Below are 42,331 nucleotides of genomic sequence, written 5' to 3'. Positions count from 1 at the left end.
TCGTCCGCGGCGATGTCCCGGAGACCATCAAGGACAAGCAGCTGTACACGCTTGACCTCGGTTCCCTGGTTGCCGGCTCGCGGTACCGCGGTGACTTCGAAGAGCGCCTCAAGAAGGTCCTCAAGGAAATCCGCACCCGCGGCGACATCATCCTTTTCATCGACGAAATCCACACCCTCGTCGGCGCCGGCGCTGCTGAGGGTGCCATCGACGCCGCATCCATCCTTAAGCCGATGCTTGCCCGTGGCGAGCTGCAGACCATCGGCGCCACCACGCTTGACGAGTACCGCAAGCACATCGAGAAGGACGCCGCGCTGGAGCGCCGCTTCCAGCCGATCCAGGTCAAGGAGCCATCCGTCGCGCACGCGATCGAGATCCTCAAGGGCCTGCGTGACCGCTACGAGGCACACCACCGCGTAACGATCACCGACGGCGCCCTCACCTCCGCTGCTACCCTCGCCGAGCGCTACATTTCGGACCGCTTCCTGCCGGACAAGGCGATCGACCTGATCGACGAGGCGGGCGCGCGCCTGCGCATCCGCCGCATGACCGCTCCGCCGGAGCTCAAGGCCATGGACGAGCGCATCGCCGCGGTGAAGTTGGAGAAGGAATCCGCCATCGACGCCCAGGACTTCGAAGGCGCCGCCTCGCTGCGCGACAAGGAGCAGAAGCTCATTGCCGAGCGTGCCGAGAAGGAACGCAACTGGAAGTCTGGCGGCATGGACGACGTCTCCGAGGTTGACGAGGACCTGATCGCGGAAGTTCTGGCGAACTCCACGGGCATCCCGGTCTTCAAGCTCACCGAGGAAGAGTCCAGCCGACTGCTCAAGATGGAAGTCGAACTGCACAAGCGCGTGGTGGGCCAGGACGAGGCCATCAGGGCACTCTCTCAGGCAATCCGCCGCACCCGTGCAGGCCTGAAGGACCCCAAGCGTCCCGGCGGCTCGTTCATCTTTGCCGGCCCCACCGGCGTGGGCAAGACCGAACTGGCCAAGGCGCTCGCCGAGTTCCTGTTCGGTGAAGAGGACGCCCTCATCACCTTGGACATGTCCGAGTACTCCGAGAAGCACACGGTTTCGCGTCTCTTCGGTGCCCCTCCCGGATACGTCGGCTACGAGGAGGGCGGCCAGCTGACCGAGAAGGTCCGGCGTCGTCCGTTCTCCGTGGTCCTGTTCGACGAAGTGGAAAAGGCCCACGCGGATCTCTTCAACTCACTGCTGCAGATCCTGGAAGACGGCCGACTGACCGACTCCCAGGGCCGCGTGGTGGACTTCAAGAACACCGTGATCATCATGACCACCAATCTGGGTACCCGCGACATCTCCAAGAGCGTCGCAACGGGCTTCCAATCCGGCACGGACACCCAGACCGGCTACAACCGGATGCGTGCCCGGGTCACGGAAGAGCTCAAACAGCACTTCCGCCCCGAGTTCCTGAACCGCGTTGACGACGTTGTGGTGTTCCCGCAGCTGACGCAGGACGAGATCATCGAGATCGTGGACATGTTCGTGGCCCGGCTGGAGAAGCGCCTCAAGGACAAGGACATGGGCATCGAGCTCACTACGGCCGCCAAGGTCCTCCTGGCCACCCGCGGCTACGATCCCGCCATGGGTGCCCGGCCGCTGCGCCGCACCATCCAGCGCGAGATCGAGGACCAGCTCTCCGAGAAGATCCTGTTCGGCGAGCTGCACGCCGGCGACATCGTGGTGGTGGACGTTGACGGCGCCGGCGACGAAGCGAAGTTCACCTTCGCAGGCAACGCCAAGCCGCGCATCCCGGAGATTGCCCCGAGCGCCTAAGGATCCTGCCGCCTCGGCCAACGACGTAAAGCCCCGCCCGTTCCGCAAGGAGTGGGCGGGGCTTTTGCGTTCGCGGCGTGGTGGAACACTTCTTGGCCACGCAGGTCCTGGGCGAGCACATCCCGGTCCCGGAGGAGCTGGGGCTGTAGGCGGCTGGCCTCGTAGGATGGGGGAGTGACTTCGACCTTCAGCCTCCGCCCTGCCCGCACCAGTGACGTGGCGGCCATTAAGAGGCTCGTGGCGCCCCTTGCCGAACAGCGGATCCTGATGGCCAAGGAAACCGTGGCCTACTACGAAAGCCTCCAGGAGTTCCGCATTGCCGAATCCGTCGACGGCGAGGTGATCGGCTGCGGGGCGCTCCACGTCATGTGGGAAGACCTGGCCGAGGTCCGCACCCTGGCCGCCGCCGACAGCTGGCGCGGCAAAGGTGTGGGCCACGTGCTGGTGGCACGCCTGCTCGAGGACGCGAAGGCCCTGGGCGTCTCCCGGGTCTTCTGCCTGACCTTCGAGGTGGACTTCTTCAAGCGCCACGGCTTCGAGGTCATGGAAGACCAATCGGCAGTGGACCCCGAGGTGTACTCCGAACTCCTGCGCTCCCATGACGAAGGCGTGGCCGAATTCCTGGACCTGGCCCGCGTCAAGCCCAACACCCTCGGCAACACCCGGATGATCAGGATTCTCTAGTCCCCGCAGCCTGGGCGGTTCCGTCCTCCCGGCGTGACTCTCTGTTGGGCGGAAATGACGCAAGGGCTTCACATATATCAACTTGATGGATAAACTGGTTGCGGTTCCCACTTCAATGGTGACCAGCCCAGCTTGGGAGGCAACGATGCAAGACCGTGTCATTTTTCCGGATTTTTCAGCGTTCCAGATTGAGATTCCCCACGAAGTGCCCGAGGCCCACGCGCCAGGGAAAGCGGCTGGATGGCAGAACCTCTGCTCTCCCATCTGGCCCGATCGCACCGCAACATAGCTCCTGCAACGCAGAGCCCGCGGGGTACACCCGGCGGAGATCCGGCACAGCTACGGCGCCGATGCGGCAGGGGTGAAGTTTGCGGAAGGGACAGTCATTGGGGGCTGTCCCTTCCGCCATTCAACGTAGGGGATCCGTCCGGGGCGACGGCTGCCGGCCCGGCTCTACCGCACTCCCGGTGCTGGTAGTAGGGTCGAGGCACCAGCCCAGCACCCCAGGAGCAGCGCCATGAAAAAGCTCATCAACGATCCCCGAGCGGTGGTGGACGAGTCCGTCGAGGGTTTCGGCATGGCACACGCCGACCTCGTGGATGTCCACCCAGAACCTAAATTCGTCATCCGCAAGGGGGCGCCGGTGGCCGGCAAAGTCGCACTGGTGTCCGGCGGCGGCAGCGGGCATGAGCCCCTGCACGCAGGTTTTGTTGGCCCCGGAATGCTCGACGCCGCCGTGCCGGGCGCCGTCTTCACCTCACCGACGCCTGACCAGATCATTCCGGCCACGATGGCCGTCGACGGCGGGGCCGGCGTGGTGCACATCGTCAAGAACTACACCGGCGACGTCCTGAACTTCGAAACGGCGGCCGAGATGGCCCAGGCCGAGGGCGTCAGCGTCCGGACCGTGCTGGTGAACGACGACGTTGCGGTCGAGGATTCCCTGTACACGGCAGGCCGCCGCGGCGTGGGCGGAACCGTGATGGTGGAGAAGATTGCCGGTGCCGCCGCGGAACGTGGCGACGCCCTGGACGCCGTCACCGAGATTGCCGAGCGCGTGGTCCGGAACGTCCGCACCATGGGCGTGGCGCTGACCGGCTGCATCGTTCCACACGCCGGCGTTCCCAGTTTCGAGCTGGCAGAGGACGAGATCGAGATCGGCATCGGCATCCACGGAGAGCCGGGCAGGCACCGGATCGCGATGGAAGGCGCCGACGCCATCACCGGCCGGCTCCTGGACCCGGTAATGGAAGACCTAGGTATCACCGCTGGAGACAAGGTGCTGCTCTTCGTGAACGGCATGGGCGGCACGCCCCTGAGCGAGCTCTACATCGTCTACCGCCGGGCTGCGCAGCTGCTCGCCGAGAAGGGCGCCACGGTGGAGCGCTCGCTGGTGGGCAACTACGTCACGTCGCTGGAAATGCAGGGCTGCTCCATCACGGTCCTCCGCCTGGACGACGAACTCGCGGCCCTCTGGGATGCGCCCGTGCACACGGCCGCCCTGCGTTGGGGAAGGTAGGCGTGGGGCTGGGCCTTGCCTGGGCGGTGGAATGGCTGCGGCTGTCCGCTGGGCTCATGGAAGAACACCGCACCGAGCTCATTGAGCTGGACCGGCCAATCGGCGATTCCGACCACGGCGAAAACATGGACCGCGGCTTCAGGGCCGTGCTCCAGAAGCTGCAGGACGCCCCGCCCGCATCCCCGGGCGCGGCACTGAAGCTGGCCGCCATGACGCTCATGTCCACGGTGGGCGGGGCCGCCGGGCCGCTGTACGGTACCGCCTACCTGCGCGCCGCCACGTCGATCGGCGATGCCGCCGAGCTGGACGCAGCCGCGCTCGCAGCCGCCCTGGCGGCCGCCCGGGACGGCATCGTGGCCCGCGGAAAGGCCGAAAGCGGTGACAAGACCATGGTGGATGCCTGGACCCCGGCGGTGGAAGCAGCAGAAGCGGCCGCGGCAGGCGGGGACACCACCGCTGTACTGATGGCGGCCGCGGAGGCTGCGGAAGCGGGGGCGGTGGCCACGGATCCGCTGGTCGCCCGCAAGGGCAGGGCAAGCTACCTTGGGGAGCGCAGCGCCGGGCACCGGGACCCCGGCGCCGCGTCCAGCGCGCTGCTGCTGCGTGCTGCGGCGACGGCCGCCGCTTCCCCGGAGTCTGCGGGCGCAGCCGGGAACGGCGCCGCATGACGGTTGGGATCGTTGTGGTCTCCCACAGCGGCAAGATCGCCGAGGGGGCCGTGGAACTTGCAGCCCAGATGGCTCCCGACGTCGTACTTCTCGCCGCCGGGGGCACGGACGACGAGCGGATCGGCACCAGCCTCGAGAAGGTGCTGGCCGCCGTCGAGCATTCACTGGCCGGAGCGGCAGGCGACGGCGTGGTGGTGCTGACCGACCTTGGTTCGGCGGTGATGACGGCCGAGTCCGCCGTCGAATTCTGCTCCCAGCCCGAAGCCGTCCTGCTGGCCGACGCGCCGCTGGTGGAGGGCCTGGTGGCCGCTGCCGTTGCCGCGCAGGGAGGTGCCGGCGTCGAGGATGTACGCAAGGCTGCGGAGGCGGTTGGCTTCGGCGGCAGCTCGTCCGGGCCCACGGATGCCGAAGCCGCAGGCGCCGGAGAGCCAGCGGTGCTGGGCGAGTTCGAGCTCATCAACCCACTGGGGATGCATGCCCGCCCTGCCGCGAAAATCGCCGGCGGCCTGGCCTCCCTCGACGCCGAAGCGACCGTCAACGGCGTCGAAGGCACCTCGATAATGGGGCTCATGACGCTCGCGGTGGGGCAGGGCGGGACGCTTCGTGTGGAAGCGCGCGGCAAGGACGCGGCCAAGGCCGTGGACTATGTGCGCCGTCTGGCGGCGGAGGGCTTCGGGGAAATCTAGCGCTGCCGGAGTCCCGCGGCGTCCAGCTCCAGGCTGGCCGTGATGAACTTGCCACACTGTTCGCCGTAGGGATAGTTTGCCTTCGGCGTGAAGGTGATGGTCCGTGTAGGCAGGGGGTTGCCGTCCGGGCCGGTGCCGCTTGCCGTGGCGTCAATGGGTGATTCGCTCAAGTTCGGGAGGAACAAGTGGCCGACGCGGGTGCCGTCGGGTGAGGACGTGGCCGAGCACATGCCGTCCGGCCGGCAGCCCTGGTCGATGGAGACGTATCCGGGCATCAGCTCCAAATCCTCTTCCTCGCACGCGCCGTCCTGGCAGGCCTTCAAGTGAAGGGACGCCACGGCGGGAACGTAGCTGGCCGCGATGGTCACGGTGACCACGGGGGCCATCGCAATGGCAGGGCACGGGACGGGCTGCGGCTGGCACCCGGGGAACAGCGCCGTCGTCATCAAAGCCGCAGCCAATCCGAACCTGCCCATGCCTCAGGGTAAGCCGCCGGCCCCGGCACGCACACGGCACCGGTAGAAACGGCGGCCACATTGTTATGGCCGGCGGGGGCCGTTGCCGAAGCGATATCCGCCCGGCGGTGCCTCAGGCCGGAAGCTGCAGCCCGCCGTCGTGCAGTTCCGCGAGACCGTCGCGCAGCAGGCCGTCCAGGGCGCGGCCAAGCTGTTGGGGCGCCGAGTTGAGGCGGTGCAGCGCCGCAAGCGGAACCCCGACGCCGGAGGGCGCGAAGCCGAGATCGGCCGGCGCGTGCTCGAACATCTCGCGCGGAACGGGGGCGTCAGCTTCGCGGAGGACGGCCATCACGGCGCCGCGGACCTGCCGATCGGTGCCGTGCCAGGCCTGGCCCTTGGGCGTGTACGACGGCGGTGGCTCACCGGCGGCGAGCCAGGCGCAGGACGCGCGGACGGGGCATTCGGCGCATTTGGGCGAGCGGGCCGTGCAGACCACCGCGCCGAGCTCCATGACCGAGGCGTTCCAGCGCACGGAGAGGGAAGTGTCGTGCGGCAGCAGGGCCTCGGCCAGGCGCATTTCGGCCGCCGTGAGCGACTGCGCCGGAAGGGCGTGGCCGGAAACCAGGCGGGCGTGGACCCGGCGGATGTTGGTGTCCACCACTGTTTCGCGCTGCCCGTAGGCGAAAGCAGCCACCGCGGCGGCCGTGTAGTCGCCCACCCCGGGGAGGCTGAGCAGCTCGTGGTGCGTGCCCGGCACCGCTCCGCCGTGCTGCTCCTGGATGGCGACGGCGGCCGCGTGCAGCCGAAGGGCCCTGCGCGGGTACCCGAGCCGGCCCCAGTGCCGGACGGCTTCGCCGGCGGGTTCCTTGGCCAGGTGTGCCGGGGTGGGCCAGCGCTGCATCCAGTCCTCCCAGACGGGCAGGACGCGGACCACCGGCGTCTGCTGCAGCATGACCTCGCTGACCAGGATGCCCCACGGGCTGCAGTCCGGCGACCGCCACGGCAGCTCGCGGGCCGATTCGGCGAACCAGCCATCCAGGGCGTGGTGGAGTCCGGCCAGGTCCGTGGCGCCGGGCTGTGTGGCGCTGGGCACCATGGTTCCGGGCGGTGTCATGCGTTGCTTCTCTCGGGTTTCTGGCTGCTGCGGCTTGGGTGCCGCCTTGGGTGCTGTGCGGTTGCTCGTGCCGCCGCGCTGCCATCAACTGTAGTGGAACGGCCTGCGGATGACCGGTGACTGGTAGCACGCAAGCCTGCCTTTCAGGGCGGGGGAGCCAGCTAAATCCAGTGGTTCGAGGATGGAGCACACGTTGCGCATGGTGGTTTCGCAGGCGGTGAGCATCTGATTGTTGAAGACCCGGCGCCGGTATTTGGTTACGAACACTGGGTGTTTCGTGCAGGAGCTTTCCGCTGTGGCGGGTGCGCAGATAGGTGGCGGTGTTAATTGTCCGCCCCTCTGTTTATCGTCGGTTGTGTGAGTATTCGGCAGCGGTTATACCCGACAGCCGGCCAGGCAGCCGGGCTGATGGAGCACTGCCATCATGCCCGCTTCGTGTTCAATATCGGCTTGGAGCAGAGGTCGATGTGGCGTCGGGATAAGCATCTGCGGGGCCCGTTGAGCGCACCAAGGGTGAACACCGCGACGCAGATGCGCGAACTCGCCGAACTCCGGGGCGAGGCGGAATGGCTGCGGGCAGGGTCCTCCTCGGTGCAGCAGGCCGCTTTGCGGGACCTGGACCGCGCCTTTGGGAATTTCTTTGCCGGCCGTGCGAAGTACCCGAAGTTTAAACGGCGTTCCGACCGTGAAGGTTCGTTCGTGATCCGGGACCTGTCGGTGCGGCGGCTCAACCGCAAATGGGGTGAGGTGATGGTTCCCAAGATCGGTCGGGTGCGGTTCCGGATCAGCCGTGACTGGGTGCAGATCACGTCCGCGTCGTCCGCGCGGGTCACCCACCAAAACGGCGCCTGGCATGTAGCGTTCACAACACCGGCCCCCGCCCGGCGGATGGCCGCCACCGGAGCCGCGGTAGGGATCGACAGGGACGTGGCCAATACTCTGGCGCTCAGTGACGGGCGCATGTTCCAGGCCCCTTCGCTCACGACCGGGGAGCAGAGCCGGTTTGTCCGGTTGCAACAAAGGCTTTCGCGACAGCAGAAGGACTCCCGGCGTCGGGGAAAGACCCTGGAGAAGCTGGCTGTGCTGCGGCGCAGGCTCGAGGCCCGTCGTTCCGATTGGCTTGAGCAGACCACAACAACACTTGCCAGAACTCACGGCCTGATAGCCGTCGAAGACTTACGGATCCGAAACATGGTCCGCCGGCCCAAACCGAAACCAGACCCCGAAACCCCAACCGTTTTCCTGCCGAACGGGGCGCGGGCGAAGGCCGGGCTGAACAGGGCGATCCTGGCCTCGGCGTGGGGGCGTTTCCTCACCCGGCTGGAACATAAAATGCCCGAAGGAAATCTCCTGCGGGTCGATCCGAAGAACACCAGTCGAACGTGTGCCGCCTGCGGGCATTGCGCACCGGGGAACCGCGAGAGCCAAGCGGTCTTCGAGTGCCAAGCCTGCGGACACGAAGCACACGCCGACACCAACGCCGCGATCGTCATACTCGACCGCGCACTGAGAACCACAACGGCCGCAGGACATGCGGTATCAGGGCGCACAAGCCCAGCTTCGGCTGGCAGCGCCAACCAACTGGCCGCCTAGCGGCCAGGAATCCCCGGGCTTCAGTCCGGGGAGGATGTCAAGCACGTCATACTGGGCCGGATTGGCCCGCAGCGGCGTGGTGAAGGGGCACCCGGCCCGCCGCGTGCCTAGCCTAGAAACATGGTCAAACAGGGCAATCAGGAACCGTCCGGGCGCAAGAAAGCGCCGGCGAAAAGCCCTGCCCGGGCCGTGAAGCCGGCCGCCGGAGTCAGCCGGTCTTCCGCGAAGTCCGGAACCCGGCCTCCCGCCAAGCCGGGAAACCGGCCGGGAACCCGACGGGCAAGTCCCGCCGTGTACCGGCGTCGGAGGCAGGTGGTGTTCGGGGCTCTTGTGCTCGTGATCGCACTGTTCGCAGGCGGGATCCTGGCGATCAGCAGCGCACTGGCGGGAAACCCCGGCGCCGATGCCGGCGCCTCCGGCGGCGACGTCCAGTCCACCCAGGCGCCAGCCGGCGGGACCACGCCCCTCGCCACGGCGGGCCAGGCCACGCCCACGCCCAGCGCCGTGTGCGACCTGAGCCTGGTGACCGTGGCCGCCGCGACGGACAAGCCCGCCTATGGTGCCGAAGAGCAGCCGGTGCTGATCATGAAGGTCACCAACGGCGGCACGGCGCCCTGCCAGGTGAACATGGGGACATCCCAGATGGAGTTCCTGGTGATGAGCGGCGCGGACCGGATCTTCTCCTCGAGGGACTGCCAGGCAGCCAGCGAGGACCTGGTCAAGACCATCGCGCCGGGCGCGAGCGAAACCGGAAACTTCAAGTGGAAGCGCGACCGCACCGTGGAAGGGTGTACGGTGGTCGCCGCAAAGCCCGGCGCAGGCGGCGCAACTTACACCTTCGTGGCGCGGCTGGGGAACAAGACCAGCACCAAGGCGGTCTTCCAGCTCGGCTGAGAAGCGCGGGACACCCCTTGGCCCGATTTACAGGAAGCGGTCCAAGAGGCTGGCTTCGGCCATGCGGCTCAGGCCCTCGCGGACGGTGCGGGCGCGCTGGTCGCCGATGCCGTCCACGGTCATGAGGTCGTCGATGGTGGCCGCCATCAGGTTCTGCAGCCCGCCGAAGTAGTCCACCAGGCGGTCGGCCACCGCCTTGGGAACCGAGGTGAGTCCGGACAGGAGCCGGTAGCCGCGGGGCTGCACCACGGTGTCCAACAGGTCCACCCCGCCGGAGAAGCCCATGATCCCCGCGATCTTGGCGAGGTCGATCAGCTCCGTGGAGTCCAGGTTGAGCAGCGCCTGCACGGCTTCTTCGATCTCCTCCGGCGTGGCGTCGGGATCGGCGTAGTCGCGGATGATGACGTCGCTGCCCGGGCCGCGGCCCATGGTGAGTTCCTCGACCTGGAGGGACAGCAGGCGTCCGTCCTCGCCGAGTTCCAGGACGTACTGGGCGATTTCCTCGGAGATGCGGCGCACCATTTCCTGGCGCTGCAGGGTGACCGCGACGTCGCGCACGGTGACCATGGCTTCGATTTCCAGTGCGGAGAGTGAACTGGTCACCTGGTCCAGCCTGGCGCTGTAGCGTTCCAGCGTGGCCAGGGCCTGGTTGGCGCGGGCAAGGACCTTCTCGGAACCTTCCAGGACGTGCCGGAGCCCGTTCACGTACAGGGCGATGATCTGCATGGACTGGCTGACGGAGATGACGGGGACGCCGGTCTGGATGGCCACGCGCTCAGCCGTACGGTGCCGCGTGCCCGATTCCTGGGTTTCGATGCTGGAATCCGGCATCAGCTGCACGGCGGCCCGGAGGATGTTGCCGGCGTCCTTGTCGCAGATGATGGCGCCGTCCATCTTGGCCAGCTCGCGCAGGCGCGTGGGGGAAAAATCGATGCCGATGTCGAAGCCGCCGGAACAGATGGAGTCCACGGTGCGGTCCGAGCCGAGCACGATCAGGGCCCCGGTGCGGCCACGGAGGATGCGCTCCAGGCCGTCCCGCAGGGGAGTGCCGGGCGCAACCCTGCCCAGAGTCGCCTTGAGCGATTCTTCGGGGCTCCGAGCCATAGATGTTCCCTTCAAAGGTGCAAGCCATAGCTCGCAGACAAGCCTTGACAGCCAGGCTGCGGCGCCGGGAAAACGGCCCGGCAGCGGCTAGCACCATGATAGAGGGTCCCAGCAGCGTTAACCGCACCAGAAAGCCTTAAAGTGGCTCGTTTCTCCATGCAGAAAAGGCCGGGCAAAGTGCGGAACGTGGACATTGCCGGAGACATACATTGTGGCGGAGACGCGCCTGCCCGTCGGCGGGCCCATTGTTCGCTACAGTCCTTGAGTGCAGGGCCAGTCCGACAGAAAGAGGAACCCCTTTGAACCTGGAACACCCGGCTGCAGTAGAGTCTCTGTTTCCCGCATTTAGGCCTGGCGAAGACGAACGGGATTGGCAGCGTCGGGCCCGCAAGTATGTTCGGATCCATGCGCCCCGGCCGGCAAATCCCCGGGTTCGAAGGGCTCTGTACGGGTTCCGGGCCCGCATCCTGGTCCCGTTGGTGAGTATCCTTGCAGGAGTTGTCCTGGCAGCAATTGGCGCCTTCTCATTGGCAGGTGCAGGCGCGCTTTACTCTGAGGCTGCGGAGATCCGCAGCCTGCCCGTTGAGTCGCTTCGAATGAACGCCAAAGGCCAGGACGTCGGAGCCAACGTGCGGATTGCAGACGAAATTGTTCCCGTTGATTTTTCGGGGGTCGTACCCCACCAGCCCGGGGAGGTCTTGGAGATTCGATTCGTCCCTGGGAGTCATGGCCGTGCTGTAATGGCCAGCGTCAGCCGTGAGCAGTACGAGGGCGGTCAACGTGTCCTGTTGATGGTCGGCCTTGCCATGCTGGCCGTTGCGGCGTCCTGGCGTCCGTTTATCCGCCGGATGGCCGTCCGTAAATACATGCCCGACGCCTTGTCAGCCCTCCGGGTTGGAAGTCCGTTGCCTGAGCGGGTGGATTATTAGAGGTAAAGAAGGCCAACAACCGCACAGGCAAGCCCCAAAGTGCCCCATCCGGGGGTGTCCGGAAAGCGCTCCGGAACAGGCCCGACGGCGACTGGCCGGGAGGCACTTCCGACGCCGGGCCGGGATGCCGGAAGGCTCCTTTTCGGCGGTTGGCAGCCGCAACGATAAACTTGGTACTCGGCCTCCCGCCAGTCCCTCCCCCTAAGTCCCCGCCAAGCGCAAGGGGTCACCCGCACCGCAGCGAAAGTAGCACCGTGTCCCAAGACGTCCTGAACCCCGCACGAGTCCAAGAGATTCACCAAGAGGCGGCCCGGCGTCGTACTTTTGCCGTCATTTCGCACCCCGACGCCGGCAAGTCGACGCTCACGGAAGCGCTCGCCCTGCACGCCAAGGTCATCGGCACGGCAGGCGCGTCCAGCGGCAAGGCCAACCGCAAGGAAACGGTCTCGGACTGGATGCAGATGGAAAAGGACCGCGGCATCTCCATCAGCTCCGCGGCGCTGCAGTTCTCCTACCGGGACAGCGTGATCAACCTGCTGGACACCCCCGGCCACGCCGACTTCTCCGAAGACACCTACCGCGTCCTGGCCGCCGTGGACTGCGCCGTGATGCTGGTGGATGCCGCCAAGGGCCTGGAAACGCAGACCATGAAGCTCTTCGAGGTCTGCAAGCAGCGCAACCTCCCCATCATCACCGTCATCAACAAGTGGGACCGCCCCGGCCTGGACGCGCTCGCGTTGATGGACGAGATCACCGAACGCACCGGTCTGCAGCCGATGCCGCTGACCTGGGCCGTGGGCATCTCCGGCGACTTCCGCGGCGTCTGGGATCTGCGCAACGACCGGTTCGCGCGGTTCCAGCGCAACAACGCCGGCGCCAGCATCGCGCTGACCGAGTACTTCACTCCCGAAGAGGCCTCGGACAGCCAGGGTGTCGACTGGTCCAACGCCGTGGACGAGGCCGGACTCGTGATCGAGTCCAACCTTGAGTTCGACGTCGACGCCTTCCACGCGGGCACCGCCACCCCCATCCTGTTCAGCTCCGCCGCCCTGAACTTCGGCGTCAAGGAACTCCTGGACGTGCTGGTGGATTTCGCGCCGCACGCCGCACCCCGCCCTGACGTTGAGGGCAGCCCGCGCCCGGTGGAGTCGGCGTTCTCCGGCTTTGTCTTCAAGGTCCAGGCAGGCATGAACAAGGCCCACCGCGACCACGTCGCCTTCATCCGCGTGTGTTCGGGAGTCTTCGAGCGCGGCATGGTGGTGACGCAGACCCGGACGGGCAAGTCCTTTGCCACCAAGTACGCCCAGCAGGTCTTCGGCCGGGAACGCGAAGTGATCGACGAGGCCTACCCCGGCGACGTGGTGGGCCTGGTCAACGCCTCCACGCTGCGCGTGGGAGACAGCCTCTTCCTCGAAGGCGCGGTGGAGTACCCGGCCATCCCGCTCTTCGCCCCGGAACACTTCCAGGTGGCCCGATCCAAGGACCCCAGCAAGTTCAAGCAGTTCCGCCGAGGCATCGAGCAACTCGAACACGAAGGCGTCATCCAGGTCCTGCGCTCCGACCTCCGCGGCGACCAGTCGCCGGTGCTTGCCGCCGTGGGGCCCATGCAGTTCGAGGTGGTGGAGGACCGCATGGAACACGACTTCAACGCCCCGCTGCGGCTGGAACGCCTGCCGTATTCCATGGCCAGGATCTCCACGCCGGAAGCCATGCCTGCGCTGGCCAACGTGGTGGGCGCCGAGGTGCTGCTGAGGTCAGACGGCGAGTACCTGGCGCTGTTCAACGACATCTGGGCGCTGCGCCGGATCGAGAAGAACCACCCGGGCCTGACGCTGGTGCCGATCGGAACGCACAACCCGGCCAAGTAGCCTTGGTCGGCGCTGGTGGGCCTCAGTAGTCCACCTGTCGCTTGAGCTTGTTGCCGAGCCACAGCATGGCCAGGCTCACCAGCACGAAACCCACGGCAATGGACACGGCGAACACCACCACGCCGCCCCAGCCGCCGGCGCGTGCCGGGTCGATGAACCAGTAGGGGTACCAGTTCACGAAGGTGCCGCGGACGAGGCTGTAGACCAGGTAGGCGATGGGATACAGCAACCAGTACCAGAGGTGCTTCAGGGTGAGCGTGGCGCGCGGCGGCTGGAACAGCCAGTCAACCACCATCACCACGGGGATCACGTAGTGGACCACGATGTTGACCCACGGCACCATTGAGCCCAGATCCTCGCCGGCCAGGAGCGCGCCGAAGACAAGGCCCACCACGGCCATGGCGATGGTGGCGGTACCTCGAGTGGCGTCGTCCAATTCGCTGGGCCGCTTGTTGACCAGCACCCGGTAGCCGCTGATCAGGAGCACCGCCGCGGCGAACATGTTGGACAGGTTGGTGAAGTAGCTGAAGAAGTTCCAGGGGTCGAAGCCCAGTCCCAGATGGACAAGCAGCTGTGTTCCCACAGCCACCAACGTCAAGAGGCCGAAGAAAAAGCGTCCCCCAATAAGCACAGTTCTTTTGGTCATAGGCTAAATCTTCCGGAAACCGCGCCACCCGGCGCGAACGACACTCCGCAGCAGCGGAGGAGTTACGCGATCAGCAGCTCCAAGGCCTCGGCCAGATGCCCGACTTCCCGGACCGAGAACCCGTCGGGGACCGGACCGGACCCGTTGGGGCTCGCCGGCACCACGGCATGCGTGAAGCCGAGCCGGTGGGCTTCCTGGATGCGCTGGTTGATGCCGGGCACGGGACGGACTTCGCCGGCCAAGCCCACCTCGCCGAAGGCAATGAGCCGCTGCGGCAGCGCCTTGCGGGCCTTTGCGGAGGCGACGGCCAGGGCCACCGCGAGGTCCGTTGCCGGTTCGCTCAGCTTCACCCCGCCCACGGTGGCCACATAGGAGTCGTCCTTGTGCAGCAGGCAGCCCGCCCGCTGCTGCAGGACCGCCAGCAGCATGGAGACGCGGGAGCTGTCCAAGCCGCTGGTGGCGCGGCGGGGCTGGGAATTGGGGCTCTCGGCGAGCAGGGACTGGACCTCGGCCAGCAGGGGACGCCGGCCCTCCATGGTGACGGTGATGCAGGTGCCGGACACGGGTTCGCGGGTCCGCGAAACGAACAGCCCGCTGGGATCCGCCAGGCCCTCGATGCCGGCCTCATTGAGGTCGAAGCAGCCGACGTCGTCCGTGGCCCCGTAGCGGTTCTTCACGGCCCGCAGCAGCCGCAGCCGGGAGTGGCGCTCGCCTTCGAACTGGCAGACCACGTCCACGAGGTGTTCGAGCAGGCGCGGGCCTGCGATGGTTCCGTCCTTGGTCACGTGTCCCACCAGGAGCGTGGTCATGTTGCGGCGTTTGGCGGCGGCAATGATGGACGCAGCAACCTCGCGCACCTGCGAGACGCCGCCGGCACTGCCCTCCACGTCCGCGCTGCTGAGCGTCTGCACGGAGTCCACGATGAGCAGCTTGGGCTCAAGTTTCTCCACCTGGCCCAGTGCCTGGCCGAGGTCCGTTTCGGCGGACAGGTACAGGGTGTGCGCGACGGCGTCGATCCGGTCCGCGCGCAGCTTCACCTGGGCTGCCGACTCCTCGCCCGTGATGTACAGCACGTCCTGGCCGGTGCGCGCAAACTTCGCCGCGACGTCCAGCAGCAGGGTGGACTTGCCGACGCCGGGTTCCCCCGCGAGCAGGATGACGGCTCCGGGCACGAGTCCTCCGCCCAGGACGCGGTCGAGTTCGTCGACGCCAGTGGGAAGGAATGCGGCGGTTGTTCCATCTACCTCAGCGATACGGCGGGCTGGCTCCAAAACTGTAGCGGCCGCCGTCGTGCGCGCAACAGTGGCGCCGCTTTCCTCCACGGTTCCCCAGGCCTGGCACTCGCCGCAGCGGCCCACCCACTTGACCGCGGTCCAGCCGCATTCGGCGCACTTGTACGCGGGGGTCTTGGATGCGCGGGAAGTCTTGGTTGCCATGGGTTCAGGTTAGTGGAGGGGTACGACAACGTGGCTCAGTGGGCAGACTTGATGGTCTTCATGGTGAAGCGCGAGGCCACCTTCTGGATTCCGGGCAGGGTCAGGACGTGTCCGCTGAGGAACTCCTCATAGGCTTCCAAGTCGCGAACGGCGATCCTGACGAAGTAGTCGGGGGAGCCGAACATGCGGTGGATCTCCGTCACTTCCCCAAAGCCGGCCATGGCTTCCTCGAAGGCGTAGACGCTCTCCCGGTCGAAGGCGTTGATGTCGACGTCGAGGATGACTTCGAAGCTGCGGCCGAGCGCGGCGGGATCCACCACCGCCCGGTACCCGAGGATGGTTCCCGACTCCTCAAGCCGCTGCACGCGCCGCAGGCAGGGGCCAGGGGTGAGGTTCACCTTGTCGGCGAGATCCACGTTGGAAATGCGCCCGTCGCGCATAAGCTCCATAATTATTGCGCGATCGATCTTGTCCATGCGTTTATATTGCCCATCGAATCGGCGTGTGAGCAATATTGGCAATCGCGTGGCCCGGTCCTTCGGGGAGCATTGAAGATGTGAACAACCCCTCCCCGCCCATCGTTGCCCCACCGCCCATTCCCACGCCAAGCCAGGAAATCCGTTCGGGCATCAAGGATTCCTTCGCCGCCGGCCTGGGCATGTTTCCGCTCGGCATAGCCTTCGGCCTCCTGGTGGTCCAGTCCGGCCTGCCGTGGTGGGTGGCGCCCGCCCTGTCCGTGGCGGGATTCGCGGGTTCCCTTGAATTGCTGCTCATCGGGATGATGGCGGCCATGACACCTTTGGCGACGATCGCGCTGACAACGTTGCTGGTGAACTTCCGGCACGTCTTCTACAGCTTCACGTTTCCCCTGCACCTTGTGAATTCGCCGTGGGCCAAGGCCTATTCGGTCTACGCCATGATCGACGAGGCCTACGCCGTGACCGCGGCGTCGACTGGCCGATGGACGGGCCGCCGCCTTGTCAGCATGCAAGTGGCTTTCCAGGTGTACTGGGTGGGCGGCGGGCTCGCCGGGATCGGCATCGCGGCATTGCTGCCGGCCCGCATTGAAGGGCTCGAGTTCGCGCTGTGCGCTCTCTTCGTCACGTTGACGCTCGACGCCGTGAAGTCGCGCCGGCAGGTCCCCTCACTCATGCTGGGGGCTGCTGCGTTCATCGCTGCTGCGGTCCTAGTGCCCGACGTCGCGCTGTTCGCCGGACTGATGGCGTTCATCGCCCTGCTGATCGCACGCCACTTCCTGGCCGCCAGGAAAGGAATCCAGAATGCCTGAAACTTGGTACATCGTCTCTGTCCTGGCGGTCGTCTTCACCATTACCCTCGCGTTGCGGGCCCTCCCCTTCGCGGCCTTGCGACCGCTCCGGAAGTCAGCCCTGGTCCGGAATCTGTCGCTGTGGATGCCTGCCGGAATCCTCGTCATCCTGGCCGCTTCCACGCTGCGCAGCGAAGTTGTCGCCGATGCGGGACACCTGATGCCTGTCTGCGTCGCGGTGGCAGTCACCGTCGCCGCCCACTTCCTCGGCGGACGGCGAACGCTGCTCAGCGTCGGGCTGGGAACGCTGAGCTACGTGGCCCTCGTGAACCTGGTGTGACGCAAGCTACAGCGGCGGCAGGACGGCGCGGGCTTCTTGCGGTTCCATGCCACTGGCCTCCAGCAGGTCCACCATGAGCGGCCGGAACAGCATCACCACGGTTTCGCCCTCCAGCCGGTGCACGTCCAGCATCCTCGGGTGCAGCCGCGAGGCAACCAGCGTCAGCTCCTGCCGTGCCACCCGCAAGTGCGCGCGGCGGGCGCCGTCGTTCAGTTCGGAGAGGGCCACGGTCAGCTCATCCACGGCCGCGGCCGTTTCCTGCAGGGCCTCGGAGATGTTGTCCGTGGCCTCATCCGTGAGCGCGGCATGGTTGATGGCGCTGGTCAGGCGGCGGGCAAACACGCGGCTGTTGCGCAGTGCGAGGTCGATGAAGTCCAGGGAGTGCTCCAGGTCCGCGAGCTCGTCACGGTGCCGCCGGTAGGCGGGGGCAAGGGTTGCCACCTCGCCGGAGGCCCGGAGGGTCTGGCGCATCCGGTCCACCAGCGGCTGGCAGTTCCGGCCGCGGATGAGGGCGTGCCAGGCCTGCGTGGAATCGCTGTGGATCATCGCGTCCGCGCACTCCCGCAGTACCTCGGCGAGTTCATGCAGGAGTTTCCGGACGTCCTGCCGGGGCTCGCGGCGGGGGTCCTTGGGTACCAGGACCGTGACCAGCAGGGCAAACACGCCGCCCACCACCGCGTCCAGGCTGCGCGTGAACGGTCCGCCGGCGGGCGCCGGCAGCAGCACGACCAGGAGGGACTGCAGCCCCAGCTGGGTGGTGAAGATGTTGCCGCTGTCCAGGAAGCGGGCCAGCAGGATGGAGACCAGGAGAACGACGGCGGCCACCCAGATATCGCTGCCCAGCCAGTGGAGGAGCAGATCGCCCACCGCGATGCCGATGGTGCAGCCCAGGCCCACCTCCATCACGCGGCGCAGCCGTGGCTCCCTGGAGAAGCCGAGCGCGATAAGGGATGAGGTGGCAGCGAAGAGCGGGCCCGAGTGGCCCAGGATGTATTCGGCGAAGGCGTAGGCTCCCACGGCGCACACGGTCATCTGGATGGCGGGGACCAGCGAATTGCGGCTGCGGACGAGGCCTGTCCTGGCCCGGGTGCGCAGGAATTTCTTGCCCCTGGAAAGTCCCTTCACGGCTGCCATGGAACCAGTCTATTTGGCGGGCGGAGCCGCCCCGTCCAGCCCGGCCCGCACTCAACGCAAGTGGAGCTGTCTTGTGACGCAGCTCAACAAACGACGCGCCACGGCACCAAATGGTCCGCCGTCGTTCATCTGTTGTTCACTTTGCGCGGGACATCCCGTTACCTGCGCTCCTTACCGTCAATAAAGGCACAAATAAGGTCCACAGCTTCGTACGCCGATCTCCGTTCGGCTCGCATCAGAGAATCCCTGGAAGGGGTACATCCAAGTGAAGGCAACTCGCTTCGGCCGCAACGCGGCAATCGCGGTCATCGCAGCTGGCGCACTCGCGCTCACCGCTTGCGGTTCCGACAACGCAACCGGCACCGCCACGGGCACGCAGACCGCTGCCGGCGTCAAGGTCACCGGCACGCTGACCGGCATCGGCGCATCCTCCACCGGTGCAGCCATGGACGCGTGGAAGGCCGGCTTCGCTTCCGCCAACCAGGGCGCCACCGTGCAGTACTCCCCGGACGGCTCCGGCGCAGGCCGCAAGGCGCTCATCGACGGCTCTGCCCAGTTCGCCGGCTCGGACGCCTACCTGAAGGACGAGGAGCTTGCCAGCTCCAAGGCCAAGTGCGGCCCCGATGGCGCCATCAACATCCCGGTCTACATCTCCCCGATCGCCGTCGCCTTCAACCTCCCGGACATCAAGGAACTGAAGCTCGACGCCGCAACCGTGGCGAAGATCTTCCGCGGCGAAATCGCCAAGTGGAACGACCCCGCCATCGCCGCCCTGAACGCCGGCGTCACCCTCCCGGACCTCAAGGTCACCCCGGTGAACCGCTCGGACGACTCCGGCACCACCACCAACTTCACCGACTACCTGGCAGCTGCTGCTCCCGAGGTCTGGACCGACAAGGCTGCCGGCGTTTGGCCCGCAACCCTGAAGGGCGAGAACGCCAAGGGCACCTCCGGCGTCGTCAAGACCGTCACCGACACCCCGGGCGCCGTGACCTACGCCGATGACTCCGCCGTCTCCGGCAAGCTGGGCACCGCCTCCATCAAGGTCGGCACCGAGTTCGTCAAGATCTCCGCCGAGGCCGCAGCCAAGGCTGTCGAGGCCGGCAAGGCCGTTGACGGCCGCTCCGCCAACGACGTCGCCATCAAGCTGGACCGCAAGACCACCGCCAGCGGCGCCTACCCTGTGGTGCTGGTCTCCTACCACGTCGTATGCTCCACTTACGACAAGAAGGAAACCGCTGACCTCGTCAAGGCCTTCGAAAGCTACGTAGTCTCCGACGCCGGCCAGCAGGCCGCAGCCGACGCCGCCAAGTCCGCGCCGCTGTCCAAGACCCTGCAGGACAAGGCCAAGGCTGCCATCGAGTCCATCAAGGCCAAGGCCTAAGAATCCAGCTCCGGAGCGCCCGCGCCCAAAGCAAAGCGTCCCGGAACACCGAAGTTCCCTGTTCCGCCGCAGTGGCCAACACCACTGTGGCGGGGCAGGGAACTTAGCCATGTAATACCAGTTGTTTGAAACTGAAGGATCGTGAAGTGACCACCAACTCCCTGACAACCTCCCCGGGCGCCGGACGCGCCGGGGACAAGGTTTTCTCCGGGGCCGCCATGGCCGCAGGGTGCCTGATTCTTGCGGTCCTCTTCGGGGTCGCGCTCTTCCTTGTGGTGCAGTCGATCCCCGCCCTCACGGCCCAGCCCGAGCAGATCCAGGGCGGCCACGGCTTCTTCGCCTACATCGGGCCGATCGTCGTCGGCACCCTGATTGCTGCCGTGATTGCCCTCGTCATTGCCACCCCGGTGTCCGTCGGCGTCGCCCTGTTCATCTCCCACTACGCCCCCCGCCGCCTGGCCTCGGGCCTCGGCTACGTGGTTGACCTCCTGGCCGCCATTCCCTCCGTTGTCTACGGTGCCTGGGGTGCGGCCTTCCTGGCCAAGGAAATCTCGCCCGCCTACGACTGGCTGGCCAACAACATGGGCTGGCTGCCGATCTTCCAGGGCCCTGCCTCCGCCACCGGCAAGACCATCCTGACCGCCGGCATCGTCCTGTCCGTCATGGTCCTGCCGATCATCACGTCCCTGTCCCGCGAAATCTTCCTGCAGACCCCCAAGCTGCACGAGGAAGCCGCGCTGGCCCTGGGCGCCACCCGCTGGGAAATGATCCGCATGGCTGTCCTGCCGTTCGGCCGCCCGGGAATCGTCAGCGCCATCATGCTTGGCCTGGGCCGCGCCCTCGGCGAGACCATGGCCGTGGCCCTGGTGCTCTCCTCCGGCGTGCTGACCGCAAGCCTGATCCAGTCCGGCAACCAGACCATCGCCGCCGAGATCGCCCTGAACTTCCCCGAAGCCAGCGGCGTCAAGGTCAACACCCTGATCGCCGCCGGCCTGGTGCTGTTCGTCATCACCCTCGGCGTCAACATGGTGGCCCGCTGGATCATCACCAAGCACAAAGAATTCTCGGGAGCCAACTAAATGACTGCCACAATCGCCCGCAAGCGCTCCGCGCTCACCAAGGGCCAGCTCCCCAAGTTCGCGCCGTACATCGTCCTGGCGGTGGCCCTGGTGGTGGGTGCCGCCATCCTGGCGCTCATCGGCTTCAACGCCTTCGGCTGGGGCTTGGTCTCCGCCATCCTGTTCGCAATCGGCCTGGTCGGCTGGAGCGGCGCCGTTGAAGGCGGACGCAAGGCCAAGGACAAGCTTGCCACCTGCCTGGTGGTGGGCGCGTTCCTCATCGCGCTGCTGCCGCTGGTCTCGGTGGTCTGGACGGTGCTGGTCAACGGCATCCCCGGACTCATCACCCCCGGCTTCCTGGGCACGTCCATGAACGGCGTCACCGGAGCGTTCGACAACAAGATCGTCGAGGAAGGCACCAAGGTGGTGGGCGGTGTCTACCACGCCCTCCTGGGCACCATCCAGATCACGCTCCTGGCAACGGTAATCTCCGTGCCCGTGGGCCTGATGACCGCGATCTACCTGGTGGAGTACGGCAACGACCGGCCGCTGGCGCGCGCCATCACCTTCTTTGTGGATGTCATGACCGGCATCCCCTCGATCGTGGCCGGCCTTTTCGCGGCAGCGTTCTTCTTCGCCGTGGTGGGCCCCGGCACCAAAACCGGTGCGGTGGCCGCCGTCGCGCTTTCCGTCCTCATGATCCCGGTGGTGGTCCGCTCGAGCGAGGAAATGCTCAAGATCGTTCCGAACGAGCTGCGCGAAGCCGCCTACGCCCTGGGCGTGCGGAAATGGCGCACCATCCTCAAGGTGGTCATCCCGACGGCGATCTCCGGCATCGCGTCCGGCGTCACCCTCGCGATTGCCCGGGTCATCGGCGAGACCGCCCCGATCCTGGTCACCGCCGGCTTCGCCACCTCCATCAACAACAACGTGTTCGGTGGTTGGATGGCCTCGCTGCCGACCTTCATCTACACGCAGATCCTGAACCCGACCTCGCCGTCCAACCCCGGGCCCTCCGACCAGCGGGCCTGGGGCGCGGCCCTGGTGCTGATCATCCTGGTGATGCTCCTGAACCTGGGCGCCCGGCTCATCGCCCGCCTGTTCGCCCCGAAAACCGGCCGCTAACGCCCAGCTTGCTCCCCAGCCTCGCTTCGCTCGGCCGGGGACCCCTCGCAAGCTAGGCTGGACTGCAGGGCCCCGAAAACCTCCACACCCCAAGCAATGAAGGAACACCATGTCTAAGCGCATCGACGTCAAGGACTTGAACGTCTACTACGGCAATTTTCTGGCCGTCGAGGACGTCAACATCAACATTGAAGCCAAGTCCGTCACGGCATTCATCGGCCCGTCCGGCTGTGGCAAGTCCACCTTCCTGCGCACGCTGAACCGCATGCACGAGGTCCTTCCCGGCGCCCGCGTGGAGGGCGAGGTCCTGCTGGACGGCGACAACCTCTACGGCCCCGGCGTGGACCCCGTGACCGTCCGCAGCCAGATCGGCATGGTCTTCCAGCGCCCCAACCCCTTCCCCACGATGTCCATCCGCGACAACGTGCTGGCCGGTGTGAAGCTGAACAACAAGAAGATCTCCAAGGGTGCAGCCGACGCCCTGGTGGAGAAGTCCCTCATGGGCGCCAACCTGTGGAACGAAGTCAAGGACCGCCTGGACAAGCCCGGCTCCGGCCTCTCCGGCGGCCAGCAGCAGCGCCTCTGCATCGCCCGCGCCATTGCTGTGGAGCCGCAGGTGATCCTCATGGACGAGCCCTGCTCCGCCCTGGACCCCATCTCCACACTGGCTATCGAGGACCTCATCAATGAGCTCAAGGACCAGTACACCGTGGTGATCGTCACGCACAACATGCAGCAGGCTGCACGTGTCTCGGACAAGACGGCCTTCTTCAACATCGCCGGCACAGGCAAGCCGGGTAAATTGATCGAGTTTGGCAACACTCACACCATCTTCAGCAACCCGACCCAGAAGGCCACCGAAGACTACGTCTCCGGCCGCTTCGGATAATCCCCAGCCGCACCCCAGGCTCGCAAGCTCGCCCGGGGACCCCTGCGGCTGTGGGCCCAGCCCACCACAGCTCCGGTTCCCTTTGGGGGTCGGTTAACGACGACGGCGACCGTACCTTGGGGGTGCGGTCGCCGTCGTTTTTAATGCGTTAGCTGTGGCCGGCTGCGATGCGATCAGCCTCGCTGGCCTCGGGCGTCCCGGCGGCCGCAGGCGCCTCGGCAGGAAGGGGCTTCCGGGGTCCGAAGCGGCGCCACGCGAGGGCCAGCAGCGGCCACGCGAGGATGAGCGCCACGAGTGCGTACACCACCACGCCCACCGGTTCGTTCCACAGCCCGTTGATGTCGCCCGCGCTCAGCTGCAAGGCCTTGCGCAGCTGGCCCTCGAGCCGGGGACCCAGGATCAGGCCGATGATCAGGGGCAGGACCGGCAGGCCGAAGCGCCGCATGGCGAAGCCCAGGGCACCCAGCACCAGCAGGATGATCAGGTCGAACGACTGCATGTTGACCGCATAGGCGCCCAGCGTGGCGAAGAACAGGATTCCCGCGTACAGGTAGGGCCGGGGAATCCGCAGCAGCTTGGCCCACAGGGGCGCCATGGGCAGGTTGATCAGCAGGAGCAGGGCGTTCCCGATGAACAGGCTGGCAATGAGGCCCCAGACCAGGACCGGCTCGTTCTGGAAGAGCAGGGGACCGGGCTGGATACCGAACTGCACCAAGGCGGCGAGCATGACTGCCGCGGTGGCGTTGGTCGGCAGGCCCAGGGCCAGCAGGGGAGTCAGGGTGCCGGCGGCAGAGGCGTTGTTCGCGGCCTCGGGACCGGCCACGCCCTCAATGGCGCCGTGCCCGAATTCTTCCTTGTGCTTGGTGAGCTTCTTCTCGATCGAGTAGGACAGGAAAGTGGGGACCTCGGCGCCGCCCGCCGGCATGGCGCCGAACGGGAAGCCAAGCGCGGTTCCGCGGAGCCACGGCTTCCAGGAGCGCTTCCAGTCCTGCTTGCCCATCCATGGCTGGCCCACCGGGATGGTGGACATCTTGTTGCGGCGCAGGTGGGCTGCGATCCACAGGGCTTCACCGACGGCGAAGATCGCCACGGCCACCACCACGATGTCCAGGCCGTCAGTCAGCAGCGGGATGCCGAAGGTCAGCCTCTGCTGGCCGCTGACCGGGTCCATGCCGATCAGGCCAATGGCCAGGCCCAGGCCAAGGGACGCGAAACCGCGGAGCTTGGAGGCTCCCAGGACCGCGGTCACGGCCAGCAGGCCAAGGATCATGATGGCCAGGTAGCTGGACGGGCCCAGGCTCACGGCGAACTTCACCACGAAGGGGGCGAACGCCGCCAGGAGCGCCGTACCGATGGTGCCGGCCACGAAGGAGCCGATGGCTGCCGTGGCCAGGGCCTGTGCCGCCCGGCCTGCCTTCGCCATCTTGTGGCCCTCGATCGCTGTGATGACCGTGGAGGACTCGCCGGGCGTGTTCAGCAGGATGGACGTGGTGGAACCGCCGTACATGCCGCCGTAGTAGATGCCGGCGAACATGATGAGGGCGCTGGTGGGCTCGAGGTTGTAGGTCAGCGGCAGGAGCAAGGCCACCGCCATGGCCGGGCCGATGCCGGGCAGCACGCCCACGGCCGTGCCAAGGAGCACGCCAAGGCATGCAAACAGAAGGTTCATGGGGGTCAGCGCTGTGGCAAACCCGCCCAGGAGCAAGTTGAAAGTATCCATATCAGAGGATTCCTGCCAGGATACCGGCGGGCAGTTTGATGCCCAGCCCGAAGTAGAAGCCGTAGAACGTTGTCAGGGCCATGGCCACGGAGACGAGCCCGTCGCGGACATACTTGCGGCCGCCCAGCGCCCACACGCTGCCCCAGAAGAGCAGCGTCCCGGAAATGACCCAGCCTGCAATGTCGATCAGCAGGATGTTCAGGACGAAGGCGCCCACGAGGGGCAGGACGGTCTTCCAGTCCGCGGGGTGGCTCAGGTCCACGTCCTCGCCCTCTTCGGCCTGGCCCCGGCCGCCGCGGAGCACATTGATGGCCAGCAGCACGGCGGTGACCACCAGGAGGCAACCGATGATGATGGGCAGGGTCTTGGGGCCCACCACATCGGTCTGTGAGTACGGGACCGCGAGCCGGGACGCGTCCCAGAGAACGACGGCGCCGGCCGCCCCGAGCAGGGCAGCAATGCCAAGCTCGGAGCGGCCCTTGCCCGCCGCCGGTTTACCGGCGTCGGTGGATTGCTGCGTCACGCCAGCCCCAGTTCCTTCAGTACGTCGGCAACCCGCTTGTCCTGGTCCGTGAGGAAGGTCTTGAACTCGTCGCCGGTGATGAAGGCATCGGTCCAGCCGCGGGTCTTCAGGGCGGCCTTCCATTCCTCGCTGCCGTGCATCTTGGTCAGGGTGTCCACAATGCGGTCACGGTCGGCGTCGGAAACGCCCGGAGGAGCCACGATGCCGCGCCAGTTGGTGAAGACGAGGTCGATCTTGGATTCCTTGAGGGTCGGGGCGTCCACGCCTTCCAGGCGGGACTCGCCGCTCGTGGCCAGCACCCGCACTTCACCGGATTTGATCTGCGCGATGTATTCGCCGGCGCCGGAGGCGGCGAAGCCGACCTTGTTGCCTAGGATGGCCGGGAGCAGGTCGCCGCCGCCGTCGAAGGAGACAAAGTTGACCTTCTTGGGGTCGATGCCCACGGCCTTTGCGAGTTGCATCGGCAGCAGGTGGTCCGGACCGCCGGGGGAGGATCCGCCGCCGACGGCGATCTTGGACGGGTCTTCCTTCCAGGCCTTCACGAGATCGTCGATGGTCTTGTACGGGGAATCCTTGCCCACCATGATGGCGCCCGGTTCCTGGATGAGCCGGGCCAGGGGCGTGGTGCCCGTCAGCTTTGCTTCGGACTTGTTGGTGTAGCTGGCTCCGACCACGCCCAGGCCCATGAGCATGGCGAGGTCCTTGTTGCCCTTTTCGTTGACCAGGCGCGCCAGGCCGACAGTACCGCCCGCGCCTGCCAGGTTGAAGACTTCGACGTTTGTGGCGGTCTTGGTGTCGCCCATGACCTTTGCCGCGGTGCGGGCGGTGGTGTCGTAGCCGCCGCCGGGGGTGTTGGGGACCATGATCCGCAGTCCGGTCAGGGGGCCTGAAGCCGATGAGTTGCTGCTCGGCTTGGCGGCATCGGCGCTGCCGGTCACACCGCAGCCTGTTGCGGCCAGTGCGATGCCCGCAGTCACGGCCAGGGCGCGCAATACGTTCAATCGACGCATGATGTTCCTCTTCTCGTCATTGGTGGGAGTAGCTCCACGCTATGGCCGCCCGTGACGCCGGTCACGCTTGTGTTCTCAAAGAACGTTTTGTTCATTGTGGTCACAGCCGCATTCGATTTTGCTTGCCCGATAATGAATGGACAACCACCTTTCCAAAGGAACCCCTGTGCTCAAAGATGCGCTGCCACAGCAGGCCGAACCGCACGGCGCCGGCAGGCCCAGAATCCTGCGTCGGCGCCGGCTGTCCCTGGCGGGGCAGCTCCTGGGGCTGCAGCTGCTGATTGTTCTGGCCGTGCTCCTTGGTGTCATCGCGATCTCCCTGGCGCAGTCCACGCAGACCTTCGAGCGCGTGGAAGGCAGGAGGGCGCTTTCCGCCGCCGAATCGCTGGCCGCGATGCCGGTGGTGCGCTCGCTGCTTCCGACGGCGGAGCCCCGCCAGGGCTCCGCGCTGCCCTCGGTGGCCGAATCCGCCCGGACCGTGTCCGGGTCCAGCTTTGCCATCCTCGCCAAACCGGACCTCACCATTCTCACGTCCCCGGACAACTCCAAGCTGGGCACGCCCCTGGCCCTCGGCTCCAGTGCCGTGCGTGAAGGAAGGGCCTGGACCGGTGCGGTCAGCATGGAGGGCAGCACTTCGCTGGTGGCCCACGTGCCAGTGATCGACGACGGCGGCACCATGGTGGGCATCGTCGCCGTCGGGCGCCAATACCCCTCTGTCTTGGAGCGGCTGGGCGAGGCGATCCCCAATCTGTTGACATACCTGGGCGTCTCGCTGGCGCTGGGCGCAGCGTGTTCGCTGCTGCTTTCGCGCCGTATCAAGCGGCAGACTTTCGGCCTGGAACCGGGCGAGATCGCCGGGCTTGTGGAACACCGGGAGGCCATCCTGCACGGGGTAAAGGAAGGGGTCATCGCCCTGGACCCGCACGAGCGGATCACCGTCGCCAATAAGAGCGCAAGGGAGTTCCTCGAACTTCCGGAGGACTGCCTGGGCCGGACGCTCGAGGAGATGGCGATGCAAAAGCAACTGCGGGAGGACCTGACCACGGAGCAGCCGGACCCGGACCGCCTGGTCCTGGTGGGCGAACGCCTGGTGGTGCTGAACCGGAAGCCCATGCGCTCCCACGGCCGCGTCATCGGCTCCGTGACGACCCTGCGCGACCGGACCGAGCTTTCCTCCTTGGAGAAGGAACTGGGGGCCACGCGCACCACCACGGATGCGCTCCGGGCGCAGACGCACGAGTTCGCGAACCAGCTCCACACCATTTCCGGGCTGATCCAGCTGGGCGAATACGAGGAGGTGGTCAGCTTTGTCAGCGGCGTCAGCCTGAGCCGGAACCGGCTCTCCGACGACGTCACCTCGCGCGTCCACGACCCCGCGCTCGCGGCCCTGCTCATCGCCAAGACCAGCCTGGCAGGCGAACGCGTGGTGACCCTGCAGCTGGATGAGGACTCGCACCTTGGCCGCGTGGACGAGCAGTTGTCGCGCGATCTGACCACCGTGGTGGGCAACCTGGTGGACAACGCCATGGACGCGGTCACCGGAACCCCCGAGGCGACCGTCCGCGTCCGGCTCACCGAGGAAGCCGACCACGTGCTGGTCACCGTCCGGGACTCGGGCCCCGGCGTCGCCCCGGAACAGATGGATGACATCTTCCGCCGCGGCTTCACCACCAAAGCGGCAAGCGGCGACGGCGGCAGGGGCTTCGGACTGCCGCTGACCCGGCTAGTATGTCTGAGGCGCGGCGGCGAGGTGGGCGTCCACAACGACAACGGCGCCGTTTTCACAGCACGCCTGCAGAAGCGGAGCCCATTGGCATGATCAAGGTCCTGGTAGTCGACGACGACTTCATGGTGGCCAAGGTCCACGCCGGGTTTGTCCGGCAGACGCCCGGGTTCGAGGTGGTGGGTGTTGCCCACACCGGCGCCCAGGCGCTCGTCGAGGCCCGGCGCCTCACGCCGGACCTGGTCCTGCTGGACATCCATTTGCCGGACATCAGCGGCCTCGAGCTGCTGCAGCAGCTGCGGGAAGCCGTGCCCGAGCTGGACGTCCTGGTCATCAGTGCCGCACGCGAGGTGGACACGGTCAGGCGTGCGCTGCGCGGAGGCATTGTCCACTACCTGATGAAACCGTTCTCCGGTGACGACCTCCGCGAGCGGCTGGAGCACTACCAGCGCAGCTACGGCTCCCTGGATTCCTCGAAGAGCACGGCCGAGCAAGCCGATGTGAACAGGGTGTTCGGCCTGAGCCGGGCGGAGCGTCCGCTGCCCAAGGGATGCAGCGTGGAGACCCTGCGCCTGGTGGAGGAACTGCTCCGGGGAACCGCTGCGGACCTGTCCGCCAGCGAGGCCGCGGACGTCCTGGGGACATCCCGGGTCAGCGCCCGGCGGTATCTCGAGTACTTGAGCGAGGAGGGCCGGGTTACCGTCCAGCTGCGCTACGGCGGGGTTGGCAGGCCGGAACGCCGGTACCGGTGGATGCCGGCCGGCTGAAACGGCCCCGCTGCCCGGCTCTCGGGGACGCGCGGGGGGAAGTTCAGTTGAGCGGCGGACGCTCAGTTGAGCGGCGAGAACGCGAGTTCCAGGATGAGCGCCATGGCCGCGGTGACCAGGGGTGTGAGGACCCAGAACGCCAGGACCCTGATGACGAGCCTGCGGTTGATGCCGGAGAAGGGCTGGTTGGTGCTGGCGCCGAGGACTGACGCCGTCAGCGTGTGCGTGGTGGACAGCGGCAGGTGCAATCCGATGGCGCCGATGAACAGCATGACCGAGGTCAGCGTCTGTGCCACGAAGCCCTTCAGCGGGTCCACACGGACCAGTTTGTGGCCCAGGGTGTGGGAGATCCGCCAGCCGCCGCACAGCGTGCCCAGGGTCAGCATGGCGGCCGTCAGGAGCAGCACCCATAGCGGGACCTCGTTGCCGCCGGACAAGCCGGCCGCAACCAGTGCCAGCAGCAGCACTGCGGCGGTGCGCTGGCCATCCTGGAGCCCGTGGCCGAACGCCACAGCAGCAGTGGAGACGGCCTGCGCCCGGCGGAAGCGGCCGTTGACCACATCCGGCTGGGTATAGCGGGCGGCCCACGTCACGGGCCATACGAGCAGATAGGCCGCCACGAAGGCGATGACCGGCGAGAGCAGCAGCGGCAGGACCACCTGGGCCAGCAGCGCATTGTCCACGCCGCCCACGGCGTTGCCGCCCACCAGGATGCTCGCCGTGCCAGCGCCGATGAGGCCGCCCACCAGCGAATGGGTGGAGGACAGCGGGATGCCGCGCCACCACGCGTACACGCCCCACAGGATGGCGCTGCACAGCGCGGAGGCGAGCATGGTCAGGCCGCCGGTGCCGCTGGGCAGGGTGATCCATGACTGGGTGAGAGCGAGCACAAAACCGCCGCTGAGCACGGCGCCCACAAAGTTGAAGATTGCTGCCAGCAGCACGGCAACGGAAGGCGTCAGGGCCCGGGTCCTCGTGGACAGCGCGACGGCGTTGGAGACGTCCCGGAAGCCGTTCAGGAAGGCGAAACCGGCGGACAGCCCCATCACCAGGACGAGGAAGGCGGTGGTCACGTCACGATTCCTTGACGATGATGCTGCCTACCTGGGTGGCAACCTTCCGCATTTCCTTGGTGACGTCCACCAGCTGGTCGGCGATGTCCCGGTGCCGGGCGTACTGGGCGGACTTCAGGTCCCTGAGCTGCTCGGCAACCCAGACCCGGTGCGTGCGCTCGGCGCGCTTGGCCAGCCGCAGCATCTCGATCCAGTAGTCCTCCAACTCATCGAGGTTGTTCAGCTTCTGCATGGCGTCCACGGTGAGTTCGGCCTGGCGGCTGATGATTTCCAGCTGGTCCGCGGCGCGCTTGGGCAGGCGGTCCAGCTTGTACAGGGCAATGAGCTCACCTGCGGCGTCCAGCTTCTCCATGGCATCGTTGAGGTGCCGGGACAGGGCGTACATGTCCTCGCGGGGGAGCGGGTTCACGAAGCTTGTGCGCATGTGCGTCAGCAGTGCGAAGTGCAGGTCCAGGGACTTGGACTCGTGCTCGTGCAGCTCTTCCGCCAAGCGGTCGTGCTCACTGGCCGGTGCGCCCAGGATCTCCGACATGGTTCCGGTTGCGGCAAGGATCTGGCCGGCCAGCTGTGCGAGCAGGACGAGCCCGGCAGGTTCCTGGGGAAAGAGGCGCAGCTTCATGGTGCCTTCGGTGTTGGAGGGGCAGGATGGGCCGGCGTCGTTGCCGAAGGCATAAAAATGGTGCCGAACCGGATACGCCTCTCGGCGGTAGGCCGCTCGAAGCGGCTATCAGTTGAAGCCCGGGGGTTTCGCGGTTCGACACCAGTTTCAGTTTTCTACGTCCGCCGGGCTAAGTCAACATTGACAGCCGGGCCGGGAAGTGGTGGGCCGGCTGGGCGCCCCACCACGGACGGACCACTAGTCCAGCTCGCCCAGGCGCCACGCATTTGCCGCGTGCTCGAGGTCCTCCGCCGTCTTCACGAGCTGGTGGGAATTGCGCGTCAGTTTGCTCGCGTGGCCCTCGTTGGAGTGTTCGGCGCCGTCGGCGATGGTCGCCTGGCCGAGCGCCACAACCCGGCAGAAGGCCGCGGAACGTTCCAGCGCGACGTCGAAATCGCCGTCGAACGCGCCGTGGAGAATGGCGTCAGCCATGGTCTTCATTTCCTCGGCTCCGGGGGGCTCCGCGGCGCCGGCAACAACGTTGGCGACCTGTGCGGTGTCCTTGCCGGCCTTGAAGTAGACGGAGATGCGCTCGGAGTCCTGCATCGTTGCCGCGCGCAGGGCGTAGAGGCGCCACAGTGCGCCGGGCAACGACCGTGCGGGGCTTTCGGCCCACATCTCGGCGATGGCGTCCAGGCCCTGCTCATCGGCAAGTTTCACGAGGCGCTTGGTGACCTTGGGGTCGTCGCTGTCGCGGCCCCGGCGGACCAGCGCCTGGGCGGCAAGGTGGGCGGCCTCGGACACGCGCGCGGGATCCGCTCCGCCAGCGAAAGGCTCGAAGTCTATGGGTGCGAAGGGCTTGGGCTTGTGGTGCCTGTTAGCTCCGCCATAGGGTTTGGGTCCTGGCTGTTCGCTCATGCCCCAACGCTACTCCTGTGCACAGCCGGGGTCGAGCAGGGTGCCTTGGGGCCTGGGGTGGTGCCGGCATTTGGCGGCCGCGCCGCTGGGGGTGTGCCGGGGGTGTGCCGTCCTGACCCTCTTTGGATCCGCCGGTGCCCCGACACGCCGCAGCCGCCGCGCGCCGTCGGGCGCTGCCTGCCCAAAGAAGGTCACGACGGCGGCCGGGCCGGTGTGCCACAGACCACCCCGACGTGGGGTAAAGTATTTATCGTCCAGAAATGGACTGGGCCGGCTGTTTCGACAACCGGCAGGGGCCTTTAGCTCAGTTGGTAGAGCATCGGACTTTTAATCCGTGGGTCGTGGGTTCGATCCCCACAGGGCCCACCCTTTCGCAGGCCAGAGACACATCGTCTCTGGCCTGCTGTTGTTTCAGGGCCTGCGCCCCGTCCTCGACCAGCGACGCTCCCTAACCTTTGGCGGCCACCGTCACGTTCACGGTCGCAGCGGCGGCCCTCCTCCACCCTGCGGCGTGCCGGAACCCGGGTCTGTTCCTTTCCCCCGCTGTCAGAGTACGTTTTGATGCAGGGCCGCTACGCCGGTCACAAAGTGCGTCGAAGGTGCCGGGCATCCGCGGATTGGATATGTCAGACGTTTGGAGCTATAACCGTAGTAGCTGCCCCCGGCGTCCTCGGCTGTTTCAAGCCTCGAGTGATCTGACGTCCGGCTTCGCGGCACCCAACTTTCCGAAGGAGAACCGATGCATCTTTTGCCCCGTGAGCAGGAAAAGCTCATGATCGTGGTTGCCGCCGACCTCGCGCGACGCCGGCAGGCCCGGGGGCTGAAGCTGAATTTTCCCGAGGCCGTGGCGATCATCAGCTACGAATTGATCGAAGGCGCCCGTGACGGCCGCACGGTGGCTGACCTCATGAGCTACGGCACCACGCTGCTGCGGCGCGAGGACGTCATGGAGGGCGTGCCCGAGATGATCCACGATGTTCAGATCGAGGCCACGTTCCCCGATGGCACCAAGCTCGTCACCGTTCACGACCCCATCCGCTAGGAGCGCCTCCCCCATGATTCCCGGTGAATACAGGCTCCACTCCGAGCCGATCACGTGCAACAGCGGCCGCGAGGCAATCGCCGTCGAGGTGGTCAACCGCGGCGACCGCCCCGTCCAGATCGGCTCGCACTACCACTTCGCCGAGGCGAACCCAGGCCTCGAATTCGACCGCGAGCTGGCGTACGGCCGCCGGCTGGACATCCCCGCGGGCACCGCCGCCCGCTTCGAGCCCGGCGACACCAGGACCGTCCACCTGGTGGAACTGGCCGGAACCCGCGAGGTCTACGGCCTGCGCGACGCCGTCAACGGGCCCCTGGACACAGCCGCCGCCGACAAGACCGAAGGGGCAGCCCAGTGAGCTTCGACCTTTCCCGCCGGCAGTACGCCGAGCTGTACGGCCCGACGACGGGCGACGCCATCCGCCTGGCGGACACCGAGCTTTTCCTCGAGATCGAGAAGGACTACACCGTCTACGGCGAGGAAGTCATGTTCGGCGGCGGCAAGGTGGTCCGCGACGGCATGGGCCAGAACGGCCAGGTGACCCGCGACGGGCGACTCCCTGCATCAAACAAGGGTTCCGATGAGGTCCTCGACGTCCCGGACACGGTCATCTCCAACGTGATCGTGCTGGACTACACGGGCATCTACAAGGCCGACGTCGCGCTCAAGGACGGCCATATCTTCAAGATCGGCAAGGCCGGCAACCCGCAGATCGCCGACGGCGTGGACATCGTGATCGGCGCCAGCACCGAGATGATCGCCGGCGAAGGCAAGATCCTCACCGCGGGCGGCATCGACACCCACATCCACTACATCTCCCCGGACCAGGTCCCCACGGCCCTGTGCAACGGCGTCACCACCATGGTGGGCGGCGGCACCGGCCCGGCGGACGGCACCAAGGCCACCACCATCACCCCCGGCGCATGGCACATCTCCCGGATCCTGCAGTCCGTTGAGGGCCTGCCCATCAACATCGGCGTCTTCGGCAAGGGCCACGCCTCCGCCGTCGAGCCCCTCGCCGAGCAGATCCGCGCCGGTGCGATCGGCCTGAAAGTCCACGAGGACTGGGGCGCCACCACCTCGTCCATCGACATGTCCCTGCGGGTCGCCGACGAATACGACGTCCAGGTGGCCATCCACACCGACACCCTCAACGAGTGCGGCTTCGTGGAAGACACCATCAAGGCGATCGACGGCCGCGTCATCCACACCTTCCACACGGAAGGCGCCGGCGGCGGGCACGCCCCGGACATCATCAAGATGGCCGGCCTGCCCAACGTGCTCCCGGCGTCCACCAACCCCACGCTGCCGTACACGCGCAACACCATCGAAGAGCACCTGGACATGCTCATGGTGTGCCACCACCTGAACCCGGACATCCCGGAGGATGTGGCGTTCGCCGATTCGCGCATCCGTGCCGAGACCATCGCCGCCGAGGACGTGCTGCAGGACCTGGGCATCTTCGCCATCACCTCCTCCGACTCACAGGCCATGGGCCGCGTGGGCGAGGTGGTGACGCGCACCTGGCAGGTGGCCAACGCCATGAAGCTGCAACGCGGGGTGCTGCAAGACCCTTCGGGCGCGGCGCACGGTTCTGAAGACAGCGACAACTTCCGGCTCAAGCGCTACGTGGCCAAATACACCATCAACCCGGCCATCGCACAGGGCATGGCCGACTCCATCGGCTCCATCGAGGCCGGCAAGTTCGCGGACCTGGTGCTGTGGAATCCGGCATTCTTCGGGGTGAAGCCCGATCTGGTGCTCAAGGGCGGCCAGATCGCGTATGCGCTGATGGGTGATTCCAACGGCTCCATCCCCACGCCGCAGCCGCGCACCATGCGCCCCATGTTCGCCACCCTCGGCAAGGCCCTGCAGCAGTCCTCCATCACCTTCCTGTCCAAGGCGGCCATCGAGGCCGGCGTGCCTGCGGAGCTGGGCCTGGAGCGGGTCATCCGCCCGGTGTCCGGCATCCGCAGCCTCACCAAGTCCGAGCTGAAGCACAACGGTGCCACGCCGGACATCCAGGTGGACCCCGAGACCTACACGGTCACGGTGGACGGCGTGGAAGCCACCTGCGAACCCTCCGACGTGCTGCCGATGGCGCAGCGCTACTTCCTCTTCTAGGTCTCCGGGAGGACGACTCCGTGATTGTTGAAAAGATCCTGGGCAACCTGCACGAGCTGCCCGCCACCGAGGCCGAGGCCTACGCCGGCCTCCACCGCGAGAAGGTGGTGCTGCCCAGCGCCCTGCTGGTCAAGCGCATCCAGCGCGTCACCACGGACCACGGCAAGGAGCTGGGCATCCGGCTCCCCTCCGGTTCCGGGGACCTGCGCGACGGCGACATCCTCGCCGTGGAGGAGGCGAACCTGATCGTGGTCTCGGTGCTGCCAACCGACGTGCTGGTCATCGCGCCGCGGACCATCCATGAGATGGGCGTGGTGGCGCACTCCCTGGGCAACCGCCACCTGCAGGCGCAGTTCTTCGACGCGGCCTCCGAGTACGCGGCAGAGGTCATGGTGTGCCAGTACGACCACACCGTGGAGGACTACCTCAAGCACGTGGGCGTGCCGTACAACCGCCAAGAGCGCGTGATGCCGGTGCCGTTCCGCCATGCCGAACACACGCACTAGCCCCGCCTCAGCCGAGGCAGGGCGCGGCTACCGGCTGGCGCTCCAGCAGCTGACGGACTCCGCGCTGCCCACAGGGGCCTTCGCGCATTCGCTGGGCTTCGAGACGTACATCCACCGCGGCCTGGTGCACGACGAAGCCACGTTCGGCACCTGGCTGCACGCCTTCGTGGCCCAGCAGCTGACGTACTCGGACGCCCTGGCCATGCGCTTCCTCTACGACGGCGCGGAGCTCGCGGGGCTGGACGCGCACCTGAGCGCCCAGCTGCTGCCGCGCCAGCTGCGCGAGGCCAGCACCAAGATGGGCGGCCGGCTGATCGAGATCGGCACCGAGGTCTTCCCCTCCGCGGAGCTGGAGGCCTACCGGACGCTGGTGAGTGGGGGCCGCGCCGCCGGCCACCAGCCGCTGGCGTTCGCCGTCGTCGCGCACTCCCTGGAGGTTCCCTTCGAGGAAGCGCTGGCCGCATACCTGTTCGCCACGGTCACGTCCCTGACGCAGAACGCCGTGCGCGCCATCCCGCTCGGCCAGAACGCCGGGCAGCGGGTGCTTCGGGGAGCGCACGACGCCGTTGCTGCCGCCGTCGGGCAGGTCCGGCACCTGGGCTGGGACGACTTCGGGGCCGTGAGCCCCGGACTTGAGATTTCGCAGATGCGGCACGAGAGACAACGTGCCCGCATGTTCATGAGTTAAACATTCAGGAGGACACATGTCTGAACTAGTTACATCCGAACCGGTCAAAATCGGCATCGGCGGCCCCGTCGGCGCCGGCAAGACCCAGCTCGTGGAACGCCTCACGCGGCACATGAGCCGGGACATCTCCATGGCCGCCATCACCAACGACATCTACACCATCGAGGACGCCAAGATCCTGGCCGCCAACGGCATCCTGCCGGAGGACCGGATCATCGGCGTCGAGACCGGCGGCTGCCCGCACACCGCCATCCGCGAGGACACCTCGATGAACACCGCGGCCATCGAGGAGCTCAAGAAGCGCCACCCGGACCTGCAGGTCATCTTCGTCGAATCCGGCGGCGACAACCTCTCCGCCACGTTCAGCCCCGAGCTGGTGGACTTCTCGGTGTACATCATCGACGTCGCCCAGGGAGAGAAGATCCCCCGCAAGGCCGGCCAGGGCATGATCAAGTCCGATCTCTTCATCATCAACAAGACCGACCTCGCCCCGCACGTCGGCGCCGACCTGTCCGTCATGGAACGGGACTCGCGCGAATTCAGGGGCGAGAAGCCGTTCTGCTTCACCAACCTGAAGACCGACGAAGGGCTGGACAAGGTCATCGAGTGGGTGCGGCACGACGTCCTGATGCTCGACCTGACGCAGTGAGCACCAGCACGACGAGCACGACGGCGTCACTTGGTCCGGCGGCTTCGCCGGATATAAGGGGCCGTGCCCGCTTCGCGATGCCCGCCACGCCGCGGCCCCTTATATCCGGCTTCGCCGCCTCCGCTGCTGAGTCACCGCGCGGTCGGCTTGAGCTTGTCGTAAGTGAGCGGGCCGGGCGATCAGTTGCGTCGAAGCAATTTCATGAGGGTGCCCTGCGGGTCCTGCGGCCGCACTATCTCGATGATTCGGGGCAGGTCTGCTACGTCATGGTGAACCCGGGCGGGGCCTACCTTGGCGCGGACCTGTACACCGTGGATGTCGAGGTGGAGGCCGGGGCTTCGCTGTTGTTGACCACGCAGTCGGCCACCAAGATCTACCGGACGCCGGGCTCCTACGCGGAGCAACGGATGTCCCTGGTGCTGGGGGAGGGGGCGCAGCTGGAGCTGGCCCCGGACCAGCTCATCGCCTACCGCGAGGCAAGCTACCGGCAGAACACCCACATCACCGTGCACCCGGCGTCGAGCCTGCTCATGGCCGAGGTCATCACCCCGGGCTGGTCGCCGGACGGTTCCTCGTTCAGGTACGAGGAACTGCGGCTCCGCAACGAGATCCACGTGGCGGGCACTGACGGCGACGGCACCCACGGCACGGAGCTGCTGGCGCTGGACAATCTGCTCATCCGGCCGCCGCTGGGCGACGTCACCGGGATGGGGTTCATGGAGGGCTTCAGCCACCTGGGCTCGCTGATCGTGGTGGACGACCGCGTGGACCAGGCGCTCGCCGACGAACTGAACGCCCTCACGGCCGGCCGAGACGCCTACACGGGCGTGTCCCTGACCGACACCGTCTCCGGGACCACGGGGCTCATCCTGCGGTCCCTCTCGAACAGCACCGAGGAACTCAACCATGTGCTCGGGGCCTGTACGGCCCTCCTGCGCGAACGCTGGTACGGCCAGGCGCCGCTGAACCTAAGGAAGTACTAATGACAACACTCACCGAGTTCGCCACCATGTACCGCCAGCGTGAGCACCTGTCCATCAAGACCCGCCTGCTGTTCACCTTCGGCGCCGTCGCCGCCCTCCACCTCGCCGCCGTCGTGCTTCTCCTCTTCGGCACCGCAGGGGCCGGGCAGCCGCTGGCCCTGGGCCTGGTCCTGACCGCCTACCTGGCCGGCATCAAGCACAGCTACGACTGGGACCACATCGCCGCGATCGACAACTCCACCCGCAAATTCGTGGCGCAGCGCAAGGACCCCGTCAGTGTGGGCTTCGCGTTTAGCCTGGGGCACAGCTCCGTGGTGATCCTGGCCGGCGTCCTGGTAGTGGCCGGCGCCACCCTGGTGGGACAGTTCATGGAGGACGGCACCACCGGAAATCTGGTGCTGGGCCTGATCGGCAGCGGCGTCTCCGGGCTCTTCCTGCTGGCCATGGGCATCTTCAACGGCTCGGCCTTCCTCCGCGCCGCCCGGGCGTACCGGAACGTGCAGGGCGGCGGCGACGTCCGCGAGGAGGACCTCGAGGCCAAGGGCTTCATCGCCCGCCTGCTGGCCAAACCGCTGGCCAAGGTGGAGCGGCCGCGGAACATTTACGTGATCGGCTTCCTGTTCGGGCTGGGCTTCGATACCGCCACGACCATCGGCCTGCTGGTCATGACGACGGCGGCGTCCCTGGCCGGTGTCCCGCCGCTCGCCCTGCTGGCGCTCCCGCTGGCGTTCACCGCCGCCATGACCCTGTGCGACTCCGCCAACGGTGTGGCCATGCTGCGCATGTACACATCGGCCATCCACAACCCGCAGCGCAAGCTGGGCTTCAACGCGGTCATCACCGGGATCTCGGCCGTCTCGGCCCTGTTCATTTCCGTCATCACGCTGGGCGGCTTCCTTAACGCGGCGTTCGCCCTGGAAGACCCGTTCACCACCTGGCTGGGCGGGATCGACCTCGGCGACGCCGGGCTGCTCCTCATCGCCCTGTTCGTCGTCGTGTGGGGCGTTGCCGCGTTGCGTGGGCGGGCCAGAGTGGCAGGATAGGGCGCATGGAACTGCACATCACAGGGGACCCCGTGGCCGACAGACTGCTCAGCGATGACGCGTTTGCACTGTTGACCGGCATGCTGCTTGACCAGCAGGTAACCATGGAGTCGGCATTTGCCGGTCCTGAAAAGATCCGGACGCGCATCGGATCCCTGGACCCCGCGGTGATCGCCGGCTACGACCCCCAAGGCTTCATTGACATGTTCAAGGAGCGCCCCGCCGTGCACCGTTTCCCCGGATCCATGGCCGGACGTGTCCAGGACCTAGCCGAAACCGTGCACAGCGATTGGAACGGGGACGCTACCGCCATCTGGGCGCAGGGCAACCCCGACGGCCAGGAGGTGCTGCGCAGGCTCAAGGCGCTGCCGGGATTCGGCGAGCAAAAGGCGAAGATCTTCCTCGCGCTGCTCGGGAAGCAGTGCGGCCTCCAGGCCGAAGGCTGGCGCGAGGCCGCCGGACACTACGGCCAGCCAGATGCCTTCCTGTCCGTCGCGGACATTGTGGATCCGGAATCCCTGAGCAAGGTGCGCGCCAGCAAGCAGGCGGCGAAGGCTGCCGCCAAGGCCGCGAAGAGTTGACTCCTGACGGTTGATGTCGGGGCTTGAACTACAACTGACCGGGTATCCAACTGGGTCGCAGTAGATGTCGTTTTGGAGGCTCAAAACGACATCTACTGCTACCTACTTGGGGCTGGCGGAGTGCCTGCCAGCCGCAGCGCCATGGCGTACGAGGGCTGCCCGGGGCCGCGTCAGCCCGGGAAGCATGCCAACGCCGTCGAGTATGCGGAGGCCAGGGCGTCCCGTACGGGAAGTGCGCGGTGCTCGTTGGAGAGGATCTCGACTCCCCACGGGCCGTTGAACCCAAGCCCCTGGAGCATGCTGATGAAGCCCGTGACATCCTGCTCGCCCTGCCCGCAGAGCCGGCGGTGGTCACGGGTGTCCTCGAAAAGCGTGCCCCGTACTTCGGCATCGGCGTCGTTCAGTTCCACGCCGAACACCTGGTCCGCCGTGAGCTTCTGCGCGACTTCTTCGAGCGATGTTCCGTGCCGGAAGATGTGCCAGTAGTCAACCACCAGGCCGCATTCGGGCAGGTCCACCAGGCGCATGAGGTCGGCCGAGGCGGGGATCGAACGCACCATGGAGAACGCCATCGGTTCCAGGGCGATGCGAGTGCCGCGGGCGATGGCTTCCTTGGTGACTTGGCGCAGCGGGGCCACGAGCTCGCTGTAGTCCGCCATCTCGTCGCCGAGCGCCGTCCCCACCTTGATGAAGCGCGTCCCAAGCGCTTCGGCTGCATCGAGCAACAGCTCGAACTGCGGGCGCCACTCGTGGGCACGGGAATCGTCCCACCAGTTGCTGAGCAGCTCGACTTCAACGTGGCTGAAGCCGGCCACGTCGATGAGTTTGCGCAGCCCGGAGAACCCGATCGTGTCCCTGGCCGCAAGCAGGTCGTCGTGGGCCAGGCCGAACCCCGCCCAGCCGGTGGATGCGACAGCTTCCAGGCGCTCGCTGAGGGGGACCGGGCTGGTCTCAGGGGTGCTCAATGGTGCGATATTGCCTGCGCTGGTCCAGCAGGATGCGATGAATGTGGGCGTGATGGGGTACGTCATTGTTCTCCTTGCCACGTAGCGCGGCTCATCAGTAATCGGACTTTCGAGGGACGAAACGAACCCAACGACAACTCTATTGGAACGCTCCATTGACAATTGGTCAAGCGTTGATTTAGCGTTGGAGCGTTCCACAAAGCGATGTGGATCACAACCGTTCACAGCTAGCTGGTTCCGTCCTCCCCATGCCTCAAAGGCCATGCCTCCAAGGCGCAGAAGAGCGGGCGACGGTCGAGATACGCGGCATCAAAGGAGATTTCACGTGGCGAAGTTCAATTTGCGGAAGGGCGCACTGGCGCTGGCCGTGGTACCGCTTCTGGCACTGGGGGCATGCTCGGCAAGCGGGGGTAAGACCGAGGCAAGCGCAGGTGCAGGGGCCGCCGGCCAGGTGGCCGATACGGCCCGTATCAAGGTGGCAATGATCACCCACGCCGCGGCGGGAGACACCTTCTGGGACATCGTCCGCAAGGGTGCCGAGACCGCGGCAAAGAAGGACAACGTCGAACTGCTCTATAGCGGCGATGCCGAAGGCGGCCGCCAGGCGCAGCTGGTGCAGCAGGCCATCGACCAGAAGGTGGACGGCATCGTTGTCACCCTGGCCAAGCCGGACGCGTTGAAGGACGTCGTCAAGAAGGCAGTGGACGCCGGCATTCCTATCGTCAGCATGAACGCCGGTGAAGACCAGTCCAAGGCCCTGGGCGCCTTCACCCACTTCGGCCAGAGCGACAAGCTCGCCGGCGTGACTGTCGGCAAGCGCCTCGCCGAGGAAGGCATCAAGCACCCCATCTGTGTCATCCAGGAACAAGGCCACGTCGGCCTGGAGAACCGCTGCGCGGGCATCAAGGAAAACGTTCCCGGCACCGAGATCCTCAACGTCAACGGCGCGGACATGACCTCCGTTTCCTCCACGGTGACTGCGAAGCTGCAGTCCACCCCGGACGCCGACGCCATCGTGGGGCTCGGCGCCCCGTTCACGCTCACCATCGTGAAGTCGGTGAAGGAAACCGGCAGCAAGATCAAGGTGGCCTCGTTCGACTTGAACGGCGACCTGGCCAAGGCCATTGCAGACGGCAGAATCGAATTCACCGTGGACCAGCAGCCCTACCTCCAGGGTTACGGCAGCGTGGACGCCATCTGGCTGAGCAAGGTCGGTGGCTTCAAGGTGGGTGGCGGCCAGCAGGTCTTCACCGGACCGGCAGTTGTGGACAAGAGCAACGCGGCGGACGTCTCCACGTTCGCCACGGCCGGTATCCGCTAACCCGTAAGAAACCGTCGGGGTGCCGGGCGCCTGCACCGGCCCGGCATCCCACGCCAAAGGAGCTTAGTAATCATGGCCAATGCTGTCCTAACCGCCGCTTCCGATGAGCGCGTCAGCACCCGGAACACCCTCCAGAAACTGTTGGTGCGCCCGGAAATCGGCGCCCTCGTTGGGGCCGTCGTCCTCTTCATCTTCTTTTCCGCAATCGCCCCTGTCTTCCTGCAGCCCAGCTCGCTTGCGACTGTCCTCTACGGCAGCTCCACCATCGGCATCATGGCTGTGGGCGTCGCGCTGCTGATGATCGGCGGCGAATTCGACCTCTCCACCGGCGTCGCCGTCATCACCTCGGCGCTGTCCGCCTCCATGTTCAGCTGGTACTTCAGCACGAACATCTGGGTGGGGGTCCTGTTCGCCCTGCTGGTCTCTTTGGCCATCGGATTCATCAACGGCTGGATCCTCGTCAAGACGAAGCTCCCCAGCTTCATCGTCACGCTGGCTAGCTTCCTGATGCTCGCCGGCCTGAACCTGGGCCTCACCCGCCTCATCGGCGGCACCGTCGCCACCCCCTCCATCTCGGACCTCGACGGCTTCGATGCGGCACGGGCGCTCTTCGCCTCGAATGTCAAGATCGGCGGCATCGACGTCAGCGTCACCGTGTTCATCTGGATCGCCCTGGTGGCCGTGGCTTCCTGGGTCCTGCTCCGCACGAAGGTGGGCAACTGGATCTTCGCCGTGGGCGGCGACGCCAACGCTGCCCGCGCCGTGGGTGTGCCCGTGACCAGGACCAAGATCGGCCTGTTCATGGCGGTCGGCTTCTGCGGCTGGATCCTGGGCATGCACAACCTCTTCGCCTTCAACACCGTGCAGTCCGGTGAAGGTGTGGGCAACGAGTTCCTCTACATCATCGCCGCGGTCATCGGTGGCTGCCTGTTGACCGGCGGCTACGGCTCGGCCGTGGGTGGCGCCATCGGCGCGTTCATCTTCGGCATGGCCAACAAGGGCATCGTCTACGCGCAGTGGAACCCGGACTGGTTCAAGTTCTTCCTGGGCCTGATGCTGCTTCTGGCCACCATCGTCAACTTGATCGTCAAGCGCCGAGCCGAAAGCAAGTAGAGAACCATGAACGCACAACAGATTGACCAGCAGACCCTGCTCAAGGACGAGAAGGACCCTTTGACGCACACCCCGGTGCACCTTCTCTCGCTGGACGGGGTGGGCAAGCACTACGGCAACATCATCGCCCTGCGCGACGTCACCATGGCCGTGGACAACGGCCGCGTCACCTGCGTGCTGGGCGACAACGGCGCCGGCAAGTCCACCCTGATCAAGATCATCGCCGGCCTGCACCAGCATGACGCCGGGGTCCTGAACATCATGGGCGAGGAACGGAAATTCGCTTCCCCGCGTGAAGCGCTCGATGCCGGCATCGCCACGGTCTACCAGGACCTGGCAGTGGTCCCGCTCATGCCGATCTGGCGGAACTTCTTCCTCGGCTCCGAGCTGAC

General features: G+C 66.6%; 44 protein-coding genes and 1 tRNA gene. 30 read left to right on the top strand and 15 right to left on the bottom strand.

Annotated elements, in window-relative coordinates:
- The 5 genes from J1902_RS17625 to dhaM form a co-directional block, all read left to right on the top strand.
- Positions 1–1,799 (top strand): ATP-dependent Clp protease ATP-binding subunit (locus tag J1902_RS17625; protein WP_207617683.1); only part of this gene is annotated, 1,799 nt, incomplete at its 5' end.
- Between the two features lie 174 nt (positions 1,800–1,973).
- Positions 1,974–2,483 carry an amino-acid N-acetyltransferase gene (locus J1902_RS17620; protein WP_207617682.1) on the top strand — a complete coding sequence of 170 codons (510 nt, stop codon included), beginning with the start codon at positions 1,974–1,976 and terminating at the stop codon, positions 2,481–2,483.
- A 517-nt stretch (positions 2,484–3,000) separates the two neighbouring features.
- Positions 3,001–4,002: a dihydroxyacetone kinase subunit DhaK gene (gene dhaK / locus J1902_RS17615; RefSeq protein WP_207617681.1), complete on the top strand. Its 1,002-nt coding sequence runs from the start codon at positions 3,001–3,003 to the stop codon at positions 4,000–4,002.
- Between the two features lie 2 nt (positions 4,003–4,004).
- A complete protein-coding gene (dhaL, locus tag J1902_RS17610) occupies positions 4,005–4,670 on the top strand; it encodes a dihydroxyacetone kinase subunit DhaL (RefSeq protein ID WP_207617680.1) in 666 nt (221 codons plus the stop codon).
- A complete protein-coding gene (gene dhaM / locus J1902_RS17605) occupies positions 4,667–5,356 on the top strand; it encodes a dihydroxyacetone kinase phosphoryl donor subunit DhaM (RefSeq protein ID WP_207617679.1) in 690 nt (229 codons plus the stop codon). Before dhaL ends, dhaM begins: the two co-directional genes overlap by 4 nt.
- Here dhaM and J1902_RS17600 read toward each other — a convergent pair.
- The 3 genes from J1902_RS17600 to J1902_RS19940 form a co-directional block, all read right to left on the bottom strand.
- Complete coding sequence (locus tag J1902_RS17600; RefSeq protein ID WP_207617678.1) at positions 5,353–5,832, bottom strand: hypothetical protein; 480 nt, start codon at positions 5,830–5,832, stop codon at positions 5,353–5,355. The genes dhaM and J1902_RS17600 overlap by 4 nt on opposite strands.
- Before the next feature lie 112 nt (positions 5,833–5,944).
- Positions 5,945–6,907 carry an iron-sulfur binding domain-containing protein gene (locus J1902_RS17595; protein ID WP_372434589.1) on the bottom strand — a complete coding sequence of 321 codons (963 nt, stop codon included), beginning with the start codon at positions 6,905–6,907 and terminating at the stop codon, positions 5,945–5,947.
- 102 nt (positions 6,908–7,009) lie between these two features.
- Positions 7,010–7,237: a transposase gene (locus tag J1902_RS19940; RefSeq protein ID WP_372434588.1), complete on the bottom strand. Its 228-nt coding sequence runs from the start codon at positions 7,235–7,237 to the stop codon at positions 7,010–7,012.
- Between the two features lie 45 nt (positions 7,238–7,282).
- On the opposite strand from J1902_RS19940, the gene J1902_RS17585 reads away from it, so the two are divergent.
- Positions 7,283–8,518 carry an RNA-guided endonuclease InsQ/TnpB family protein gene (locus J1902_RS17585; RefSeq protein ID WP_207617675.1) on the top strand — a complete coding sequence of 412 codons (1,236 nt, stop codon included), beginning with the start codon at positions 7,283–7,285 and terminating at the stop codon, positions 8,516–8,518.
- Positions 8,519–8,833: 315 nt separating this feature from the next.
- Positions 8,834–9,412 carry a hypothetical protein gene (locus tag J1902_RS17580; RefSeq protein ID WP_307794486.1) on the top strand — a complete coding sequence of 193 codons (579 nt, stop codon included), beginning with the start codon at positions 8,834–8,836 and terminating at the stop codon, positions 9,410–9,412.
- Between the two features lie 27 nt (positions 9,413–9,439).
- Here the strand turns inward: J1902_RS17580 and disA are convergent, their stop codons facing one another.
- The gene (gene disA / locus J1902_RS17575; RefSeq protein WP_207617673.1) at positions 9,440–10,516 is read right to left on the bottom strand and encodes a DNA integrity scanning diadenylate cyclase DisA; all 1,077 of its coding nucleotides are present in this window, start codon (positions 10,514–10,516) and stop codon (positions 9,440–9,442) included.
- A gap of 479 nt (positions 10,517–10,995) precedes the next feature.
- On the opposite strand from disA, the gene J1902_RS17570 reads away from it, so the two are divergent.
- Both J1902_RS17570 and J1902_RS17565 read left to right on the top strand, forming a co-directional pair.
- Positions 10,996–11,445: a hypothetical protein gene (locus tag J1902_RS17570; protein ID WP_207617672.1), complete on the top strand. Its 450-nt coding sequence runs from the start codon at positions 10,996–10,998 to the stop codon at positions 11,443–11,445.
- A 254-nt stretch (positions 11,446–11,699) separates the two neighbouring features.
- On the top strand, positions 11,700–13,313 hold the full coding sequence (locus J1902_RS17565; RefSeq protein WP_207617671.1) for a peptide chain release factor 3: 1,614 nt from the start codon (positions 11,700–11,702) through the stop codon (positions 13,311–13,313).
- Between the two features lie 22 nt (positions 13,314–13,335).
- Here the strand turns inward: J1902_RS17565 and J1902_RS17560 are convergent, their stop codons facing one another.
- The 3 genes from J1902_RS17560 to J1902_RS17550 form a co-directional block, all read right to left on the bottom strand.
- Complete coding sequence (locus J1902_RS17560; RefSeq protein WP_207617670.1) at positions 13,336–13,959, bottom strand: Pr6Pr family membrane protein; 624 nt, start codon at positions 13,957–13,959, stop codon at positions 13,336–13,338.
- Between the two features lie 62 nt (positions 13,960–14,021).
- Positions 14,022–15,395, bottom strand: a complete 1,374-nt coding sequence (radA, locus tag J1902_RS17555) for a DNA repair protein RadA (protein ID WP_207617669.1) — start codon at positions 15,393–15,395, stop codon at positions 14,022–14,024.
- Positions 15,396–15,430: 35 nt separating this feature from the next.
- Positions 15,431–15,871 carry an Lrp/AsnC family transcriptional regulator gene (locus tag J1902_RS17550; protein WP_207617668.1) on the bottom strand — a complete coding sequence of 147 codons (441 nt, stop codon included), beginning with the start codon at positions 15,869–15,871 and terminating at the stop codon, positions 15,431–15,433.
- An 80-nt stretch (positions 15,872–15,951) separates the two neighbouring features.
- Between J1902_RS17550 and J1902_RS17545 the strand changes: the two genes are divergently transcribed.
- Entirely contained in the window at positions 15,952–16,683 is a 732-nt protein-coding gene (locus J1902_RS17545) for an AzlC family ABC transporter permease (protein WP_207617667.1), read from the top strand.
- A complete protein-coding gene (locus J1902_RS17540; protein ID WP_207617666.1) occupies positions 16,676–17,002 on the top strand; it encodes a branched-chain amino acid transporter permease in 327 nt (108 codons plus the stop codon). The genes J1902_RS17545 and J1902_RS17540 overlap by 8 nt, the downstream gene beginning before the upstream one ends.
- 6 nt (positions 17,003–17,008) lie before the next feature.
- On the opposite strand, the gene J1902_RS17535 is transcribed toward J1902_RS17540, so the two are convergent.
- Positions 17,009–18,136 (bottom strand): FUSC family protein, encoded by a 1,128-nt coding sequence (locus J1902_RS17535; RefSeq protein WP_207617665.1) that lies wholly within the window; start codon positions 18,134–18,136, stop codon positions 17,009–17,011.
- A 265-nt stretch (positions 18,137–18,401) separates the two neighbouring features.
- On the opposite strand from J1902_RS17535, the gene pstS reads away from it, so the two are divergent.
- From pstS to pstB, 4 genes are all read left to right on the top strand, one after another.
- Complete coding sequence (pstS, locus tag J1902_RS17530; protein WP_207617664.1) at positions 18,402–19,520, top strand: phosphate ABC transporter substrate-binding protein PstS; 1,119 nt, start codon at positions 18,402–18,404, stop codon at positions 19,518–19,520.
- A 146-nt stretch (positions 19,521–19,666) separates the two neighbouring features.
- On the top strand, positions 19,667–20,599 hold the full coding sequence (gene pstC, locus J1902_RS17525) for a phosphate ABC transporter permease subunit PstC (RefSeq protein ID WP_207617663.1): 933 nt from the start codon (positions 19,667–19,669) through the stop codon (positions 20,597–20,599).
- Positions 20,600–21,703, top strand: coding sequence for a phosphate ABC transporter permease PstA (gene pstA / locus J1902_RS17520; protein ID WP_207617662.1), 1,104 nt, complete (start codon positions 20,600–20,602; stop codon positions 21,701–21,703).
- A gap of 109 nt (positions 21,704–21,812) precedes the next feature.
- Positions 21,813–22,592 carry a phosphate ABC transporter ATP-binding protein PstB gene (pstB, locus tag J1902_RS17515; RefSeq protein WP_207617661.1) on the top strand — a complete coding sequence of 260 codons (780 nt, stop codon included), beginning with the start codon at positions 21,813–21,815 and terminating at the stop codon, positions 22,590–22,592.
- Between the two features lie 148 nt (positions 22,593–22,740).
- Here the strand turns inward: pstB and J1902_RS17510 are convergent, their stop codons facing one another.
- The 3 genes from J1902_RS17510 to J1902_RS17500 are packed head-to-tail and all read right to left on the bottom strand — an operon-like array spanning position 22,741 to position 25,845.
- Positions 22,741–24,312, bottom strand: coding sequence for a tripartite tricarboxylate transporter permease (locus J1902_RS17510; RefSeq protein ID WP_207617660.1), 1,572 nt, complete (start codon positions 24,310–24,312; stop codon positions 22,741–22,743).
- A 1-nt stretch (position 24,313) separates the two neighbouring features.
- A complete protein-coding gene (locus tag J1902_RS17505) occupies positions 24,314–24,835 on the bottom strand; it encodes a tripartite tricarboxylate transporter TctB family protein (RefSeq protein WP_207617659.1) in 522 nt (173 codons plus the stop codon).
- Positions 24,832–25,845, bottom strand: a complete 1,014-nt coding sequence (locus J1902_RS17500) for a Bug family tripartite tricarboxylate transporter substrate binding protein (protein WP_207617658.1) — start codon at positions 25,843–25,845, stop codon at positions 24,832–24,834. The genes J1902_RS17505 and J1902_RS17500 overlap by 4 nt, the downstream gene beginning before the upstream one ends.
- Positions 25,846–26,086: 241 nt before the next feature.
- On the opposite strand from J1902_RS17500, the gene J1902_RS17495 reads away from it, so the two are divergent.
- Entirely contained in the window at positions 26,087–27,664 is a 1,578-nt protein-coding gene (locus J1902_RS17495; RefSeq protein WP_207617685.1) for a sensor histidine kinase, read from the top strand.
- Positions 27,661–28,335, top strand: coding sequence for a response regulator (locus J1902_RS17490; protein WP_207617656.1), 675 nt, complete (start codon positions 27,661–27,663; stop codon positions 28,333–28,335). Before J1902_RS17495 ends, J1902_RS17490 begins: the two co-directional genes overlap by 4 nt.
- Before the next feature lie 62 nt (positions 28,336–28,397).
- On the opposite strand, the gene J1902_RS17485 is transcribed toward J1902_RS17490, so the two are convergent.
- The 3 genes from J1902_RS17485 to J1902_RS17475 form a co-directional block, all read right to left on the bottom strand.
- Positions 28,398–29,408: an inorganic phosphate transporter gene (locus J1902_RS17485; protein ID WP_207617654.1), complete on the bottom strand. Its 1,011-nt coding sequence runs from the start codon at positions 29,406–29,408 to the stop codon at positions 28,398–28,400.
- A gap of 1 nt (position 29,409) precedes the next feature.
- Positions 29,410–30,027: a DUF47 domain-containing protein gene (locus tag J1902_RS17480; RefSeq protein ID WP_207617653.1), complete on the bottom strand. Its 618-nt coding sequence runs from the start codon at positions 30,025–30,027 to the stop codon at positions 29,410–29,412.
- A 237-nt stretch (positions 30,028–30,264) separates the two neighbouring features.
- Positions 30,265–30,924 carry a hypothetical protein gene (locus J1902_RS17475; RefSeq protein ID WP_207617651.1) on the bottom strand — a complete coding sequence of 220 codons (660 nt, stop codon included), beginning with the start codon at positions 30,922–30,924 and terminating at the stop codon, positions 30,265–30,267.
- A 293-nt stretch (positions 30,925–31,217) separates the two neighbouring features.
- On the opposite strand from J1902_RS17475, the gene J1902_RS17470 reads away from it, so the two are divergent.
- The 10 genes from J1902_RS17470 to J1902_RS17425 all read left to right on the top strand — a co-directional run bounded on the left by J1902_RS17470 (position 31,218) and on the right by J1902_RS17425 (position 38,540).
- Positions 31,218–31,290 (top strand) — tRNA-Lys (locus J1902_RS17470).
- Positions 31,291–31,663: 373 nt separating this feature from the next.
- Positions 31,664–31,966 carry an urease subunit gamma gene (locus tag J1902_RS17465; protein WP_207617649.1) on the top strand — a complete coding sequence of 101 codons (303 nt, stop codon included), beginning with the start codon at positions 31,664–31,666 and terminating at the stop codon, positions 31,964–31,966.
- Between the two features lie 13 nt (positions 31,967–31,979).
- Positions 31,980–32,324, top strand: a complete 345-nt coding sequence (locus J1902_RS17460) for an urease subunit beta (protein ID WP_207617647.1) — start codon at positions 31,980–31,982, stop codon at positions 32,322–32,324.
- The gene (gene ureC / locus J1902_RS17455) at positions 32,321–34,090 is read left to right on the top strand and encodes an urease subunit alpha (protein ID WP_207617645.1); all 1,770 of its coding nucleotides are present in this window, start codon (positions 32,321–32,323) and stop codon (positions 34,088–34,090) included. Before J1902_RS17460 ends, ureC begins: the two co-directional genes overlap by 4 nt.
- Positions 34,091–34,110: 20 nt before the next feature.
- A complete protein-coding gene (ureE, locus tag J1902_RS17450) occupies positions 34,111–34,596 on the top strand; it encodes an urease accessory protein UreE (RefSeq protein WP_207617643.1) in 486 nt (161 codons plus the stop codon).
- Positions 34,577–35,284 carry an urease accessory protein UreF gene (locus J1902_RS17445; RefSeq protein WP_207617641.1) on the top strand — a complete coding sequence of 236 codons (708 nt, stop codon included), beginning with the start codon at positions 34,577–34,579 and terminating at the stop codon, positions 35,282–35,284. The genes ureE and J1902_RS17445 overlap by 20 nt, the downstream gene beginning before the upstream one ends.
- Before the next feature lie 16 nt (positions 35,285–35,300).
- Positions 35,301–35,933, top strand: coding sequence for an urease accessory protein UreG (gene ureG, locus J1902_RS17440; RefSeq protein ID WP_207617639.1), 633 nt, complete (start codon positions 35,301–35,303; stop codon positions 35,931–35,933).
- Between the two features lie 77 nt (positions 35,934–36,010).
- Positions 36,011–36,916, top strand: a complete 906-nt coding sequence (locus J1902_RS17435) for an urease accessory protein UreD (protein ID WP_207617684.1) — start codon at positions 36,011–36,013, stop codon at positions 36,914–36,916.
- Positions 36,916–37,959 (top strand): HoxN/HupN/NixA family nickel/cobalt transporter, encoded by a 1,044-nt coding sequence (locus J1902_RS17430; protein WP_207617637.1) that lies wholly within the window; start codon positions 36,916–36,918, stop codon positions 37,957–37,959. The genes J1902_RS17435 and J1902_RS17430 overlap by 1 nt, the downstream gene beginning before the upstream one ends.
- 5 nt (positions 37,960–37,964) lie before the next feature.
- Positions 37,965–38,540, top strand: coding sequence for an HhH-GPD-type base excision DNA repair protein (locus J1902_RS17425; RefSeq protein WP_207617635.1), 576 nt, complete (start codon positions 37,965–37,967; stop codon positions 38,538–38,540).
- Positions 38,541–38,710: 170 nt separating this feature from the next.
- Here the strand turns inward: J1902_RS17425 and J1902_RS17420 are convergent, their stop codons facing one another.
- Positions 38,711–39,571, bottom strand: coding sequence for a sugar phosphate isomerase/epimerase family protein (locus J1902_RS17420; protein ID WP_207617633.1), 861 nt, complete (start codon positions 39,569–39,571; stop codon positions 38,711–38,713).
- A 259-nt stretch (positions 39,572–39,830) separates the two neighbouring features.
- Between J1902_RS17420 and J1902_RS17415 the strand changes: the two genes are divergently transcribed.
- From J1902_RS17415 to J1902_RS17405, 3 genes are all read left to right on the top strand, one after another.
- Complete coding sequence (locus J1902_RS17415) at positions 39,831–40,826, top strand: substrate-binding domain-containing protein (protein ID WP_207617632.1); 996 nt, start codon at positions 39,831–39,833, stop codon at positions 40,824–40,826.
- A 72-nt stretch (positions 40,827–40,898) separates the two neighbouring features.
- Positions 40,899–41,939, top strand: coding sequence for an ABC transporter permease (locus tag J1902_RS17410; RefSeq protein ID WP_207617630.1), 1,041 nt, complete (start codon positions 40,899–40,901; stop codon positions 41,937–41,939).
- A 6-nt stretch (positions 41,940–41,945) separates the two neighbouring features.
- On the top strand, positions 41,946–42,331 hold a 386-nt coding region (locus tag J1902_RS17405), incomplete at its 3' end, for an ATP-binding cassette domain-containing protein (protein WP_207617628.1).

Origin of the sequence: Arthrobacter cavernae (assembly GCF_017368795.1) — a bacterium.
In the GTDB taxonomy this organism is placed as follows: Bacteria; Actinomycetota; Actinomycetes; order Actinomycetales; family Micrococcaceae; genus Arthrobacter; species Arthrobacter cavernae.
This window is presented reverse-complemented; position numbering and strand designations above follow the sequence as displayed.

Excerpts from the sequence above, each read along its gene's own strand:
- dhaK (WP_207617681.1), top strand. The coding sequence starts at position 3,001 with ATGAAAAAGCTCATCAACGATCCCCGAGCGGTGGTGGACGAGTCCGTC.
- dhaM (WP_207617679.1), top strand. The coding sequence starts at position 4,667 with ATGACGGTTGGGATCGTTGTGGTCTCCCACAGCGGCAAGATCGCCGAG.
- J1902_RS17600 (WP_207617678.1), bottom strand. The coding sequence starts at position 5,832 with ATGGGCAGGTTCGGATTGGCTGCGGCTTTGATGACGACGGCGCTGTTC.
- J1902_RS17595 (WP_372434589.1), bottom strand. The coding sequence starts at position 6,907 with ATGGTGCCCAGCGCCACACAGCCCGGCGCCACGGACCTGGCCGGACTC.
- disA (WP_207617673.1), bottom strand. The coding sequence starts at position 10,516 with ATGGCTCGGAGCCCCGAAGAATCGCTCAAGGCGACTCTGGGCAGGGTT.
- J1902_RS17560 (WP_207617670.1), bottom strand. The coding sequence starts at position 13,959 with ATGACCAAAAGAACTGTGCTTATTGGGGGACGCTTTTTCTTCGGCCTC.
- radA (WP_207617669.1), bottom strand. The coding sequence starts at position 15,395 with ATGGCAACCAAGACTTCCCGCGCATCCAAGACCCCCGCGTACAAGTGC.
- J1902_RS17550 (WP_207617668.1), bottom strand. The coding sequence starts at position 15,871 with ATGGACAAGATCGATCGCGCAATAATTATGGAGCTTATGCGCGACGGG.
- J1902_RS17540 (WP_207617666.1), top strand. The coding sequence starts at position 16,676 with ATGCCTGAAACTTGGTACATCGTCTCTGTCCTGGCGGTCGTCTTCACC.
- J1902_RS17535 (WP_207617665.1), bottom strand. The coding sequence starts at position 18,136 with ATGGCAGCCGTGAAGGGACTTTCCAGGGGCAAGAAATTCCTGCGCACC.
- pstA (WP_207617662.1), top strand. The coding sequence starts at position 20,600 with ATGACTGCCACAATCGCCCGCAAGCGCTCCGCGCTCACCAAGGGCCAG.
- pstB (WP_207617661.1), top strand. The coding sequence starts at position 21,813 with ATGTCTAAGCGCATCGACGTCAAGGACTTGAACGTCTACTACGGCAAT.
- J1902_RS17510 (WP_207617660.1), bottom strand. The coding sequence starts at position 24,312 with ATGGATACTTTCAACTTGCTCCTGGGCGGGTTTGCCACAGCGCTGACC.
- J1902_RS17500 (WP_207617658.1), bottom strand. The coding sequence starts at position 25,845 with ATGCGTCGATTGAACGTATTGCGCGCCCTGGCCGTGACTGCGGGCATC.
- J1902_RS17490 (WP_207617656.1), top strand. The coding sequence starts at position 27,661 with ATGATCAAGGTCCTGGTAGTCGACGACGACTTCATGGTGGCCAAGGTC.
- J1902_RS17480 (WP_207617653.1), bottom strand. The coding sequence starts at position 30,027 with ATGAAGCTGCGCCTCTTTCCCCAGGAACCTGCCGGGCTCGTCCTGCTC.
- J1902_RS17475 (WP_207617651.1), bottom strand. The coding sequence starts at position 30,924 with ATGAGCGAACAGCCAGGACCCAAACCCTATGGCGGAGCTAACAGGCAC.
- J1902_RS17465 (WP_207617649.1), top strand. The coding sequence starts at position 31,664 with ATGCATCTTTTGCCCCGTGAGCAGGAAAAGCTCATGATCGTGGTTGCC.
- J1902_RS17460 (WP_207617647.1), top strand. The coding sequence starts at position 31,980 with ATGATTCCCGGTGAATACAGGCTCCACTCCGAGCCGATCACGTGCAAC.
- J1902_RS17445 (WP_207617641.1), top strand. The coding sequence starts at position 34,577 with ATGCCGAACACACGCACTAGCCCCGCCTCAGCCGAGGCAGGGCGCGGC.
- ureG (WP_207617639.1), top strand. The coding sequence starts at position 35,301 with ATGTCTGAACTAGTTACATCCGAACCGGTCAAAATCGGCATCGGCGGC.
- J1902_RS17435 (WP_207617684.1), top strand. The coding sequence starts at position 36,011 with ATGCCCGCCACGCCGCGGCCCCTTATATCCGGCTTCGCCGCCTCCGCT.
- J1902_RS17430 (WP_207617637.1), top strand. The coding sequence starts at position 36,916 with ATGACAACACTCACCGAGTTCGCCACCATGTACCGCCAGCGTGAGCAC.
- J1902_RS17425 (WP_207617635.1), top strand. The coding sequence starts at position 37,965 with ATGGAACTGCACATCACAGGGGACCCCGTGGCCGACAGACTGCTCAGC.
- J1902_RS17420 (WP_207617633.1), bottom strand. The coding sequence starts at position 39,571 with ATGACGTACCCCATCACGCCCACATTCATCGCATCCTGCTGGACCAGC.
- J1902_RS17410 (WP_207617630.1), top strand. The coding sequence starts at position 40,899 with ATGGCCAATGCTGTCCTAACCGCCGCTTCCGATGAGCGCGTCAGCACC.